Genomic DNA, 57,365 nt, shown 5'->3' with positions numbered 1-57,365 from the left:
ACGGCGTGACGGGGGCGCACCGCAAGGCCGGTCCCGCCCCTCGGCGTACGGCTCCGCGGCCACCGGTGGTCACCCCGGCCCGTTCGGGCACGGCCCCGCCGCCCCGGGCGGCCGGGGCCGGGGGCCGGGACCGCTGTTTCGACACCCTGCGCGCGGTGGCCCTGGTCCGCGTCGTGGCGTACCACACCTTCGGCTGGGCCTGGGCCGGGCTGGTCTTCCCCTCGATGGGAATCATGTTCGGGCTCGCGGGCACCCTGATGGCCAAGTCCCTGGAACGGCCCGCCCTGTCGGTGGTGCGCGGCCGCGTCCGCCGGCTGCTGCCTCCGTTCTGGTTCTGGGGCGCCTTCGTGGTCGCGGCGATGCTGGTCCACGGCTGGATGCCGGACTGGCGCATCGTCTACTGGGTGGTGCCGCTGGGCGACCCGCCGGGCAGCGCCTGGGGCGAGCAGGCGTGGGAGATCCTCTGGTACCTGCGGACCTATCTGTGGTTCGTGCTGCTCTCCCCGCCGCTGCTGCGCGTGTTCCGGCGTGCGCCGACCGTCGTCCTGCCGGCCTGCCTCGTCCCGGTCGTGGTCCTCCAGTACGTCTGGCAGGTGCCGGACGACCGCTTCGGCACCTGCCTGCTCGACCTGGCGACCTACCTCTTCTGCTGGGTCCTCGGCTTCGCCCATCGCGACGGGGTGCTGGCCCGGCTGCGGCCCGCCGCGGTGGTCCCGCTGTCGCTCGCCGCGCTCGCGTACGGAAGCCGGTACGCCCTCGCGCACCAGGGGGAGTACGGCACCTACGACCTGGACGACATCCCGCTCGCCCAGGCGTTCTGGTCGGCCGGTTACGTGACGCTGCTGATGTACTCCAAGGCGCGGCTCGGGGTCGGCCTGGCCGGGCTCGCCCGCCACCGCTGGCTGGACCGGCTGGTGACCGTGTTCAACGCGCGGGCGGTGACGATCTACCTCTGGCACGAGCTGGCCCTGATCCTGGCCGTGCCGCTGATCGACCGGTTCTGGCAGGTGCCCGCCTTCGAGGCGTACCTGCCGCTGGACAGCCAGTGGTTCCTGTTCGGCGTCGGCTGGGTGCTGATCGCGGTGTCCGTGCTGGCCTGCGGCTGGGTGGAGGACGTGGCCGGACGGAAGAGGCCGCGGCTGCTGCCGTGATCGCGCCCTGCAAGAATGGCCGGGTGACCCGCGCCTCCCTGAACAAGCAGCCGCACGAAGTCGCCTCGATGTTCGACCACGTGGCGGAACGGTACGACCTCACCAACGACGTGCTCTCGCTCGGCCAGGACCGGGTGTGGCGCAAGGCGGTCGCCCGCGCCGTCGACGCCCGCCCGGCGCAGAAGGTCCTCGACCTCGCGGCGGGCACGGCCACCTCCTCGCTGCCCTTCGCCCGCACCGGCGCCTACGTCGTCCCCTGCGACTTCTCGCTGGGGATGCTGCGGGTCGGCAAGCAGCGGCACGCCTGGCTGCCGTTCACCGCGGGCGACGCGACCAGGCTGCCGTTCCGGGACGACGTCTTCGACGCCGTGACCATCTCCTTCGGGCTGCGCAACGTGCAGGACACCGACGCGGCGCTGCGCGAGCTGTACCGGGTGACGCGGCCCGGCGGGCGGGTCGTCATCTGCGAGTTCTCGCATCCGACCTGGGCGCCCTTCCGGACCGTCTACACCGAGTACCTGATGCGGGCGCTGCCGCCGGTCGCCCGCGCGGTCTCCTCCAACCCCGACGCCTACGTCTACCTCGCCGAGTCCATCCGCGACTGGCCGGACCAGCCCGCCCTCGCCGGGAAGTTGAGCGCGGCGGGCTGGTCGAAGGTGGCCTGGCGGAACCTGACCGGCGGCGTGGTGGCCCTGCACCGGGGCTTCAAGGAGAGCTGAGCACCGCGGCCTTCGAAGAGAGCTGAGCACCGCGGCCTTCGAAGAGAGCTGAGCACCGCGGCCGTCAAAGAGGGCTGAGCACCGCGTACCTTCCGCCCGGCTCCTCCAGCTCCCGTTGCAGGCCGCCCCCGGAGGGCGGGCGCGGGCGCGGCTCGCGTACGCCCGCGCCGCCGCCCCCCTCACCCTCCCCGAAGTCGAACCACACCGTGACCACGGCCCCGCGCGGCACCTCGACTCCGGGCGGCGGGTACTGCCGTACGACATGGTCGACGACGGTACGGAGGAAGTCGGGACGGTCCGGGGCGGCCAGCAGCACCCCGTGCGCGTACGCCGACGCCCGCGCGTCCACGGCCATCAGACCGACGAGCTTCGGCACCCGGACTTCCGGCGTTCTGGGCGTAGTCGGCACGGATCTCACCCCCAGCGGTACCGGAAGCGTAGCCGCGCCGAAGCCCCCTCTGGAAGCGCTCCGTCATTTTTTCCGGCCGAAAACTACCCAGCGTCACAATGTGAGCCGGTAGCAGTGCCCCTCCTCCTGCCGCGTCGGGGTCCGGAACGTCTCGGCGAGCCGCATCCCCAGCCTGTGGGTGACGGCGATGGACCGGCTGTTGCGCGCGTTGACCATCGCCACCACCCCGGGTACGCCCGCCGCGCGCACCCGGTTCAGCGTCTCCCGCGCCGCCGCCGTGACGTACCCCTTGCCCCAGTGCGCCCGCCCCAGCCGCCAGCCGATCTCGATCTCGCCCTTCGGTCCCCACTCCCACGGCCAGGGCTGGGCGCCGGTGAAGCCGATGACCTCGCCGGAGTGGTCGAGCACGGTCCACAGGCAGAAGCCGTGCTCGGCGTCGTGGCGGCGCTGGCGGGCGGTCAGCTCCTCGTAGACGGACAGCTCGGCCGCCCGCCCGCCGTGGAACTCCATGACCTCCGGGTCGGCGAAGACCCGGTGCCAGGCGACGGCGTCCTCGTCGGTGGGAACGCGCAGTTGTACAGCGGGGAGAGCCTGCTTCACGGGGCAGCCCTTCATCCGGGTGATCGGTGACGCTGAATAGACTGCCCATGTCCGGTGCCGGTCGGCACGCAGATTCTTGAACCCGTGGGAGATCCCGCCGTGACCGAGCCCCTCTCCGACAACACCGCCGATGTGATCGTCGTGGGCGCGGGGCCAGCCGGCTCCACGACCGCGTACCACCTGGCCAAGGCCGGGCTCGACGTCCTCCTGCTGGAGAAGACCGCCTTCCCCCGCGAGAAGGTCTGCGGCGACGGACTCACCCCCCGCGCGGTCAAACAGCTCGTGGCCATGGGCATCGACATCTCCGAAGAGGCGGGCTGGCTGCGGAACAAGGGCCTGCGGATCATCGGCGGCGGCACCCGGCTCCAGCTCGACTGGCCCGACCTCGCCTCCTTCCCCGACTACGGTCTGGTCCGCAAGCGCGACGACTTCGACGAGCAGCTCGCCCGGCAGGCCCAGAAGGCCGGCGCCAAGCTGTACGAGCGCTGCAACGTCGGCGCCCCGGTCGTCGACGACCGCACCGGCCGCATCACCGGCGTCCGCGCCAAGCTCGGCGAGGAGAAGCGGGAGGTCACCTTCCACGCCCCGCTGGTGGTGGCCGCCGACGGCAACTCCACGCGGCTCTCCCTGGCGATGGGCCTGCACCGCCGCGAGGACCGCCCGATGGGCGTCGCGGTCCGCACGTACTTCACCTCCCCCCGGCACGACGACGACTACCTGGAGTCCTGGCTGGAACTCTGGGACCGGCGCGGCCCCCAGGACCGCCTGCTGCCCGGCTACGGCTGGATCTTCGGCATGGGCGACGGCACCTCCAACGTCGGTCTCGGCGTCCTGAACACCTCCGCCTCCTTCAAGGACCTGGACTGGCGCGAGGTGCTGAAGGCGTGGTGCGCCTCCATGCCGGAGGACTGGGGCTACACCCCGGAGAACATGACCGGCCCGATCCGCGGTGCCGCCCTGCCCATGGCCTTCAACCGCCAGCCCCACTACACCAAGGGCCTGCTCCTGGTCGGCGACGCCGGCGGCCTGGTGAACCCGTTCAACGGCGAGGGCATCGCCTACGCCATGGAGTCCGGCCAGATCGCCGCCGACGTCATCGTCCAGGCGCACGCGCGGGCCACGCCCGCCCAGCGCGAGGTAGCGCTCCAGCGCTACCCGCGGGTGCTGAAGGACACCTACGGCGGCTACTACACCCTCGGCCGTGCCTTCGTGAAGCTCATCGGCAACCCGAAGGTCATGCAGATCGCCGCGCAGCGCGGTCTGACCCACCCGGTGCTGATGAAGTTCACCTTGAAGATGCTCGCCAACCTGACGGACCCGACCGGCGGCGACGCGATGGACCGCATCATCAACGGCCTGACGAAGGTGGCCCCGAAGGCCTGACCACGACGGCCCCGGCCGGCCCCGGCGGCCGGGGCCGCTCCGGCGGCCGGGGCCGCTCCGGCGGAGGAACGGCCCACGACGGGCACGCCAGGAATGCCCGAAGGGCCGTTCGTCCCTGTGGACGACGGCCCTTCGTGCAGATGTGCGACCTGAGACCCGGGGTCGCCGGGGCGCAGGAGCGGGATACGCCGGTCACGGCGTGCGCGACGCCGGTTACAGCACGCGCACCGCGCCGCTCGGCGGGTCGTAGGACAGCGACTTCAGCACGACGCCCGTGGACGGGTTCTGCGCGCCGACGAACATGCCGTCGCCGACGTAGACGCCCACGTGGTAGGCGCTGCCGGCGCCGCCCCAGTACAGGATGTCGCCCGGCTGGAGGTTGCTGAGCGAGACCTGGGTGCCGGCGACCGACTGGTCCTGGGAGACGCGGGGCAGGCTGACGTTCACCTGCTTGAAGGCGGCCTGGACGAGGCCGGAGCAGTCGTAGGCGGACGGGCCGGTGGCGCCGGACACGTACGCCTTGCCGACCTGGGCCTTCACGAAGGAGACGACCGCGGCGGCCGAGCCGGTGGCCGCGGACGAGCCGGTGCTCACCGAGGTGTCGGCGGCGGTCGCGCCGGTGTCCGTGGAGGTGTCGGCGGTCAGGGTGGCGCGCTCGGCGTCACGGTTGGCGCGCTCGGCGGCTGCCTTGCGGGCGGCCTCCCGCTCGGCCTTCTCCTTGGCCTGCGCCGCCTTGTGCTTGGCTTCCTTCAGGTCCGCCCTGGCTTCCTTGGCGGCCTTGGCGGCGGCCGCGTCACGCTCGGCCCGCAGCTCGTAGCTCGCGGCCGCCTGCTGCGTGGCGTCCGCGGACTCGGCGACCTGGGCGGCCAGGTCGGCCGTCAGGGTCGGCAGCTCCAGGGTCTGCGTCACGGGCTCGGCCTCGGCGGCGTTCGCCGAACCCGACGCACCGGCCACTGCCAGGGTGCTGAGGACGCCACCGGCCACTCCGGCCCGCATCGCGATGGTCGACGCGCTGCGGCGGGGCTTCCGGTGGCTGCGTATGTGAGCGGTGTGGGACATGAGTACAACCGGTATCAGGAGGTCCTCCATACCTTCAAGAAACGTGTCCTGCGCCACAGTTGCTCGACCTACACCGCGAATCCCGGGCGTGTCGGCCTTTATTGACGCCGTAACGGACATTGCGGGCGGCCGTAATACGGCTGTGATCACGGGCTTTGATCGTTACGCCCGAATTGCTCCCCGCTTACCACTGGTTGGGGTGGTTGGCCAACCCCGGTTCTCAGCCGCCTCTCATGAATGTGTCCGAGGTCACGGAACGGTCAACCGCGCGACCGCGTCCCGCGCCCGCGGGCCGGCCGGCCGCGCTCGTGAACGCGTGCACGCGTTCACATCTCCGCCGATCGCCCCCGTCCGGATGTGAACGGTCCTCTATCAAGAGTTCGCGGCCTTCGCCAATTTGCATGCAGCAGAACTCTCTTGATATGGAGACGCCGCCTCTGGCCAGCGCTGACGAGCGAAAATGTCACCTCTCGTGATCAGTCGGATGCTTGATGTGTGAAGATCACCGCTCATCCGACTTCATGATCCTTCGTCAGGTGGTGGAGATCACAAAGCTTGTGCAATACCCCGTGTCGCAGATCACAGAGTGGCGGGCATAAGATGCGGAGCAGTTGGGCTTGTGACCTGCTTCACATGTTCGCGATCTTCGCCGGGGACGCGCGGGGCTCGTGGGGCTGCTGAGGCGGGTCGTGACCCAAGCCGAACCGCCAGCAGTCAGTGCCGACTGAGAGGAGCGAGGAGCGGTGAACGCGTATGCGCCCATCCTCGTACTGGGAGCCCTCGGGGCAGGCTTTGCGATCTTCTCCGTGGTCATGGCCACGCTGATCGGTCCGAAGCGGTACAACCGCGCCAAACTCGAAGCCTACGAGTGCGGCATCGAGCCGACCCCCACGCCGGCCGGCGGCGGGCGCTTCCCCATCAAGTACTACCTGACGGCGATGCTCTTCATCGTCTTCGACATCGAGATCGTCTTCCTCTACCCCTGGGCCGTCAGCTTCGACGCCCTGGGGATCTTCGGGCTCGTGGAGATGCTGCTCTTCGTGCTCACCGTCTTCGTCGCGTACGCGTACGTATGGCGGCGCGGCGGCCTGGAATGGGACTGAGGGGCCTTTAGTCATGGGACTCGAAGAAAAGCTGCCGAGCGGCTTCCTGCTGACCACCGTCGAGCAGGCCGCGGGCTGGGTGCGCAAGGCGTCCGTCTTCCCCGCCACGTTCGGACTCGCCTGCTGCGCCATCGAGATGATGACCACCGGCGCCGGCCGCTACGACCTGGCGCGCTTCGGCATGGAGGTCTTCCGCGGCTCGCCGCGCCAGGCGGACCTGATGATCGTCGCCGGCCGGGTCAGCCAGAAGATGGCGCCGGTGCTGCGGCAGGTCTACGACCAGATGCCGAACCCCAAGTGGGTCATCTCCATGGGGGTCTGCGCCTCCTCGGGCGGCATGTTCAACAACTACGCGATCGTCCAGGGCGTCGACCACATCGTCCCGGTCGACATCTATCTGCCGGGCTGCCCGCCCCGGCCCGAGATGCTGCTGGACGCCATCCTCAAACTCCACCACAAGATCCAGAACTCCAAGCTCGGCGTGAACGCCGAGGAGGCGGCCCGCGAGGCGGAGGAGGCGGCGCTCAAGGCACTGCCCACCATCGAGATGAAGGGGCTGCTGCGATGAGCGACGCGCACCGGGACCCCGACGGTCCCAACCCGGAGAAGCAGCTCTCCGCCGAGAACCTCCCCGGCCAGCGCGGACAGGGCGGCGAGGAGGTCCGCGTCCAGCGCGGCATGTTCGGCGCGAACAACGGCGGCGACACCTCCGGCTACGGCGGCCTGGTCCGCTCGGTCCGGCTTCCGGGGCCGGCGAGCAGGCCGTACGGCGGCTGGTTCGACGAGGTCGCGGACGAACTGGAGGGCGCGCTGGAGGAGCAGGGACTGCTCCCCGGCAACGCCATCGAGAAGACGGTCGTCGACCGCGGCGAGCTGACCTTCCACATCGAACGCGAGCACCTGGTCCGCGTCGCCCGCACCCTGCGCGACGACCCGGCCCTGCGCTTCGAGCTGTGCACCGGCGTGAGCGGCGTGCACTATCCGAACGACAAGGGACGCGAGCTGCACGCCGTCTACCACCTGCGCTCGATCACCCACAACCGGCTGATCCGGCTGGAGGTCAGCGCTCCCGACGGCGACCCGCACATCCCGTCGCTGTTCGAGGTCTACCCGACCAACGACTGGCACGAGCGCGAGACGTACGACTTCTTCGGCATCGTCTTCGACGGCCACCCGGCCCTGACCCGGATCATGATGCCGGACGACTGGCAGGGCTTTCCGCAGCGCAAGGACTATCCCCTCGGCGGCATCCCCGTCGAGTACAAGGGCGCCCAGATCCCGGCTCCGGACCAGCGGAGGTCGTACTCGTGAGCACATCGCACGCATCCCCCAGGGAGACCACCGAGGGCACCGTCTACACGGTCACCGGCGGCGACTGGGACGAGGTCGTCGAGTCCGCGGCCCGCGCCGACGACGAGCGCATCGTCGTCAACATGGGCCCCCAGCACCCGTCCACCCACGGCGTGCTCCGCCTGATCCTGGAGATCGAGGGCGAGACCGTCACCGAGGCCCGCTGCGGCATCGGCTACCTGCACACCGGCATCGAGAAGAACCTCGAATACCGCACGTGGACGCAGGGCACCACGTTCGTGACGCGCATGGACTACCTCACGCCGTTCTTCAACGAGACGGCGTACTGCCTCGGCGTCGAGAAGCTCCTCGGCATCGAGGACCAGGTACCCGACCGTGCCTCGATCATCCGGGTGCTCCTGATGGAGCTGAACCGGATGTCCTCCCACCTGGTGTGCATCGCCACCGGGGGCATGGAGCTGGGCGCCACCACGATCATGATCTACGGCTTCCGCGACCGTGAACTGATCCTGGACATCTACGAGCTGATCACCGGCCTGCGGATGAACCACGCGTACGTCCGCCCCGGCGGCCTCGCCCAGGACCTGCCGCCCGGCTCGGTCGACCAGATCCGCGAGTTCGTCAAGAAGATGAAGAAGAACCTCCCGGAGTACGACAAGCTCGCCACCGGGAACCCCATCTTCAAGGCCCGCATGCAGGACGTCGGCTATCTGGACCTGGCCGGCTGCATGGCCCTCGGCGCCACCGGCCCGATCCTGCGCTCCACCGGCCTCCCGCACGACCTGCGCAAGGCCCAGCCGTACTGCGGCTACGAGACGTACGACTTCGACGTCCCGACCGCCGACACCTGCGACGCCTACGGCCGCTTCCTGATCCGGCTGGAGGAGATGCGCCAGTCGCTGCGGATCATCGAGCAGTGCCTGGACCGGCTCCAGCCCGGCCCGGTCATGGTCCCCGACAAGAAGATCGCCTGGCCCGCCCAGTTGGCCCTGGGCCCGGACGGACTGGGCAACTCCCTCGACCACATCAAGAAGATCATGGGCACCTCCATGGAGGCCCTGATCCACCACTTCAAGCTGGTCACCGAGGGCTTCCGGGTGCCGCCGGGGCAGGCGTACACGGCGGTCGAGTCGCCCAAGGGCGAACTCGGGGTGCACGTCGTCTCCGACGGAGGCACCCGCCCCTACCGGGTCCACTTCCGCGACCCGTCCTTCACCAACCTGCAGGCCATGGCCGCGATGTGCGAGGGCGGCCAGGTCGCCGACGTCATCGTCGCGGTGGCGTCCATCGACCCCGTGATGGGAGGCGTCGACCGGTGACCACCAGTTCCTCGGAACGGGGCGTCGGACTCGGCATGCCCGAGCTGCCCGCGCCCGACTACCCGGACGACGTCCGGACCCGGCTGGAGGCCGACGCGAGCGAGATCATCGCCCGCTACCCGGACTCCCGGTCCGCCCTGCTGCCGCTGCTGCACCTGGTGCAGTCGGAGGAGGGCCACGTCACGCGCACCGGGATGCGGTTCTGCGCGGACGTGCTCGGCCTGACCACCGCCGAGGTCACCGCCGTGGCGACCTTCTACACCATGTACCGGCGCGGGCCGAGCGGCGACTACCAGGTGGGCGTCTGCACCAACACCCTGTGCGCGGTCATGGGCGGCGACGCCATCTTCGAAGAACTCCAGGAGCACCTGGGCGTCGGCAACGGCGAGACCACCGACGACGGCAAGGTCACCCTGGAGCACATCGAGTGCAACGCGGCCTGCGACTACGCCCCGGTGGTGATGGTCAACTGGGAGTTCTTCGACAACCAGACCCCGGCGAGCGCCCGGCGCCTGGTCGACGACCTCCGGGCCGGCCGGCCGGTCAGCCCGACGCGCGGGGCGCCCCTGTGCACCTTCAAGGAGACCGCCCGGCTCCTGGCGGGCTTCCCCGACGAGCGGGAGGGCGCCGTCGAGGCCGGGGGAAGCGCGGGACCCGCCTCCCTGGTCGGCCTGAAGCTGGCGAAGGGCGAGACGGCCGCCGCGCGTGTGGTGCACCCGCGCGGTGCCGTGCGCCGGGACGAGCCGCCGCACGACCCGTCCCCCGGCGAGCACCTCAGCTCGCACGACGCCCCGCAGGACACATCGGCCTCCGACCCGTCCCACCCGGCCGGGCCGACCGCCGAGGAGGGGGAGTGATGACCTTGGCAGCCGAGATCAAGGACTCCAGTCCGGAGAAGCTGCTCGCACCCGTGCTGTCGGCCTTCTGGGACCAGGACCGGTCCTGGACGCTGGACGTCTACCGAAGGCACGAGGGCTACGAGGGGCTCCGCAAGGCGCTGGCGATGTCGCCGGACGAACTGATCGCGTACGTCAAGGACTCCGGTCTGCGCGGCCGCGGCGGTGCCGGCTTCCCGACCGGGATGAAGTGGCAGTTCATCCCGCAGGGAGACGGAAAGCCGCACTATCTGGTCGTCAACGCCGACGAGTCGGAGCCGGGGACCTGCAAGGACATCCCGCTCCTCTTCGCCAACCCGCACAGCCTCATCGAGGGCATCGTCATCGCGTGCTACGCCATCAGGTCGTCGCACGCCTTCATCTATCTGCGGGGAGAGGTCGTCCCCGTGCTGCGGCGGCTGCACTCGGCCGTCGCCGAGGCGTACGCGGCGGGCTTCCTCGGCGAGAACATCCTGGGCAGCGGACTCGACCTGGACCTCACCGTGCACGCGGGCGCGGGCGCGTACATCTGCGGTGAGGAGACCGCGCTGCTCGACTCGCTCGAAGGCCGCCGGGGCCAGCCCCGGCTGCGTCCCCCCTTCCCCGCTGTGGCCGGCCTCTACGCCTGCCCGACTGTGGTGAACAACGTCGAATCGATCGCGTCGGTTCCCGCGATCCTCAACCGGGGCAAGGACTGGTTCCGGTCGATGGGCAGCGAGAAGTCCCCGGGCTTCACGCTCTACTCCCTCTCCGGCCACGTCGCCAGCCCCGGCCAGTACGAGGCGCCGCTCGGCATCACCCTGCGCCAGCTCCTCGACATGAGCGGGGGCATGCGCCCCGGCCACCGCCTGAAGTTCTGGACGCCGGGCGGGTCCTCGACGCCGATGTTCACCGACGAGCACCTCGACGTCCCCCTCGACTACGAAGGAGTGGGCGCCGCGGGTTCCATGCTCGGCACGAAGGCCCTCCAGTGCTTCGACGAGACGACCTGCGTGGTCCGCGCCGTCACCCGCTGGACCGAGTTCTACGCCCACGAGTCCTGCGGCAAGTGCACGCCCTGCCGCGAGGGCACGTACTGGCTGGTGCAGTTGCTCCGCGACATCGAGGCCGGCAAGGGCGCGATGGCCGACCTCGACAAGCTCAACGACATCGCCGACAACATCAACGGCAAGTCCTTCTGCGCCCTCGGCGACGGCGCCGCCTCGCCGATCTTCTCCTCGCTGAAGTACTTCCGCGAGGAGTACGAGCAGCACATCACGGGCCGCGGCTGCCCCTTCGACCCGGCCAAGTCCACGGCCTGGGCCGATCACCGTACGGAGGTGAACGCATGACAGTGACCACCAGCGCTCCCTCCGGCGGGGGCGAGGCGGCCGTGCCGCCGGAGGACCTCGTGTCGCTGACCATCGACGGCGTCGAGATCAGCGTGCCCAAGGGCACCCTGGTCATCCGGGCCGCCGAGCAGCTCGGCATCGAGATCCCCCGGTTCTGCGACCACCCGCTGCTCGACCCGGCCGGCGCCTGCCGCCAGTGCATCGTCGAGGTCGAGGGCCAGCGCAAGCCCATGGCGTCCTGCACCATCACCTGCACCGACGGGATGGTGGTCAAGACCCACCTCACCTCGCCGGTCGCGGAGAAGGCCCAGAAGGGGGTGATGGAGCTGCTGCTCATCAACCACCCCCTGGACTGCCCGGTCTGCGACAAGGGCGGCGAGTGCCCGCTGCAGAACCAGGCCATGTCGCACGGCAGCGCCGAGTCCCGCTTCGCCGGCAAGAAGCGCACCTACGAGAAGCCCGTGCCGATCTCCACCCAGGTGCTGCTCGACCGCGAGCGGTGCGTGCTGTGCGCCCGCTGCACCCGGTTCTCCAACCAGGTCGCGGGCGACCCGATGATCGAGCTGATCGAGCGGGGCGCGCTCCAGCAGGTCGGCACCGGCGAGGGCGACCCCTTCGAGTCGTACTTCTCCGGGAACACCATCCAGATCTGCCCGGTCGGCGCGCTGACCTCGGCGGCCTACCGGTTCCGGTCCCGGCCGTTCGACCTGATCTCCTCGCCGTCGGTGTGCGAGCACTGCTCCGGCGGCTGCGCGACCCGCACCGACCACCGGCGCGGCAAGGTCATGCGGCGGCTCGCCGCGAACGACCCCGAGGTCAACGAGGAGTGGATCTGCGACAAGGGGCGGTTCGCGTTCCGGTACGCGCAGACGCGCGACCGGCTCGACACGCCCCTGGTGCGCGACGCGGAGGGCGAGCTGCGGCCCGCCTCCTGGCCGGACGCCCTCCAGATCGCCGCCCAGGGGCTGCTCGCCTCGCGCGGCCGGACCGGGGTGCTGACCGGCGGCCGCCTCACCGTGGAGGACGCCTACGCGTACAGCAAGTTCGCGCGTGTGGCGCTCGACACCAACGACATCGACTTCCGGGCGCGCGTGCACAGCGCCGAGGAGGCCGACTTCCTGGCCGCCCGGGTCGCGGGCCGTGGCCGGGACCTCGACGGGACGGGCGTCACCTACGCGGCCCTGGAGAAGGCGCCCGCGGTGCTGCTGGTCGGGTTCGAGGCCGAGGAGGAGGCGCCCGGCGTCTTCCTGAAGCTGCGCAAGGCGTGGCGCAAGCACGGCCAGCGGGTGTTCGCCCTGGCCACCCACGCCACCCGGGGCCTGGAGAAGGCCGGCGGCACGCTGCTGCCCGCCGCTCCCGGCACCGAGACCGAGTGGCTCGACGCGCTCGCGTCCGGCGTCGGCCTGGCGGACGGCGGGGCGCTGGCCGCCGAGGCACTGCGCGCCGAGGGCGCCGTGATCGTCGTCGGCGAGCGGCTGGCGGCGGTGCCCGGCGGCCCGACCGCCGCGGTACGGGCCTCGGCGGCGACCGGAGCCGCACTGGTGTGGGTCCCGCGCCGGGCCGGGGAGCGCGGCGCCGTCGAGGCGGGCGCGCTGCCGACGCTGCTGCCGGGCGGGCGCCCGGCCACCGACCCGCGTGCGCGGGACGAGGTCGCCGCCCTCTGGGGTGTGGCCGCACTGCCGCACCGCCACGGCCGGGACACCGGCCGGATCGTCGAGGCCGCCGCCGACGGCGGACTCCAGGCGCTGCTGGTGGCGGGCGTGGAGGTCGCCGACCTGCCCGACCCGGCACGCGCTCGTGCGGCACTCGCCGAGGTCGGCTTCCTGGTCTCGCTGGAGCTGCGGCCCAGCGAGGTCACCGAGCTGGCCGACGTGGTGCTGCCGGTCGCCGCGGTCGCCGAGAAGGCCGGCACCTTCCTCAACTGGGAGGGCAGGGTCCGCTTCTTCGAGGCCGCGCTCAAGCCCGACCAGATGATCCGCCGCCCGGCGCCCACGGACGCCCGCGTCCTGCAGATGCTGGCCGACGCCATGGACGTACACCTGGGGCTGCCGGATCTGCGGACGGTGCGGGCGGAGATCGACCGGCTCGGGGCCTGGGACGGGCCCGCGGCCGACGCGCCCGCTCAGAGCGCCGCCGGGCTGCCGCGGCCGGCCGCCGGGGAGGCCGTGCTCGCCGGGCACCGGCTGCTGCTCGACCAGGGCGTCCTGCAACAGGGCGACGAGGCTCTGGCCGGCACCCGGCACGCCGCCCACGCTCGCGTGTCGGCCGCCACCGCCGCCGAGGCGGGCGTCGAGGACGGCGGCGTCCTCGCGGTGACCGGACCGGCCGGGGTCGTGGAACTCCCGCTGCGGGTCACCGAGATGCCCGACCGGGTGGTGTGGCTGCCGCTGAACTCCACCGGGGCCGGCGTCGCCTCCGACGCCGGGGCGCTGCCCGGCGACCTCGTCCGCATCGGCCCGGCGACGACCGCCGTCGCGGCCCCCCAGGAGGTGGAGGGATGAGCATGTACCTCGCCGCTGAAGACCTCTCGATGTTCGGCCGCGACCCGTGGTGGCTGGTCGTCGTCAAGGCGGTGTTCTGCTTCGCCTTCCTCATGGTGACCGTGCTCGTCGCCATCGTCATGGAGCGCAAGGTCGTCGCGTGGATGCAGTTGCGCGTCGGCCCCAACCGGCACGGCCCCTGGGGCATGCTCCAGTCGCTCGCCGACGGCATCAAACTGATGCTCAAGGAAGACGTCGTCGTCAAACGCGCGGACAAGGCGGTCTACGTCCTCGCACCCGTCGTGGCGGCCATCCCCGCGTTCATGGCGATCGCCGTGATCCCGTTCGGGCCGGCCGGCGGCGAGGTCTCGGTCTTCGGCCACCGCACCGCCATGCAGCTCACCGACCTGCCGATCGCCATGCTGTACATCCTGGCGGTCGCCTCGGTGGGCATCTACGGCATCGTGCTGGCGGGCTGGAGCTCCGGCTCGACGTACCCGCTCCTGGGCGGTCTGCGGTCCTGCGCGCAGATGATCTCCTACGAGATCGCGATGGGCGCCGCGTTCGCCTCCGTGTTCCTCTACTCGGGGTCCATGTCGACGTCCACGATCGTCGAGCAGCAGGCCGACCGCTGGTACATCGTGCTGCTGCCGGTCTCCTTCCTGCTCTACATCGTCACCATGGTCGGCGAGACCAACCGGGCCCCCTTCGACATGCCGGAGTCCGAGGGCGACCTGGTCGGCGGCTTCAACACCGAGTACTCCTCGATCAAGTTCGCGATGTTCATGCTCGCCGAGTACGTGAACATGGTGACCGTCTCGGCGGTCACCACCACGCTCTTCCTCGGCGGCTGGCGGGCCCCCTGGCCGGTCAGCACCTTCTGGGAGGGCGCGAACCACGGCTGGTGGCCGCTGCTCTGGTTCGTGGTCAAGGTCCAGTTGCTGCTGTTCCTCTTCGTCTGGCTGCGCGGCACCCTCCCCCGGGTCCGCTACGACCAGTTGATGAAGCTCGGCTGGAAGGTCCTCATCCCGGTCTCGCTGGTCTGGCTGATGCTCGTCGCCACCATCCGGGCCCTGAGGAACGAGAACTACGACTTCACCGACATCGCGCTCTACGTCGCCGGCGGCGTCCTCGCCGTCCTGCTGCTGTCCTTCCTCGCCGACATGTACCGCGGCAAGGGCGAACAGGCCGAGGAGCCCGCCGGGGAACCGGCCGCCTTCGACCCGATGGCCGGCGGGTTCCCCGTACCGCCGCTGCCCGGCCAGGAGTTGCCGCCGGTGCCGCGACGCCGGCCGCGCCGGGAGCGGGAGCTGATTGTCAGTGGCGGGCCCGATACTCAGAGTGACGGATCTCTGGGCGGAACTACGGATGGAAAGGAGGCGTCCGATGGCTAAGGAACCCAAGGACACCAAGCCCGGTTTCCAGAACCCGGTGGCCGGCTTCGGCGTGACCTTCAAGGCCATGTTCAAGAAGCGGCTGACCGAGCAGTACCCGGAGCAGCAGAAGACCACGGCTCCGCGCTTCCACGGACGGCACCAGCTCAACCGCCATCCCGACGGTCTGGAGAAGTGCGTCGGCTGCGAGCTGTGCGCGTGGGCGTGCCCCGCCGACGCCATCTACGTGGAGGGCGCGGACAACACCGACGAGGAGCGCTACTCGCCCGGCGAGCGGTACGGCCGCGTCTACCAGATCAACTACGCCCGCTGCATCCTGTGCGGCCTGTGCATCGAGGCGTGCCCCACCCGCGCGCTGACGATGACCAACGAGTTCGAGCTGGCCGACTCCAGCCGCGCCGACCTCATCTACACCAAGGAACAACTGCTCGCCGGCCTGGACGACGGCATGGTCGACACCCCGCACGCCATCTACCCGGGGACCGACGAGCAGGACTACTACCGGGGCCTGGTCACCGAGGCGGCCCCCGGCACCGAGCGGCAGGCCGCCGTCTCCAGGGGCGAGGCGCCGCAGGAGGCCGACTCGACCTTCGGCGAGGGCGAGCCGGCGACGGAGAAGGTGATCCGCCGATGACCGCGCGACTCGCCGCCGCGGCGACGCTCTCCGCCGGCACCTCCACCGGAGAGGCCGTCCAGTTCTGGGTCCTCGGCACGGTCGCGGTGATCGGCGCCCTGTGCACCGTCTTCATGAAGCGCGCCGTGCACAGCGCCCTCTGCCTGGCCGGCACCATGATCATTCTGGCGGTGTTCTACCTCGCCAACGGCGCCTACTTCCTGGGCGTCGTCCAGATCGTCGTCTACACCGGCGCGATCATGATGCTGTTCCTGTTCGTGGTGATGCTGGTCGGCGTCACCGCGGCGGACTCCCTGAAGGAGACCATCCGGGGCCAGCGCTGGCTTGCCCTGCTCTGTGGGCTCGGCTTCGGAGTGCTGCTGATCGCGGGCATCGGCAACGCCTCCCTGAGCGAGTTCAGCGGCGTCGGCCAGGCCAACGCGGGCGGCAACGTGGAGGGCCTGGCGGCCCTGATCTTCACCAAGTACGTCTTCGCCTTCGAGATCACCGGCGCCCTGCTGATCACGGCCGCCGTCGGCGCCATGGTGCTCACCCACCGCGAGCGCACCGAGCGGGCCAAGACCCAGCGGGAGCTGGCCGAGGAGCGGGTCCGCAAGGGCACGTACCTGCCGCCGCTGCCCGCGCCGGGCGTGTACGCCCGGCACAACGCGGTGGACATCGCCGGTCTGCTGCCCGACGGCACGCCCTCCGACCTCACCGTCAGCAAGACGCTGCGCGAGCGGGGCCAGGTCCGGGACGTGTCGCAGGAAGCGCTGAACGACCTCAGGGCCCTGGAGCAGCGGGCCGAGGAGCGACTGGAGCGCCGGGCGGTCGAGCCGGCCACCTTCAAGCGGTCCGAGGAGGCGTCGAAGTGAACCCCGTCAACTATCTGTATCTCGCGGCCCTGCTGTTCACGATCGGTGCCACCGGGGTGCTGATCCGGCGCAACGCCATCGTGGTGTTCATGTGCGTCGAGCTGATGCTCAACGCCTGCAACCTGGCGTTCGTCGCGTTCTCCCGGATGCACGGCAATCTGGACGGCCAGATCATCGCCTTCTTCACGATGGTCGTCGCGGCCGCGGAGGTCGTGGTCGGGCTCGCGATCATCGTGTCCCTGTTCCGTTCCCGCCACTCGGCCTCGGTCGACGATGCCAGCCTGATGAAGCTGTGAGGGGTCGCTGAATCGTGGAGTCTCTCATCGCGCTGCTGGTGGCGGCGCCTCTGCTCGGAGCGGCGGTCCTGCTGTGCGGCGGGCGCCGGCTGGACGCCGTCGGCCACTGGCTCGGCACCCTGCTGGCCGGCGCGTCGTTCGTGATCGGCCTCGTCCTCTTCACCGACATGCTGGGCAAGGGCGGCGAGGAGCGCACGCTGACCCAGCACCTGTTCAGTTGGGTCCCGGTGCAGGGCTTCCAGGCCGACGTCGCCTTCCGCCTGGACCAACTGTCGATGACGTTCGTCCTGCTGATCACCGGGGTCGGCTCGCTGATCCACCTGTACTCGATCGGGTACATGGAGCACGACGAGCGCCGCCGCCGCTTCTTCGGCTATCTGAACCTGTTCCTCGCGGCGATGCTGCTGCTCGTCCTCGCCGACAACTACCTGCTGCTGTACGTCGGCTGGGAGGGTGTCGGCCTCGCCTCCTACCTGCTGATCGGCTTCTGGCAGCACAAGCCCAGCGCCGCCACGGCCGCGAAGAAGGCGTTCCTGGTCAACCGGGTCGGCGACATGGGCCTGTCGATCGCGATCATGCTGATGTTCCTCTGGTTCGGCACCTTCGCCTTCGGACCGGTGCTCGGCACCCTGCACGAGCCCGGCATCGCGGGCGGCGCGGACGAGGGCAAGCTCACCGCGATCGCCCTGATGCTGCTGCTCGCCGCCTGCGGCAAGTCCGCCCAGGTGCCGCTCCAGTCCTGGCTGGGGGACGCGATGGAGGGCCCGACCCCGGTCTCGGCCCTCATCCACGCCGCGACCATGGTGACGGCGGGCGTGTACCTGATCGTCCGCTCCGGGGCGATCTTCAACGGGGCGCCCGACGCCCAGGTGGTCGTCACCGTCGTCGGCGCGGTCACGCTGCTGTTCGGTGCGATCGTCGGTTGCGCCAAGGACGACATCAAGAAGGCGCTGGCCGGTTCGACCATGTCGCAGATCGGCTACATGGTGCTCGCCGCGGGCCTCGGCCCCATCGGCTACGTCTTCGCGATCATGCACCTGGTGACGCACGGCTTCTTCAAGGCGGGGCTGTTCCTCGGCGCCGGCTCGGTCATGCACGGCATGAACGACGAGGTCGACATGCGCCGCTACGGCGGCCTGCGCAAGTACATGCCGGTCACCTTCATCACCTTCGGCCTCGGCTACCTCGCCATCATCGGCTTCCCGGGGCTGTCCGGCTTCTTCTCCAAGGACAAGATCATCGAGGCGGCGTTCGCCAAGGGCGGCACCGAGGGCTGGCTCCTCGGCGGCGCGGCCCTGCTGGGCGCGGCCATCACGGCGTACTACATGACGCGCGTGATGCTGATGACGTTCTTCGGCGAGGAGCGCTGGCGCGACGCCCCGACGCCGTCCCCGGACCGGCCGGACGTGGAGCCCGCCGCGGAAACCCGCGGCCAGTACACCCCGCCGCACCCGCACGAGTCGCCGAAGGTCATGACGGTCCCGATGATCGTGCTGGCCGTCGGATCGGTCGCGGGCGGCGCGTTCTTCAGCATCGGCGACCGGTTCATGCACTGGCTGGAGCCGATCACCGACCACGCGCACGGGCACCCGCCGGTCGGCGCCCTGACGGTGACGCTGTCCACGCTCGCCGTGATGGTCCTCGGCGTCGCCCTGGCCTGGGCGCAGTACGGACGCCGGCCGGTCCCGGCCATCGCCCCGCGCGGGTCGCTGCTCACCCGGGCCGCCCGCCGCGACCTGCTCCAGGACGACTTCAACCATGTGGTCCTGGTCCGCGGCGGTGAGCACCTCACCCGCTCCCTGGTGTATGTCGACCACACCCTGGTCGACGGTGTCGTCAACGGCACGGCGGCCTCGGTCGGCGGCCTGTCCGGACGGATGCGCAAGGTGCAGAACGGGTTCGCGCGCTCCTACGCGGTCTCGATGTTCGGCGGTGCGGCGGTCCTCGTCGCCGCGACCCTGCTGATGAGGGCGGTCTGATACCGATGTCCTTTCCCCTGCTGACAGCGACGGCGGTGGTCCCGGCCGTCGGGGCCATCGCCACGGCCGCCGTGCCGGCCGCGCGCCGCACCCTGGCCAAGTGGCTGGCGCTGCTGTTCTCGCTGGCCACGCTGGTCCTGGCGATCGTCGTCCTGGTCCGCTTCGACCCCGGCGGCGACCGCTACCAGCTCACCGAGTCGCACTCCTGGATCGCCGACTTCGGCGTCCGCTACGAGCTGGGCGTGGACGGCATCGGGGTGGCGCTGGTCGCGCTGACCGCCGTGTTGATGCCGTTCATCATCCTGGCGGGCTGGCACGACGCCGACCCGCTGGAGACCGGCAGCAGCCGGTGGCGGCCGACGCAGGGCTTCTTCGCCCTGATCCTGGCCGTCGAGGCGATGGTGATCATCTCGTTCGAGGCCACCGACGTCTTCCTCTTCTACATCTTCTTCGAAGCCATGCTGATCCCGATGTACTTCCTCATCGGCGGCTTCGGGGACCGGGCCCACGAGCACGGCGAGCAGGCGGCGTCGACGCAGCGTTCGTACGCGGCGGTGAAGTTCCTGCTCTACAACCTGGTCGGCGGCCTGATCATGCTGGCCGCGGTGATCGGCCTCTACGTGGTCGCCGGGAACTTCTCGCTCACCGAGATCGCCCAGGCCCGCGCGAGCGGCGAGCTGACCATGGCGACGAACACCGAGCGCTGGCTGTTCCTCGGCTTCTTCTTCGCCTTCGCGGTGAAGGCGCCGCTGTGGCCGCTGCACACCTGGCTGCCCAACGCCATGCAGGAGTCCACCGCGCCGGTCGCCGTGCTGATCACGGCGGTCGTCGACAAGGTGGGCACCTTCGCGATGCTCCGCTTCTGCCTGCAGTTGTTCCCCGAGGCCAGCAAGTGGGCGACGCCCGCCGTCCTGGTCCTCGCGCTGATCAGCATCATCTACGGGGCGCTGCTCGCGGTCGGCCAGCGTGACATCAAGCGGCTGGTGGCGTACGCGTCGATCTCGCACTTCGGCTTCATCATCATGGGCATCTTCGCGATGACCAGCCAGGGCCAGTCCGGCGCGACGCTCTACATGGTCAATCACGGCATCTCCACCGCCGCGCTGATGCTGGTCGCCGGGTTCCTGATCTCGCGGCGCGGCTCGCGGCTCATCGCCGACTACGGCGGGGTGCAGAAGGTCGCGCCGGTGCTCGCGGGCACCTTCCTCATCGGCGGTCTGGCCACCCTGTCCCTGCCGGGACTGGCGCCCTTCGTCAGCGAGTTCCTGGTGCTGGTGGGCACGTTCACGCGCTATCCGGTGGTCGGCATCATCGCCACCTTCGGCATCGTGCTCGCCGCGCTCTACACCCTCGTCCTCTACCAGCGGACGATGACCGGCCCGGTGAAGCCGGAGACGGCCGCCCTGCCGGACCTGGGCGCGCGTGAGCTGGTGGTGGTGGCGCCCCTGGTGGTGCTGCTGATCTTCCTGGGCGTCTACCCGAAGCCCGTCACGGACATCATCGACCCCGCGGTGAAGCAGACCATGTCCGACGTTCATCAGAAGGACCCCCAGCCCGAGGTGGAGGCGGCCAAGTGAGCGCAACAGCCGTCCACAGCCTGTGGACAACGGCGGCCACGGCGGCCGACCCGATCTCCAAGATCGACGCACCCAAGATCGAGTACGGACAACTGGCGCCCACCCTGATCATCGTCGGCGCGGCGATCGTCGGCGTGCTCGTCGAGGCGTTCGTCCCGCGCAAGTCGCGCTACTACGCGCAGATGTTCGTGTCCGTCGTCGCCCTCGTCGCGGCCTTCGCCACGGTCGTCGCGCTCGCGGCGGACGGGTACGGCACGACCAAGGCGGGCATCGCCGCGATGGGCGCGATCGCCGTCGACGGACCGGCCCTGTTCCTCCAGGGCACGATCCTGCTGGCGTCCCTGGTCGCCCTGTTCACCTTCGCCGAGCGGCGGCTCGACCCCGAGGCGCACGGCAACCCCGTGGACTCCTTCGCCGCGCAGGCCGCCTCCGTACCGGGCAGCGAGAGCGAGCAGAAGGCGGTCCGGGCCGGGTTCACCACCACCGAGGTGTTCCCGCTGCTGCTGTTCGCCGTCGCCGGCATGCTGATCTTCCCGGCGGCCAACGACCTGCTGACCCTGTTCGTCGCCCTGGAGGTCTTCTCCCTCCCGCTGTACCTGCTGTGCGCGCTGGCCCGCCGCAAGCGGCTGATGTCGCAGGAGGCCGCGGTCAAGTACTTCCTGCTCGGCGCGTTCGCCTCCGCGTTCACCCTGTTCGGCATCGCCCTGCTCTACGGCTACGCGGGCTCCATGTCGTACGGCACCATCGCGCAGGTCGTCGACGGGTCGGTGGTGGAGATCACCCCGGCGCTCGCCGACACCATGGGCAACGACGCGCTGCTGCTCGTCGGCGGCGCGCTGATCGTGATGGGCCTGCTGTTCAAGGTGGGCGCGGTGCCGTTCCACATGTGGACGCCCGACGTGTACCAGGGCGCCCCGACACCGGTGACCGGGTTCATGGCCGCGGCGACCAAGGTGGCGGCCTTCGGCGCGCTGCTGCGCCTGCTGTACGTCGTCCTGCCCGGCCTGCGCTGGGACTGGCGGCCGGTGATGTGGGGCGTGGCGATCGTCACCATGCTGGGCGGCGCGATCGTCGCGATCACCCAGACCGACATCAAGCGGCTGCTGGCGTACTCGTCGATCGCCCACGCGGGCTTCATCCTCGCGGGTGTCATCGCGACCACGCCGGACGGCATCTCCTCGGTCCTGTTCTACCTGGCCGCGTACTCCTTCGTCACGATCGGCGCGTTCGCCGTGGTGACGCTGGTCCGGGACGCGGGCGGCGAGGCGACGCACCTGTCGAAGTGGGCCGGGCTGGGCCGCCGGTCGCCGCTGGTCGCGGCGGTGTTCGCGGTGTTCCTGCTGGCCTTCGCCGGTATCCCGCTGACCTCCGGTTTCGCGGGGAAGTTCGCCGTGTTCAAGGCGGCCGCGGAGGGCGGCGCGGCCCCGCTGGTCGTGATCGGTGTGATCTCGTCGGCGGTCGCGGCGTTCTTCTACATCCGGGTGATCGTGCTGATGTTCTTCAGCGAGCCGAGGCCCGAGGGCCCGACCGTGGCGGTGCCGTCGCCGCTGACGACGACGGCGATCGCGGTGGGCGTGGCGGTCACGGTGGTGCTCGGTGTGGCGCCGCAGTACTTCCTGGACCTGGCCGGTCAGGCGGGCACCTTCGTGCGCTGACACCAGGCCCGCGCGGACGGGGCGGCCCGGCACCCTCGGGGGGTGCCGGGCCGCTCGCGTGCCCGCGGTGACGCGAGAGGACGGGGCGAGCCTGTGGATAACTCCGGGGCTGTCGGTGCGGACCCCTATCGTGGAGGCAGTGGTCGGGACAGGACGGACCAGGACGGGCGAGGCAGGACGTACGGGGGCGGGACGATGGGCGGCATGGGTGTGATGAGCGAGACGGCAGAGGCGACGGCCACGGTCAGCGAGGCGGTGGCCGCGCTGCGGCGGGTCTTCGGATACGAGGAGTTCCGCGGCGAGCAGGAAGCGGTCATCGACCACGTGGTGGCCGGCGGCGACGCCGTCGTGCTCATGCCGACCGGCGGCGGCAAGTCACTGTGCTACCAGGTCCCGTCCCTGGTCAGGCCCGGTACGGGCATCGTGGTCTCGCCGCTCATCGCGCTGATGCAGGACCAGGTGGACGCGCTGCGGGCCCTCGGCGTGCGCGCCGGGTTCATGAACTCGACGCAGGACTTCGACGAGCGGCGCGTGGTCGAGGCCGAGTTCCTCGCCGGCGAACTGGACCTGCTCTACCTGGCGCCCGAGCGGCTGCGGCTGGAGAGCACCCTGGGCCTGCTCTCCCGGGGCAGGATCGCGCTGTTCGCGATCGACGAGGCGCACTGCGTCTCCCAGTGGGGGCACGACTTCCGGCCGGACTACCTCGCGCTGTCCCTGCTCGGCGAGCGCTGGCCCGACGTGCCGCGGCTGGCGCTGACGGCGACGGCCACCCACGCCACCCACCGCGAGATCACCGAGCGGCTGAACATGCCGGCGGCCCGGCACTTCGTCGCCAGCTTCGACCGGCCCAACATCCAGTACCGGATCGTGCCGAAGACCGACCCCAAGAAGCAGTTGCTCGCCTTCCTGCGCGAGGAGCACCCGGGGGACGCCGGCATCGTCTACTGCCTCTCGCGCAACTCCGTGGAGAGGACCGCCGAGTTCCTGTCCGCCAACGGCGTCGAGGCGGTGCCGTACCACGCGGGCCTGGACGCGGGCACCCGCGCGGCGCACCAGTCCCGGTTCCTGCGGGAGGACGGCCTGGTGGTCGTCGCGACCATCGCCTTCGGCATGGGCATCGACAAGCCGGACGTGCGGTTCGTCGCCCACCTCGACCTGCCCAAGTCGGTCGAGGGCTACTACCAGGAGACGGGCCGCGCCGGACGCGACGGACTGCCGTCGACGGCCTGGATGGCGTACGGCCTCAACGACGTCATCCAGCAGCGCAAGCTGATCCAGTCCGGCGAGGGCGACGAGACGTTCCGGCGGCGGGCCCAGTCCCACCTGGACGCCATGCTCGCCCTGTGCGAGACGGCACAGTGCCGGCGCGGTCAGCTCCTCGCCTACTTCGGGCAGGAACCGGACCCCCAGGGCTGCGGCAACTGCGACACCTGCCTCACCCCGCCGGAGACCTGGGACGGCACGGTCGCCGCGCAGAAGGTGCTGTCGACGGTGGTGCGGCTGAAGCGGGAGCGCGGGCAGAAGTTCGGCGCGGGGCAGATCATCGACATCCTGCTGGGGAAGCGGACCGCCAAGGTCATCCAGTTCGACCACGACCGGTTGTCGGTGTTCGGCATCGGCGAGGAGCTGACCGAGGGCGAGTGGCGCGGCGTCGTCCGGCAGATGCTCGCCCAGGGGCTGCTCGCCGTGGAAGGGGAGTACGGCACGCTGGTGCTGACCGACGACAGCGCGGCCGTGCTGCGGCGGGAGCGGGAGGTGCCGCTGCGCAAGGAGCCGAAGAAGCCGGCGACGGCACGCGCGTCCGGCGGTTCCGGCTCCGGCGGCTCCCGCGGCGAGCGCAAGGCCAAGGCCGCCGCGGCCGAACTGCCCGCGGAACTGCTCCCCGCCTTCGAGGCCCTGCGCGCCTGGCGCGCCGAACAGGCCAGGGAGCAGGGCGTCCCGGCGTACGTCATCTTCCACGACGCCACGCTCCGGGAGATCGCCACGGTGTGGCCGACGTCCATCGGGCAGCTCGGCGGCATCAGCGGGGTCGGCGAGAAGAAGCTGAACACGTACGGGGAGGGCGTGCTGGGCGTGCTCGCCTCGCTCACCGACCCGTCCGGCGGGGCGACGGCCCCGGAGGGCGGTAGCCAGGCCCCGGAGGACGGCACCCGGGACCCGGCGGACGCGGACGGCCCTGCCGGGACCGCCCCCGAGCCGGACGACTGGGCCGAGCGGGAGCCCGAGGACGACGGCTGGATATAGCGGCGGGTCCGGGCCGGGCCGGGTCCGGTCCGGGCTGGCCCGGCGGGGGCGTGTCCTGTGGTGACGGTCCGGCCGGGGCGGTGGCCTGCCGTTGTGGCTGGGCGGGGCGGTGTTCCGTGGTGACGGTCCGGCGGGAGGGGGCGTGCCGCGGGGACGGCCGGGCGTGCTGCGGGGGCGGTCGGGTCAGTGGGCCCGTGTCGCGTAGGCCCTGACGTCCGCGTCGGGGTCGGCCGTGGCGGTGGCGAGGGCGGCGCGTGCCTCCGTGGTGGAGGTGTGCCGGGTCAGGGCCAGCACCGCGGCCTTGCGGACGTCGGCGTTGGGGTCGGCGAGGGCCTTGGCGAGGGCGGGGACCGCCGCGCCGGAGGCGGCGGCCGACAGCGCGGTGGCGGCCCCGGCGCGGACCTGCCAGGCGGGGTCCGCCAGCGCGCGGACGGCCCGCGCCGCCGACGGCGGGGGGCACCCGGCCCCGGCCAGCGCCTCGAACGCCGCCGCTCGGACCAGCGCGTCGGGGTCCTCGGCGAGGCGGTCCAGAGCGTCGCCCGCGGCGCGGGGAAGCCGTGCCGCCGCGCCCAGTGACCCCAGTGCCTTGGCGGCGGTGACGCGGACCTCCCGGGAGGTGTCGTCCGCCGCTCGGGCGACCGGGCCGGCCTCGTCCAGGGAGACCAGAGCACGGACGGCCTCGATGCGGACGGCGGTGTCGGGGTCCGTGAGCGCCTCGGCGTACGCGGCGGCGTCGCCCAGCCGGAGGGCGCGCAGCAGGTCCAGGGCGGTGGCGCGGACCACGGCGTCGGGCTGGACGAGCGCCTTCAGGAGCGGTTCGCCGAGCGCCGGTTCCGGCGTCAGGGTCTCGGCCAGTTCGCGCAGGGAGGCAGCGGCGGCGGCCCGTACCCCGGCGTCGGGGTCGGACAGGGAGGCGGCGAGCGCGGGCCCGGTGCCCGCGGGGGCGGTCTCGGTCAGCACCGTCACGGCGGTGCGGCGCACGGCGGGTTCGGCATCGGAGAGATAGGGGGCGACGGCGGCGAGGTCGGGCTCCGCCTCGGCCAGGGCGAGCAGCCGCAGCAGCCGGGGGGAGGCGTCGACGGGCGGTTCACCGGCACCCCGGCGCGGTTCACCGGCACCCCGGCGCGGGTCGGCGGGCCGGTCGGCGGGAGCGGCCGTGGGCCGGGCGGCGACCGGGGCCACCTCGCGGGCGCCCGCCGTCGCCACCTGTTCGGGGTGGACCTCGCCCAGGTGCCGGGACGGGCCGCCGGACGGGGCGAAGCCGTCGACCGGAACCAGATAGGGAGCCACGGGACGGGCCGTGAACTCCATCGCACCGGAGGGGGACTTGTGCAGATCGAGATGGTGGAACCAGGACGCGTCGTCCCGGGCCGGATGGTCCAGACGGTCGTGGTAGAGACCCCAGCGGGACTCCGTGCGGGCCAGCGAGGCGCGGGCCGCCATCTCCGCGCAGTCGCGGATGAAGGTGACCTCGGCGCAGCGCATCAGCTCGTGCGGGGTGCGGGCGCCCATGGCGGAGATGTCGGCCCGCATCCGTTCGAACGCCGCCAGGGCGAGCGACAGCCGGGCGCCGGACTTCGGCGGGGCCACGTAGTCGTTCACGAAGCGGCGCAGTTTGTACTCGACCTGGGGCTGCGGCGGGCCGTCGGGGTTGCGCAGCGGGCGGTAGACCAGCTCGTGGGCCTCGCGCAACTGGTCGGCCGGGAGTGTCCCCTGGTACGCCGTGTACCGGGAGGCGTCCGCGCCCGCGAGGTCGCCGAAGACGAAGGCGCCGATCATGTAGTTGTGCGGCACACAGGCCAGGTCGCCGGCGGCGTACAGGCGGGGCACGGTGGTGCGGGCGTGGTCGTCCACCCGTACTCCCGAGGCGGAGTGGCCGCCGCACAGGCCGATCTCGGAGATGTGCATCTCGACGTCGTGGGTGCGGTAGTCGTGGCCGCGGCCCGCGTGGAAGGTGCCCCGGGTGGGGCGTTCGGTGGAGTGCAGGATCGTCTCCAGCGCCGAGATCGACTCCTCCGGCAGATGGCTGAGCTTCAGGTAGACGGGGCCGCGGTCGCCGGCGACCTCGGCGGCGAACTCGGCCATCATCTGGCCCGACCAGTAGTCGGAGTCGACGAAGCGTTCGCCGTGCCGGTTGACCTGGTAGCCGCCGAAGGGGTTGGCGACGTAGGCGCAGGCCGGGCCGTTGTAGTCCTTGATCAGCGGGTTGATCTGGAAGCACTCGATGCCGGTCAGTTCGGCGCCGGCGTGGTAGGCCATGGCGTAGCCGTCGCCCGCGTTGGTGGGGTTCTCGTAGGTGCCGTACAGGTAGCCGGAGGCGGGCAGGCCGAGGCGGCCGCAGGCGCCGGTGGCCAGGATCACCGCGCCCGCGCGAACGGTGACGAACCGGCCGGTGCGGGTGTGGAAGCCCGCCGCGCCGACCGCCCGGCCCCCGGCCGTCAGGACCCGCACCGGCATGACCCGGTTCTCGATGCGGATACGCTCCCGCATCTCCCGCCGCCGCAACTGGCGGTACAGGACCTTCTTGACGTCCTTGCCCTCCGGCATCGGCAGCACGTACGAACCGGAGCGGTGCACCTGGCGGACCGCGTACTCGTTGTGCTCGTCCTTCTCGAACTTCACGCCGTACGACTCCAGCCGCCGCACCATGGCGAAGCCCCGGGTGGCGGTCTGGCGGACGGTGGACTGGTCGACGATGCCGTCGTTGGCGCGGGTGATCTCGGCGACGTAGTCGTCGGGTTCGGCGCGGCCGGGGACGACGGCGTTGTTGACGCCGTCCATGCCCATGGCGAGGGCCCCGGAGTGCCGGACGTGGGCCTTCTCCAGGAGCAGCACGTCGGAGCCGCGTTCGGCCGCGGTCAGCGCCGCCATGGTGCCGGCGGTGCCGCCGCCGATGACGAGGACGTCGCAGGTGAGTTCTTCGGCGTCGGTGAGGGCGGGGATCTCCACCAGGGGGCCTTTCAGGTACCGAGGGAGGTGAGGACGGCGCGGCGCAGTGCCACGCGCGCCGGGTCGTCGTGGGCCGCGCGGTCGCGCGGGCGGGGCACGTCGCGGACGGCGGTGAGCCGGCCGGCGCCGAGCAGGGCGACGCGGTCGCCGAGGAACAGCGCCTCGTCCACGTCGTGGGTGACGAAGACGACGGTCGCGCCCGTGCCGTGCAGCACCTCGACCAGCAGGTCCTGCATGCCGGCCCGGGTCTGGGCGTCGAGGGCGCCGAACGGCTCGTCCATCAGGACGGCGCGCGGGCGTCCCGCCAGGGCGCGGGCCAACTGCGCGCGCTGGCGCTGCCCGCCGGAGACCCGGTGCGGCAACTGCCCCGCCTGCGCGGCGAGTCCGACGCGGTCCAGCCAGGCCGCGGCCTGCTCCCGGCGTGCCGCGCGGGGCACGCCCCGGATGGCGAGGGGGAGTTCGACGTTGGCGCGCAGGGTGCGCCAGGGCAGCAGCGCGTCGTCCTGGAAGACCAGCGCGCGGTCCGCCGCCGGCCCGTCCACCGGGCGGCCGTCCTGCTCCACGGCCCCGGCCAGCGGGGGCAGCAGCCCCGCCAGGGTGCGCAGCAGCGTGGACTTGCCGCAGCCCGAGGGGCCGACGACGGTGAGGATCTCACCGGGGGCCACGTCGAGGTCCACGCCGGTCACGGCGGGGACGTCCGGGCGGCCGAGGGCGGCGGCGCGCAGGGTGAGCCGGGTGCCCCGTGCGGGCGGGCGCGGGCCGGCCGCCGCGCGGGCCTCAGTCTCGGACGAGGTGCTCATCGCGTGCCTCCTCGGGCTCGGGACCTGCGGGACCTGCGGGACCTGCGGGTACGGCGGTGGCGGCGGGGGTGACGGGAGCGGCCGGCCGGCCGGTCCTCGGGCGGGCGCCGGGGACGTAGGAGGTGCGGGGGAGCCAGCGGGTCAGGCGGCGGCCCAGGAGTTCGACGGCCGTGGAGGTGAGCCAGCCCAGGACGCCGATCGTGATCATCCCGACGAAGACGCCGGGGTAGTCGACGACCGTGTAGTCCTGCCAGGTGCGGTAGCCGACGCCGTACTGGCCGGAGATCATCTCGGCGGAGATCACACAGATCCAGGACACGCCGATGCCGACCGACAGGCCGCCGAAGACGCCGGGCAGCGCGCCCGGCAGGACGACCGAGGCCAGCACCCGCCACCGGCCGCCGCCCATGGTGCGTACCGCCTCCTCCCAGACCGGGGTCAGCGCGCGCACCGCGTGCCGGGTGGAGACCAGGACGGGGAAGAAGGCGGCGGCGCAGGTGATGAAGACGATGCCCTGCTGGTCGGAGGGGAACAGCAGGATCGCCACGGGCACGAGGGCGATGGCCGGGATCGGCCGCAGCACCTCCAGCAGCGGGCCGAGCAGGTCCTCGGCGAGCCGGGAGCGGGCCACCAGCACACCGGCGGCCACGCCCAGGACGGCGGCGAGCAGGAAACCGGTGAGGATGCGGGTGAGGCTCTCGGTGAGGTCCGTCCAGTAGTCCGGGCCGGTCACCCGGCCGGCGAAGGCGCGGGCCACGTCGGCGACGGTGGGGAACTGCGAGAAGCGCACCCACAGGTCGACGTCCCGGCCGCTGAGCACCTGCCACAGCCCGAGCGCGGCGGCGAGGGACCCGGCGCGCAGCGCGTACCGCACCACGGGACGCGCGCCGACGCTCCGGCGTACGCGGCGGGTCGTGACGTCCGCTCCGGTGCCTCGGCGTACGAGACGGGTCGTGACGTCCGCTCCGGAGCCCCGGCGTTCGCGGCGGGTCACGACGCCCGCTCCAGTGCCTCGGCGTACGTGACGAGCCGGGCGCCGCCGTGGGTGTCGAGGTACGCGCGGGCGGTCGCGGGGGCGACGAAGGGCAGCAGCCGGTCGCCGTCGGCCACCCAGACGGCCCGGTCGGCGAACCACAGGGTGCCGGTGGTGGTGTCGGGCACGTAGGCGGCGCGGACGTCGTCGCGGTGCGCGGCCACATGACGCAGCAGAGCGGAGGGAGAGGTGAAGGTGAGGGTCTTCGAGGCGCCCTCGGGCCAGACCTCGCCGGCGGGTGCCGGCGGGGCCGAGGCGAGCCGCCGGGCGTACTCCGCGGCGCCCAGCGCCTGCTTGACGTACCGGTCGTCGACGAAGGCGTCCACGTCCACGTCGCCGGTCAGTTCCGCGGACTTCAGGACCGCCACGTCCTCCTTCAGGGCGGCCACCAGCCGGGGCTTGATCGCCGGGTCGAAGGTGGCGATGCCGTGAGCGCCGTTGTAGAGGTAGACGACCTCGGCGGGCAGGCCGGTGGCGTCGGCGACCTTCTCGGCCGCGGTCACCGGATGGTCGCGGAGGTAGTCGGTCGCCTCCGCCTGTGCCCGCAGGAACGCCTTCAGCACGGCCGGGTGCCGCCGCGCGAAGTCCTCGCGTGCGGTGACGCCGTGGAAGGTGGGCAGGTCCAGTTGCGCACCGTCGTACAGGGCCTTCGCCTTGCCCTGGTGGGCGAGCAGTCCCGGCCAGGCGACGAACTGCGACAGGGCGTCCGCGCCGCCCGAGCCGAGCGCCGAGGCGCCCACGGCGGGCTGCTGGTTGAGCTTCTCGATGTCCTTCTCGGGGTCGAGCCCCGCGCGCTGCAGGGCCCGGACGAGGGTGCCGTCGGCGGCGGAGCCGACGCTCGTGGAGACCTTCCTGCCCTTCAGGTCCGCCAGCGAGGTGAGGGAGGAACCGGGGGCGGTGACGATGGTGTTGAGGCCGCCGCGCAGGTTGTACCCGGTGACCGAGACCAGCTTGGTCGGGGTGCCGAGCTGCCTGCCCCGGGCGGCGTTGATGAGCAGCGGGAAGTCGCCCATCGAACCGATGTCGATCTTCTTGGCGGTCATCTGCGCGGTGATGGGCGCGCCGGTGGCGTAGTCCTGCCAGACGACCTTGTAGGTGCGGCCGTCGCCCAGGGAGTTCAGGTGCTTCTCGAAGGAGCCGAGGGAGCGCAGGAGGGTGCCGGCCGTGACCGTGTTGATCGTCTTGGACTGGTAGCCGACCGTGACGGTGACCGTGGAGCCGTCACCGGCCTCGGCGGCACCGCCGCAGGCGCTCAGCGGGAGCAGCAGGGCGAGCGCGGAGGCGGCGAGCGCGGCGCGTCGCGGGGGAGCGGGGATGCGTGGCATGGGGGATCGCGCCTCTCACCGGAGCAGGTACGGCATGTTGACGGTGACCGCCCCGGTGGGGCAGCGGGCGGCGCACGGGCCGCAGTACCAGCACTCGTCGACGTGCATGTACGCCTTGCCGCTGCTGTCGTCGATGGCCAGGGAGTCCAGCGGGCACATGTCCACACAGAGGGTGCAGCCGTCGATGCACTTCGACTCGTCGATGGTCACGGGCACGTCGGCCCGCTGGGGCGCCAAGGGCATGGCTGTCTCCAGGGAGGTGCGCGAGGAAGAGGGTCAGAGGGACCGGTGCAGCAGACCGCTCATCGCGATGCGGTCGCCGCGGAAGCGGATGAACTCCAGGTCGACGGGCCGGCCGTCCGCGAGGTGGGTGAGCCGTTCCAGCATCAGGACGGCCGCGCCGCGCGGGGCCTGGAGTACGGCGGCGGAGTGGGCGTCCGCGGTGACGGCCTCCAGGGTGATCTCGGCGTGGCCGAGCGGCCGGCCGGTGACGGACTCCAGGAGGCGGAAGACGTCGGTGTTCTCCAGGTCGGCGCCGAGCAGTTCGGTGCCGATGTCGAGCGGGACGTAGGTGAGGTCGAGGGAGAGGGGGAGGCCGTTGAGGCGGCGCAGCCGCTCGATGTAGAGGACGTCGCTGCCGGGGGCGAGGCGGAGGCGTTCCGCGACCGGGGCGGGCGCCGGGACGGGGACCGTGGTGCGGACCTCGTTGGTGACCCGGCCGTGCTCGTGCAGGGTCTCCGCCAGGCCCATCAGCCGGTCCAGGCCGTGCGGGTACTTGCGGGCGACGACGACCGTGCCGACGCCGGGCTGCCGGGCCACGAGCCCTTCGGCGCGCAGCAGGTCCAGTGCCTCGCGCACGGTGTTGCGGGAGGCGCGGTAGTCGGCGGCGAGGGTGTCCTCGTGGGGGAGCGTGCCGCCGGGATACGCGTCGGTGAGGAGCTGGTGGCGGAGCAGGTCGGCGAGCTGCCGGGCCCGGTCGGCGCGCAGCCTGCGGTGCGCGCGGTGGGCGGCGACGGTGGTCGCGCCCTGTCCGGCGTGGTCGCGGAGGCGGTCGGCGGGTGGCATGTGCGGAACCCTAGCTTTTCGGTAGGGAAAGTGGTGTTGCCGCAGTGTTGCGCCACCCGGTGCTCCGCTGGTCATGGCCCTGAGCTGGGGTTTCGGGGCGGGCGGGGTCGGTTCCGCCACCGCGGGCCACCGGCGGGGGTGGTGGGGGTGGGGAGGTGGCGGAGGCGGCGGCGTCGGTACGGGACGGACGTCGCCGGAGGGTGCCGGCACCGGGCCGACAGAGCACCACCGTCGGGTCCGAGCCGCCAGGACAGCCGTCAGGGCCGCCAGGACCGAGCGAGAGCCGCACGGTCAGGCCCGTCAGGACGGAGCCGTCAGGACGGAGCCGTCAGGACAGAGCCGTCAGACCGGGTGCGAAGACGATGAGGAGCGGGAGGAGGGGGACGAGGGCGGCCGTCGCGGTGGTGAGGGCACGGTGGCGGGGGCCCAGGCGGGGCTGCGGCTCCAGGAGGCGGTCGACGCGTTCGCCGAGGAGGCGGTGGCTGGACGCGCAGGACAGGACGCCCCGGTGCTGGTTCAGCTCGATCAGGGCGAGGGCCGTGGTCAGGTGGCCGCAGCGCCGGGAGGCGGTGTCGTCGGCGGCGAGTTCCACCAGGCGGTGGGTCTGGTCGCAGAAGTGGGCGAAGAGCGGGATACGGGGGAAGCCGGTGGCCAGTGCGGTGGACAGGTGCAGCAGCCAGTCGTGGCGGGCGCGGGCGTGGCCGCGCTCGTGGGTGAGGACGGCGTCGAGCTGGTGGTCGGTGAGGCGGTGCAGGGCGCCGGTGGTGACGACGAGCTGGGGCGGGCTGCCCGGCATCCACCAGGCGTCCGGGTACTCGTCCTCCAGGACCAGCAGCGGGCCCCGGGCGGCGGGCAGCCCGGCGGGCAGGTCCGGGGCGCGTTCGCGCAGGTGGGTCCGGGCCTGGCTGCGGCGCCGGCGGGCCTCGACCAGCTCCCGGGCGAGCATGGCGGTGGTCCAGGCGGCACCGCAGGCCAGCAGCAGGGTGAGGACCGCCGCCCAGGGCGGACCGGCGGAGAGGTTGTACGCGGCGGTCACCGCGGGCGGCGCCGGGGCGAACAACTGGGCGCGGACGGTGCCGAAGACGGCGGCGGCGCCGAGCGCCAGGGCCGTCAGACAGCACAGCAGCACCGTGGCGACCAGGCACTGCCACACCCACAGCCCCACGACCGGGTCCCGTTCCGGCCAACCGGCCCGGGTCAGCGCGCGGGGCACCGGCACGGCGGCGGTCAGGGCGACGACGCTCAGCAGGAGCAGGCAGACGGTCATGCCACGGGCTCCGGTTCCTGGTCGGAAGGCGGCTCGGCTCTGGGGCGTACGGGCGGGCGGGTGTGCCGCGCACACCGCCCGCCGCCAGTATGACGCCGCCGGGCGGTCCGAGTCAGGTGCCGGAGCCCGTCGGATACGGCACATTCGGCGCCGCCCCGGGACGGCGGCCGCCGGGATGTCAGCCCGCGACCACCCGGCCCGTCACGTCGCCGAGTCCCACCCGGGTGCCGTCCGGGCCGGGTGCCCAGGCGGAGAGGGTCACCTCGTCGCCGTCCTCCAGGAACGTCCGCCGGCCGCCCGGGAGTTCGAGGGGGTCGCGGCCGTTCCAGGTCAGCTCCAGCAGGGACCCGCGCTCCCGCTCGGTGGGACCGCTCACGGTGCCCGAGCCGTACAGGTCGCCGGTGCGCAGGGAGGCGCCGTTGACGGTCAGGTGGGCCAACTGCTGGGCGGCCGTCCAGTACATGGTGGAGAAGGGCGGCTCGGAGACGACATGACCGTTGACGGCGACGGAGATCCGCAGGTCGTAACCGCCGGGCTCCTCCTTGGAGTCGTCCAGGTACGGCAGCAGCCCGTGGGTCCGCTCCGGGGGCGCGACCCGCGCGTCCTCCAGGGCGTCCAGCGGGGTGATCCACGCGGAGACGGACGTGGCGAAGGACTTGCCGAGGAACGGGCCGAGGGGGACGTACTCCCAGGACTGGATGTCCCGCGCCGACCAGTCGTTGAGCAGGCACAGGCCGAACACGTGCTCGCGCCAGTCGGCGAGCGCCACCGGCCGGCCGAGCCCGGAGGGCACACCGACGACGAAGCCGACCTCGGCCTCGATGTCCAGCTTGGCGGAGGGCCCGAAGACGGGCGCGGCGTCGGCGGGCGCCTTGCGCTGCCCCGAGGGGCGCACGACGTCCGTGCCGGAGACCACCACCGTGCCGGAGCGGCCGTGGTAGCCGATCGGGAGGTGCTTCCAGTTCGGCGTCAGGGAGTCGGCGGCGTCGGGGCGGAAGATCCGGCCGACGTTCCGGGCGTGGTTCTCGGACGCGTAGAAGTCGACGTAGTCGGCGACCTCGAAGGGCAGGTGCAGGATGACCGAGGACAGGGGGCGGAACAGCGGTTCGAGGGTCGCCCGGTGGGAGGGGACCGTCACCCAGGCCGTCAGCGCGCGCCGGACGTCGGACCAGGCGGTGCGGCCGGCCGCCAGCAGCGGGTTGAGGCTCTCCCGCGCGAGCAGGGAGGCGTACGGCGATCCGAGCGCGTGGGCCGCCGCGCCGGCGTCGAGGACGTGGTCGCCGAGCCGGACGCCCACCCTCCGTTCCGACGAGCCGGGGTGTGAGAACACGCCGTACGGGAGGTTGTGCGGGCCGAAGGGGTCGCCCTCGGGGACATCGAAGGGGGGCATCGGGTGCTGCCTCGCTTTCGTGCTCGCCGGGGGCGCGGACGCGCCTCCCGGGCCACGCGTTCCATGGCCGGGCCACACGTTACGGCCGCCATGGCGGTCTTGGGCAGAGCACGCGGCGGTGGGACGGGCGGGACGGGACGCGACGGAAGGGGCCGGCGGGCCCGTCCGCCGGGGCGGGGCGGCGGGTGGCTCTCCGCTTCCGCTTGTGCGCGGAAGGTTGTCCACAGGCCGATCGGCAATCTTGACGGAGCGGTGCGAACAGGGAGAGTCTGGGCGGGTGCCGGAAGGCCTCGGGGAGGGGGTTCTCCCATGGCACTCAGGGGGGCGGATGGCCATCGGGGAGGCCGGTCCGGGTTCGGCGGGGTCCGCTTCGCGGCCGGCACGGCCGGAAGAGACCATGCGTGAGCGACTCGGCCGGGAATGCGTGTACGTACCGTCATGCCGGTTCGGCCTGTACGCGGCGCTGCGGCACTGGTGCCCGCCGGGCGGCCGGGTGCTGATGTCGCCGGTCACCGACGACGTCATCCTCTTCGTCGTGCTCGCGGCCGGCCTGCGGCCCGTGCAGGCGCCGCTGAACCCGTGGGACGCGTCCATCGACATCGACGCCGTCCCCGAGGAGACCTGGGGCTCCCTCTCCGCCGTCCTGACGACCAACCTGTACGGGAACCCGGACCCGGCACCCGGACTGCGGGCGCGCTGCGACGCGTTGGGCATCCCGCTGCTGGAGGACGCGGCGCACGCCATCGGCGGCGAGGTCGGCGGCCGGCCGGTCGGGGCCTGGGGCGACGCCTCCGCTTTCAGCCTGTCCAAGCACGTCGGCGCCCGGACCGGGGGCATCCTCGCCGTGGCCGACCCCGCACTGCGCGACACCCTGGCCGCGTCCTGCGAGGCACTCCTCGCCCCGCGCCGGACCACGGCCGAACTCGCCTACGCGGTGAGGCCGTACGCGGAGGCGGTGGTACGGGGCCTGCGACTGCGGCGGGCCGCCTGGGCGACCCTGCGGCTGCTGGGCCTGGCGGACCGCGAGGAGATCCGGATGCCGCTGCGCCCGCGCGAACTGGCCCGTGCGGTAGCCGCCGCCCCGGACCTCACCGCGCACGACCCCTGGGTACGGGTCGACATGCACGACTACCGGCTGCGCTCGGGCCGGTTCCGGCTCGGCCGCGTCAGCCGCCGGCTCGGTCACCTGGACGAGACCCTCGCCGCCTGCCGCGCCGGTACGGAGCTGCTCCAGGCCACGCGCTGGGCGGGGCCCCGGCCGCCGGGGCGCACCCGGCCGCTGTTCCGGGTGCCGCTGCTGGTCGCGGACCGGGAGGCGGCGTCCCGGGCCCTGGCCCGCCGGGGCCTCATCGTCGGATACCTGTACGACCCGCCGCTGGACGACTACGCGGGCGCGGAGTTCACCGACCCCTCGCCCGCGCCCGAGGGGGCACGCTGGTTCGCGCGGCACGCGCTGCCCGTCGACCCGCTGCGCGCCCGTACGGCGATCCGGGCCCTGGAGGAGTCCGGCGCGGAGCCCGCCGGGCCACCGGCGGCCCCGCACCGGCCGGTCCGGGCACGGCGCGAAGGGCCGGGTCCGTCGGGTGGCTGAGACGCGGGTGCGGGAGGGCACCGAGGGGCGCGCCGACGACGGCGGCCGGCGGTCGGCGGACGGACCCGGCTCCGACTCGCTGTTCAAGAACGCCTACTTCCTCATGCTCAGCACCGGCGTCTCCGCCGTCCTCGGCCTCGGCTTCTGGCTGGTGGCCGCCCGTTACTACGCGGAGGACGCCGTCGGGCAGGGCTCCGCGGCGATCGCGGCGATGCGGCTGCTGGCCAGCATCACGGCGACGACGATGATCGGCGCCGTGGTCCGCTTCGTCCCCCGGGCCGGCCGCGCGACCGGGGCCCTGGTGCGGCGGGTGTACGCGGCCAGTTCCGTGGTCGTGGCCGCTGCTGCCGGGATCTTCCTGCTCACCCTGGACCGCTGGGGGTCGTCGTACGCGCCGCTGGGCGCCCCGGCGGCGGGGGCGCTGTTCGTCGCGGCGTGCGTGGCGTGGGCGCTGCTCACCCTCCAGGACGGGGTGCTGACCGGCCTGCGCAAGGCCGAGTGGGTACCGGTCGGCAACGCGGTGTTCTCGGTCGGCAAACTCGTCCTGCTCGCGGTCTTCGCCACCGTGCTGCCCGTCCTCGGCATCTTCGTCTCCTGGGCCGTGGCCATCGCCTTCTCCACCCTGCCGCTCGGCTGGCTGGTCTTCCGCAGACTGATCCCCCGCCAGGCCGCCCGGGACCGCGACGTGGAGCCCCCCGAGGCCCGCGAGATGGGCCGCTTCCTGGCCGGGGACTCGCTGGGCGCGCTGTTCAGCCTGGCGATGATCAACCTGCTGCCGGTGATGGTCGCCGTGAACTTCACCGCCGCCGAGAACGGCTACTTCTACGTGGCGTACACCGTCGGCGGCACGATGGAGTTCATGGCCATCAACATGGCCTCCTCGCTCACCGCGCACGCCTCGCACGACCCCCGCCGCCTCGCCGACGGCGTCCGGGGGGCGCTGCGCCGCATGACGCTGCTGCTGGTCCCGGTGGTCCTCGTCCTGGTGCTCTTCGCCCCGCGGATACTCGCCCCGTTCGACGAGGACTACGCCACGCACGGCTCGACGGTGCTGCGGCTGCTCGCGCTCGGCGCGCTGCCCAGGATCGTCGTCGAGCTGTACATCGGGGTGCTGCGGGTCCAGGGCCGCACCGGGGTGCTCGCCGCCGTCCAGGGCGCCATGTGCGCGCTGGTGCTGAGCGGCGCCGGCCTGCTGTTCGGCCCGGCCGGGATCGCGGGCGCCGGCTGGGCGGTGCTGGGCGGCATGACACTGGTCGCCGCCGGCTGCGTCCCCGGCCTGCGCGCGGCACTGCGGGGCCCGAGCGAGCCCGGCGCCGGGACGTCGGGCGGCGGCGGGCGGACCGGCGCCGACGCCTACGGCACCCGCTGGGCCCGGCTGAACGCCACCGCCGGCTACGGCACCAACTGGGCCCGCCGGGCCGCGTACGAACGGGGACCCTCCGGCGGACGGCCGCACGACCGGGTGTACGGACCGGACGGACGAGCCGGACCGGACGGACCGGACGGACGAGCCGGACCGGACGGACCGGACGGACCGGACGGACCGGACGGACCGGACGAGGACACCGTCGCGCTGTTCATCGGGCGGCCCGGGTACGAACGGGAGGCGCTGGAGGCGGACACCCTCGCGGTGATCGTCCGCCCGCGGCGGTCCGACGGCCCGGCCGCCGCGCCGGCCGCCCCGGCCGCGACGGACCGGGCCGGGCCGGTCCGGGGGGAGCCGCGGGAGCGCCGCCTGAGGATCGGCCTGTGGGCGGTGCTCACGGTCGCCACCGTGGTGTTCTGGACGGCGGTCACCGGGCTGCCCTGGCCGGACGGGACGCCCGACGCCGTACTCACCGGCCGTACGCTGCTGGAGGGGCTGCCGCCCGCCGCGCTCGTCGCCGGGGGAGTCCTGCTGGTGGTGTTCGTCGCGGCGGTGACCCTCTGCGTCCGGCCCGAGCCCTGGCTGCCCGGCGCCGCGCTGGGCTCCGCCCTGACCGCCCTGTACGCGGCACCTGTCGCCGTCGGCCGGGAACCACGGCCGGTGGGCGGGGCGTTGTACTCGCGGACGGGCGGCTTTCTCGCGGAGGCGGTCGGGCTCGGCGGCCCCGACGCGTTGCTGCGGTGGGCGCCGGCCGTCCTGCAGTTGCTGTGCCTCGTGCCGCTGTGGCTGCTGCTCGCGCACGCGGGCGACCGGGTGCCGTGGCCGGGTCGCTGGGCGGTCCTGTATCTCGCGGCGGTGGGCGGCTGGGTGTGGCAGCAGGCGCTCGCGCCGGTCGCCCCGCCCCTCTTCCTGCTGCTCGCCCTGCTCGCCCTGCTGCTGCCACGCCGCCCCGCACCGGCACCCGGGCCCCCGCGCCGCACCCGACCCGGCACCGGACCGCACCCCGGCACAGGCACAGGCACCGGCACCGGACCGCACCCCGGCACCGGTGACGCGTCGGAGCGCAGATCCGGTGACAGACCCGGCGACAGATCCAGGCACTGATCGAGCACAAGCCGAACGGCAGGGGGGAACGGTCGTGCGTCCGCCAGCAACTCCACGGGAGAGAGCCGCGCCAGAGCCCGGCCCCGGGCAGCAGTTCCCGGCGACGGAGGAACCGATCACGGCGGACGGAGAGCTGAGCATGCCGGGGCCCTGGTACGGGCGTGTCGTCCCGCTGCTCCCGCTGCTGGTCGCGCTCGTGCTGTGGGCGTACGCGCTGCGCCACACCGATGTCTCCGACCTGGACGACTTCGGCCTGGTCAGCGCGCTGCACCCGACCTTCTGGGCCGGGCTCGTCACACTGACGGCGGGATTCTGGTTCACCGTCCGCGACCCGCGGCGCCGGCAGGGCTGGTCGCTGGCGTACGTCATCGGGCTGCTGCTGATGGAGCGGGCCACCCAGGCGCTGGTGTACCCGACCCCGCTGTACGCCTGGGCGTGGAAGCACGACGCGGTCGTCGACCACCTGCTGACCCACGGCGGACTCCGGACCGAGGCGCAACTCGGTGACCTGGCCGTCTACGACCAGTGGCCGGGCTTCTTCGCCGCCCAGGCGGCGCTGGTGCGGCTGCTCGGCGTGGACGGCACGGCGGTGTACATGGCCTGGTGGCCGCTGGTCTCCAGCCTGATGCTGCTGCTCCCGCTGCTGCTGGTCTACCGCACGTTCACCACGGACCGGCGGATGATCTGGACGGCGGTCTGGCTGTTCTACGCCGCCAACTGGGTGGGCCAGGACTACTTCTCACCGCAGTCCGTCGCCTTCGTACTGCACGTGGGCGTGCTGGCCGTCGTCCTGCGCCGGTACGGCGGGCGGCGCGGCGGACCCGGGCCGCACCGGCCGTTGGTCTGGACGGTGCTGCTGACCCTGCTGGTCACGACCATCGTCGTCTCGCACCAACTGACGCCCGGCATGCTGGTCGTCTCCCTGCTCGCGCTGTGCCTGACCCGCCGCTACCGGGACTGGGCACCGGTGGCCACGGCGGTCGTGGTCTTCCTGGCGTGGTGTCTCACGGCGGCGCTGCCCTTCCTGTCCGCCGCGATGCCCGACATGATCCGTTCCGTCGGCGATGTCGGCGGCAACGTCGAGGCGGGGTACGGGACCACGCCGACCGGCACCGGGGCGGTCGCGTCCTCCTGGGCGGCCCGGCTGCTGTCGGGGTCCGTACTGCTGCTCGCGGCGCTCGGTGCGCTGCGCCAACCGGTGCTGCGGTACCGGGCGATGCCGTTGCTGCTGGTCGCGGCGGCCCCGCTGCCGATGTTCGTGGCGAGCAGCTACGGCAGCGAGATGATCTTCCGGGTGCTGATGTTCATGCTGCCCGGCGCGGCCTTCTTCGCCGCCGCCGCGCTGCTGCCCAAGGTACGCACCCTGGCCGCCGACCTCGCCGGCCTCGCCGCCCGGGAGGCCGCCACACGCCGTCCGGGCGCCCCGGCCCGGCCGACCACCGCGCCCCGGCCCGCCCGGTCCCTGCCGGCGCGGCTCCGGCTCGGTGTCTGGGTGCCGCTGCTCGCGCTGCTCGCCGGGGTGCTCGTGTTCGTGCCGGCCTACTCCGGCAAGGACCGCATCAGCTACTTCCCGCCGCAGGAAGTCGCCCTGGTCCGGCACCTGTTCGACCAGGCGCCCGACGGCTCCCTCGTCGTCGCCGCCAACCGGAACTATCCGCTTGCCTACGACGCGTACTGGAGGGTCGACCACTACTGGTTCCTCGACGACGGCCGCGCTCACGTCGACCGGATCGTGCGCGACCCGGCCGCCACCCTGGCCCGGGACATGGCCGGCGTCGAACCGCCCGGCCGCGCCTACCTGCTGCTCACCCGGGGCCAGGTGGCCGACTCGGAGATGAACGGCCAGCTCGGCGCGGCCCAGTTGGACCGCATCCGGGGATCGGTGGCCGCCTCACCGAGTTTCCGGCTGGTCGACGAGAACGACGCCGGGGTGCTCTACGTCCTGAGACCGGCGGACTGATGAGGGGGAGCCGACCGATGACACCGCAGGACCTCGTGATCCGGATGCTGCCCCCGTTCGGCGGCTGGCTGGCGCTGGCCGCCCTCGCCCTGCCCGGCGGTGCACCGCTGCGCGGCGCGGCGGTCGTCGCCTTCCTGGCCGCCGGACCCGGCGCCGCGCTGGTCGCGGTCTGCGGCCCGGCACTGCGGTCGCGGCCCGCCGAGGGCCCGGTCGACCGCCGGGACACGGAGTTCGAGCGCCGGTCGGACCTGCTGGAACGGATGACGCTGGCCCTGCTGCTGAGCATCTGCGCCGTCATGCTGGTCTCGACGGTGCTGATCGCCACGCATGCCTTCAGCGGCGAGCGGGTGCTGCTGATCCTCACGCTGCTGACCACGCTCGCCGCGTTCTGCCCGCGCCTGCGCGCGTCCCCGGCGCGGAGGACGAGGCCGAGGACATGGACCCGGACCCGAACCCGGACACAGACACAGACACAGACACAGACACGAAAGGGCCCCGCGCTGTGAAAGCGCCCCACCCGGTCCGCCGCCCCGCACGGCGCGCCCCCGGCCGGTACCGTCTGACGGCCACCTCCGTCGCCGTCACCTGCGCGGTACTGATCGCCGTGCTCGCCCTCCGCGACGCCGGCGGACCGGACGGAGACGGGGGCGGCGCGGCGCGGCCGTCCGGGCAGGCCGGGAAGTGCCGCCCGACCGCGCTGCTGGAACCGCCCTGCGGCGCCTGGTTCGGGGCGTTCGTCCCGCACGACAGTGACGACCTGGCCGAGAAGGTCCACGACTACGAGCGGCGCCTCGGCCGCAGGCTCGACATCGTGTACACGTACCACGACATGTCCGCGGTCACGGATACGCGGCTGGAGGGCCAACTCCTGACCGAGCAGGAACAGCGCGTCGGCGAGGACCGGATGCTGCTGCTGTCCTGGGAGAGCAAATGGTGGGGCGGCACCGAGCGGCAGCAGCCGACCTGGAGACGGATCGCCGACGGGGAGCTGGACGACTCGGTGATCGACGTCCAGGCCGAGCGGATCAAGGAGTACGGACAGCGCACCGGCAAGAAGGTCTTCCTCTCCTTCGACCTGGAGATGGACACCCGCACCCCGGACGCCGGCACCCCCGAGGAGTACGTCCGCGCCTACCGGCACGTCCACGACCGGTTCCGTGAGCTGGGCGTCGGCAACGTGGTGTGGACGTGGATCACCACCGGCTACCTGCGCCACGCCGACCTGATGCGGCGCATGTATCCCGGCGACGGGTACGTCGACTGGATCGGCTACAACCAGTACAACTACTACCTCTGCCACCGGGCGGACTGGCTGAGCTTCGCGCGGACCCAGACCGCCACCCACGACTGGGTCCGCGCGCACATATCCGACGACAAGCCGCTGATGCTCTCGGAGTTCGGCAGCGCCGCCGACCCGGACCGGCCGGACCGGCAGGCCGACTGGTACGCGGGGGTGGTCCCGGTCCTCAAGCGACTGGACGGCGTCAAGGCCGCGCTCCAGTGGAACCACCGGGACCCCGGACCGCACTGCGACCTGTCCGTGGCCAACGACGCGGCGTGGGCGAGTCTGCGCAAGACGGCCGCCGACCCGTACCTCAACCAGCGGCGGGAGTAGCCCGGTTCAGCCCGCGAACTCGGGCCCCCGCAGCAGGGCGCGGCCCCGCCGGTGCCAGCGCCAGGCGACCGTCTTCGGACCGTCCCGGAAGGGGGCGACCCGGGCGCCCTCGCCCGCCAGCCAGGCCCGGACGTCGGCGACGGTGTGCCCGCGCCGGACGATGAGCCGGGCGATGCGGTACCGCTCGTCGCTCCCGGAGCTGAGCGCGTGCCGCACCGCGGTCGCCGTCTCGTAACCGGCGCGGGCCGACATCGCCCGGACCCGGGCGCTGTTGTAGCCGTGCGGATAGGCGAGGTGGCGGACCGGGTGGCCGAGGGCGTCCTCCAGTACGGCCTTGGAGGTACGCAGCTCGGCCGCCAGCGCCTTGGCGGACAGGGTGTCCAACTGGGCGTGGGTGACGGTGTGGCTGCCGACCTCCACGCCGAGGGCCTCCAGGCCGGTCACCTGGCCCAGGGTCATCATCGGGGCGGGCGGCAGCAGGCTGTGTCCGCCCGGTGCGAGGGCGCCGGTGGTGAGGTAGGCGGTGGCGGGCAGCGCGCGGGCGGCGAGCGTCTCCGCCGTGCGGCCCGGCAGGTCGGCGAACCCGTCGTCGAAGGTGAGCAGCACCGGCCGGGGCGGCAGCGGGGCGCGCCCGGCGAGGTGGTCGGCGAGGGCGCTGATCGTGACGGGAGTACGGCCGCTGTCGGCGATCGCGTCCAGATGCGCGGCGAACCGCCGGGGGCTGACGGTGAACTCGGCGATCCAGGACGGCGGTTCGTCCATCACGGCGTGGTAGAGGAGCACGGGGACGCACGCGCACCGCCCGGTTCGCGCGCCGTCGGCTCTCGCACCCTCGCTCACCGCGCCTCCAGCCCGGACCCGCTGGTGCGCAGCGCGTGGCGGGCGCGCAGATACCCGATCGGGCCGTACAGCATCCCCCGGCGTTGCAGCCTGGACAGCCGCCGCGGCCAGGCATGGGTCCGGGCATCGTGCCCACCCGGAACACCGACCGTCACGCCCCCCGGAACACCAGCCACCACGCCCCTCGAACCCTCACCCGACCCCCCACCCGGCGCCCGACCCGACGCCACCTCCGACCCCCGTGCCCCCGCCCCCCGCACCGCCGTCAGCGCGCGGGCGTGGGCCAGGCCGCGGGGCAGGCGCGCGAGGAACGCCGGCAGCAGGGCGGGGCGGTTGACGAGGGTCGCGGTGAGGTAGGCGGTGAGGCCGGCGCCGTAGCCGTACGCCTGGGTCTCCAGGTCCCGCCAGGTCTCCCGGTGGTGGTGCCAGACGAGAGCCAGCGGCGTGTAGTGCAGCCGGTGCCCCTGGGCGAGGACCCGGACGAAGCCGTACAGGTCGTCGCCGCCCCGGGCGCGCGTACCCGCGCCGGTGGCCGGGTCGAAGCCGCCGACCGTCCGCAGTACGGCCGTACGGAAGGCCATGTTGGCGCCCGAGCCGAACCGGCCCGCGGTGAACGGGAACAGCGGCTCGTCGGCGGGCGGGTCACCGGGGTCGTACGTCCGTGGGGTGAAGCCCTTCGCGAAGCCGCCGTGGCTCTCCAGCAGGACCTGGGCCGGGGTGCGCAGCCGCGCGGGCAGGATCAGGCCGGTGACGCAGCCGAGGCCGGGGTCGGCGGCGAAGGGCGTGGTCAGTTCGGTGAGCCAGCGGGGGTCGGCGATCACGTCGTCGTCGGTGAAGGCGACGGTGTCGCCGCGCACGACGGCGAGCCCCCGGTTGTGGGCGGCGGCGAGTCCGGGCACGGGTTCGAGGACGTAACGGACCCGTTCGCCGTACTTCCGTCCGATGAGGTCTCGGGTCCCGGTGGTCACCGGAGCGTTGTCCACGACGACGATCTCGAAGTCCGGATGGTCCTGGACGAGCAACGAGTCCAGGGCGCGCGCCAGTTGCCCGGCCCGCTCCCGGGTCGCGACGACCACGCTGACGGACGGCGGCACGAGCCCTCCACCCCGCTCACCAGGGCTTGAAGCCGCTCCCGGGCCCCCGCCGCCCGGCACACCCCCCGCCGAAGACACCTCCGTCGAAGACACCCCCACCGAGGACACTCCGGCCGATGACGCCCCCACCCCCCGAGCCGCCCCGGCCAGCACCTCCACCGGGTCCGCGCCCTCCGGCACCCGGCCCACGAACGTCCCGACCGGCCGCCCCGCCCGCCTGACCAGCACGAACACCTCACCCGAGGTCACGGGCGGGCTCCCCGGCCCCGGTCGGAGCGTCGCCCCGGGGGCGTCCCCCGCCCCGAGTTCCAGCTCGGCCACCTGCACCGGCCCGATGCGCAGGAAGTCCGCCACCTCCCGCGCCGCCCGCTGCCGCGCCCGTACCACCCCGGACATACGCCTCTCCCTCGCTGAATTCCCGTCGGCCCGAGCCCGCCCCCGCGCAGTCACCCCCACCCGACCTCCCCCGCCCTCACCCCCGCCGCAGCCGCCCCGCCCCCCTGAGTGTCCGTGCCGCCGCCGACGCCAGGTGTGGCCGGGCGCGTACGAAACCGTGCGCCCGGCGCATCGGCTCGCGGCCCAGCCAGTGCAGTGCGGCGCCCGCCCCCGGGCGCGTCACCGCGCCCTCGTACACGGTCAGCTCGCCCGTCTTCAGCGAGTCCTTGTACTCGGCCGTCCCGCGCCCCATGTCCAGCAGCCCGATGCCCTCCGCGGCGGCGGCCTCGGCCATCCGCAGATGCAGCACCAGCCCCGGTGAGTACTTCGCGTACCGCGGGTCGTACGCCGGGAACCAGCAGGCCAGGACGGTCGCCGAGCGCAGCCCGAAGTGGGCGGCGACCGGCCGGCCGCCGGCGTAGAGCACGGAGAGCGTGCCCGCGCACTCCGGCGCCCGGGTCCCGGCGAGCCCGTGCACCAGCCGGACGATCCACTCCTGGGCGAACCGGTCCCGGCGCCCGGTCCTGCGGTACTGCGCCGACTTCCACGCCATGAGGGTGCGCAGCGCGGCCGGGTCGCGCTCGTCGAACACGAACCGCACGTCCCCGACCTGGCGGCCGAGCCGCCGCTCCTTGGCCAGCGTCGTCTTCAGGAACTTCGGCGACCGGACGCGCAGCGCCCGCGCGTACGCCGCGTAGCCCTGGGCGAGGTCGACGACGTGCGCGGCGTGCCGCTCGGCGGCGTACGGCGTGAGGACGGCCTGGTCCTCCTCCAGGTTGTCGAAGGCGAAGCCGGACAGCGCGCAGGCCCGCAGCAGTGCGCGGGCGTCGGGCGCGGGCCCCTGGCGCAGGACCGCGCCCTGGCGGTCCGAGACGCCGAGGCCGATCGCCCGGCCCTGGCCCAGCGGTCCCCGCTCGAACGGCAGGAAACCGGCGGTCTCACCGCCCTCGTGAAGCACCGCCACCCGGGCCGCCGGCCGGACCCGGCCCACGGCGACGGCGAACTCCGGTTCCATGAAGGGACTGCGCGGCGACTGCGACTTGGCGCGCAGTTCCCGCCAGTGCTCCCGGTCCCCCTCGCCCAGCTCCTCCGGCCCCAGCACCCGAACGTGTCCGCCGTTCAACCCGACCCCCCGATCAAGTCCCCCTGGCCACAAGGAAGGTACCGTCCGGGGCGACAGTGCGGTAGGTAGCGGAGCATGTTGCCGCCAACCGGTGCACAGGGTTTCAACCGCCTTTACCCGCAGATGTGTCAGGTTTCGGGCAGACGCCACCGTCCGAACGGGTCCGGTACGAGCATGAGTCGGCGGGCCCGGGGGTCCGTATTCTCTGATCATGCAGCCCACCGCTTACGCACTCGTCGCCACCGACCTGGACGGGACGCTGCTCCGCGGCGACGACACCGTCTCCGACCGGTCGCTCGCCGCGCTCGCGCGGGCGGCGCGGGCCGGTGCGCGGCATCTGGTGGTGACCGGGCGGCCGGCGCCCCGGGTGCGGACCCTGCTGGGCGCCCTCGGCCGCGGGGGGCTCGCGGTGTGCGGGCAGGGCGCGCAGGTGTACGACGCCGGCGCGGACCGTCTGCTGTGGTCGGTCACCCTGGACCGGGAGCTGGCCGAGACCGCACTCGGCAAGATCGAGGCCGAGGTGGGCCAGGTGCACGCGGCCGTCGACCAGGACGGCGTGGACGGGCTGACGCTGATCGAGCCGGGCTATCTGATGCCGCACCCGGCGCTGCCCGCGGTCCGGGTCGGCCGGCGCGACGACCTGTGGGCGGCGCCGATCAGCAAGGTGCTGCTGCGCCACCCGGAGCTGTCCGACGACGAGTTGGCGGCGACGGCCCGCTCGGTGGTCGGTTCGCTGGCGACGGTCACCATGTCGGGGCCGGGGACGGTGGAGCTGCAGCCGTGCGGGGTGACCAAGGCGACCGGCCTGGCGCTGGCCGCGGAGAGGCTGGGGGCGGGCCCGGAGCGGACGATCGCCTTCGGGGACATGCCCAACGACATCCCCATGTTCCACTGGGCGGCCCACGGCGTCGCCATGGCCGACGCCCATCCGGAGCTGCGCGCGGTGGCCGACGAGGTCACCACGTCGAACGAGGACGACGGCGTGGCCGTCGTCCTCGAACGACTGTTTCCCTGAGGCGCGCGGCCGGGGCCGGTGAGCCTGGAAGGCGCCGGGGTCGGCAGGCCCCGAGGGCGCCGGGATCAGTAGGCGCCGAAGACGTTGTCCATGGAGCCGTACCGCTGGGCGGCGTAGTTGCAGGCCGCGGTGATGTTGGCGACCGGGTCGTACGGGTCCCAGGAGGTGCCCTCGACGTGGTACGCCCGGAAGGTCGGGTCGATCACCTGGAGCAGGCCCTTGGAGGGGGTGCCGTTGATGGCGTTGATGTCCCAGTTGTTGATCGCGAACTGGTTGCCGGACGACTCCCGCATGATGTTGCGGTAGATGCCGTCGTAGGAGCCCGGGATGCCCTTCTCGGCCATGATGTCGAGCGACTGGCGAATCCAGCCGTCGAGGCTGTTGCTGTAGCCGTTCGCCGCGGTCAGGGCGGCGGTGGTGACCGCGGTGGTGGACGTCTCGGCGGCCGGCGCGGCGGACGCGGAGGCGGCGCCGAGGACCGGCAGCGCGAGCACGGCGGCGCCGGTGCCGGCGAGGGCGAGCTTGCGGGCGAGACGGGTGGTCCCGGCGCGGTGCCGGAGGCCGAAAGCAGACATGGTGAGGTCCTCTCCTACGCCTGCGAGGTGAGCTGTCGGGTTCGGGCGGGAGGTGCCCGGCCGCGCCCTCACGGGCACGGCTTCACCCCGAGCCGCTCCGGTCCGGTGACCGGCGCGGCGGCTTACCTGGGTCCCCCGCTCCTGCCGTGCGTGAGTTGGTGGTCAATTGGGTGGGTCCGGGCGGTGGCAGGATTCGGCGTCCGCCCGACAGGCCGGGAACGTATGCGAGAGCACATGTCCGGAACAAGTGCTGGATTCACCCAACGTGCTAGTTGACCTTGGTCTGAGGCATTTGGGATGCTTGATCCTTTGCGACTGCCAAGCCTCAACTGGCTTGTGCGGCAACGGCAGGACGGGTGTCGCCGGGCGGCGGCGCGCGGGGGTGCCGGCGTGAGCCAACTCACTGGCCTCAACAAGCGCGGCAAATCGGGCAATAGGTCCAACTGTGGGTCAACTGCCCCCGACGTGCTTCCGGGTCCGGGAACCGGCGCGGGGCGGGCGGCCGGAGCGGGAACGGGGGTTTGCGTGTCGAATGGGTGACATTCCCGGGTCGCCGGACGTTGGGGAGGGTGGTGGGATCGTCCAGGGCTCCCCGGCGCCGCTGCGGCGCCGGCCGCTCGACGGTGTCGATTCATGTCCGCACATATCAACCGATCAAAAACATGCCGTTCATGATCCGATACCGACCAGCATGTAACGGTGGGCGCTATCGGCGATCGAAACGTGACCGGATACGCTGACTTGAGTGATGGCAGCGACCTATCGACAAACCGCGTCACCGCGTGACCGCCAGTAGACACCAGCAGACAGGAGACCCCACGTGACCGTCGTCGGGCCGTTCGGGCTGAGCGTGCGGGACCAGGCTCTGGAGGCCGATGTCCAGGCCGGATTGGCGGCAGTCGAGGAAGGGTTGCTTGAGGCAACCAAGAGCGAGGTGCCGTTCATCACGGAGGCCGCCCAGCACCTGGTCAAGGCGGGCGGCAAGCGCTTCCGGCCGCTGCTGGTGATGCTCGCGGCCCAGTTCGGCGACCCCTACGCCCCCGGCGTGGTGCCCTCGGCCGTCGTGGTGGAGCTGACCCACCTCGCCACGCTGTACCACGACGACGTGATGGACGAGGCCGCGGTCCGCCGCGGCGTGCCCAGCGCCAACACCCGCTGGGGCAACTCGGTGGCCGTCCTCACCGGCGACTTCCTGTTCGCCCGCGCCTCCCAGATCCTCGCCGACCTCGGCCCGGAGGCGGTCCGGGTGCAGGCCCTGGCGTTCGAGCGGCTGGTCACCGGCCAGATCCTGGAGACCGCGGGCCCGCAGGACGGCCGCGACCCGGTCGATCACTACCTGGACGTCCTCGGCGGCAAGACCGGCTCGCTGGTCGCCGTCTCCTGCCGCTTCGGCGCGATGATGTCCGGCGCCGACGAGACGGTCGTGGACGTCCTCACCCAGTACGGCGAGCGGCTCGGCGTCGCCTTCCAGCTCGCCGACGACGTCCTGGACATCGCCTCCGACTCCCACGAGTCGGGCAAGACCCCCGGCACCGACCTGCGCGAGGGCATCCCGACCCTGCCCGTGCTGCGGCTGCGGGAGCGGGCGGCCCGGCTGGGACTGGCCGAGGACCTCGCCCTGTGCGAGCTGCTCGACTCCGACCTGAGCGACGACGACCGGCACGCCGAGGCGCTGCGCCTGCTGCGCGCCCACCCCGCGCTGGAGCAGGCCCGGCACGACACGGTCCGGTACGCCAAGGACGCCCGCTCGGCGCTGGCCCCGCTGCGCGAGTGCGACGCGAAGACCGCGCTGGTGGAACTCTGCGACGCGGTGGTCCACCGGGCGGGCTGATCCCGCCGCCGACCGGCCGCCGACCGGTCGGACCCCGCCGCCCGGCGCCCCCGTCTCCTCCGCACCCCCTACGGGTCGGGGGAGGCGTCGTACCTTCGTGTCATACCGCAGCAGTACATCGAGTTGAGCCCGCGGTCTGACGCTTCTCCGTAGCCGATTTGGTCAGATAGTCACCACGGAAAACACCAATCCTCACCGATTCGGGTGAGAATGGCGGCTCAGGGTGGACCGGTGCGAGGTCGCAGGAAAGCCGCCGCCGACGACGGAGGTAGGGCACACATGGCACCGTACGAATCCGACGGCAGCACGACCGCCGCCGAGGCCGAGGAGCGGCGCGCGGCGCGCCGGCGCAAGGCCACGCGGTACGTCGTCCCGGTCGCGGTGATGGGCGTCGCCGCGGCGACGATCGGGCTCGTCCCCGCGCTCGCCGACGCCGGCGACCCGGACCTTCCCGACCTCACCGCGCAGCAACTCCTGGAGAAGATGGCCGCGTCGGACACGGAGCGGTTCTCCGGCACGGTCCGCATCAGCACCGACCTCGGGCTGCCGGACCTCGGCGGCCTGGAGAGCGGCCTGCTGTCCGGCGGCCCCGGCTCCCCGTCGGCCTCCGGCCCGGACGGCGGCGGGGACGGCGGTTCCGCCGCGGACCCCTCGGCGAAGCTCACCGAGCTGGCCACCGGCAGCCACACCCTGCGCGTCGCCGCCGACGGCCCCGACCGGCAGAAGGTCTCGCTGCTCCAGGACGCCGCCGAGTACAGCCTGATCCACGACGGCAAGGACGTCTGGGGCTACGACAGCGCGTCCAACGAGGTCTACCACTCCACCGTCGCCGCCGACGCCGGCCGGCGGCACGAGAAGGTCCCGGCCACGCCGAAGGACCTCACCGAGGAGGCCCTGAAGGCGGTGGACGGCACCACGTCCGTGACCGTCGAGGGCACCGCGCAGGTCGCCGGCCGCGACGCCTACCGGCTGGTCGTCAAGCCCCGGCAGGAAGGCTCCACCGTCGGTCGGATCACCGTGTCGGTGGACGCGGAGACCGGCACACCGCTGAAGTTCACGCTCACCCCGGCGAGCGGCGGCGCGGCCGTCGTGGACGCGGGCTTCACGAACGTCAGCTTCGCGAAGCCGGACGCGTCGACGTTCGACTTCACCCCGCCTAAGGGCGCGAAGGTCACCGAGGCCGACGAGGCAGCGGCCGAGGCCCCCGCGGGCGGGCAGCGGGCCGAGGAGGAACTGGCCGGGGGTCTCGGCGGGGACCTCGCCGGCGCGAAAATCATCGGCGAGGGCTGGAACGCGATCGCCGCCTTCGACACCGGCGCCGAGGGCGGCCTGCCCACGGGCGACGCCGACGGCGACCTCGGCGGCTTCCTGGGCTCGCTCGGCGACCAGGTCAAGGGCGACTTCGGCACGGGTACGGTGTTCAGCACCCGGCTGGTCAACGCCCTGATCACCGACGACGGCAAGGTCTACGCCGGTGCGGTCACCAAGGACGCCCTGGTGAAGGCGGCGAACGCGGCGAAGTGACGCCCGCGTGACCGACACGACCGACCGGACCGGCACGAACGGCCGGGCTGGCAGGAACGACTGAGCGAGGGAGCCGATGGCCGAGGCGTCCGCCACGGAGCCGCACCGGGGGTCCGCGCCGGGCACGGGGCCCGGGTCGGGCGGGGAGCCCGCCTCGGCCCCGGCGCCCGCTCCGGCCCCGGTGACCGCCCCGGCCGTGATCGAGACCCGTGGGCTCACCAAGCGCTACCGCGGCGGACAGCTCGCCGTCGACGGGCTGGACCTGTCCGTCCCGGCGAGCAGCGTCTTCGGCTTCCTCGGCCCCAACGGCTCCGGCAAGACCACCACCATCCGCATGCTGATGGGCCTGATCGAACCCACCTCGGGCACCGCCCGGGTGCTCGGCCGGCCCATGCCGCGCGCCGCCCGGACCGTACTGCCCCGGGTCGGCGCCCTCATCGAGGGCCCGGCCCTGTACGGCTTCCTGTCCGGCCGCGACAACCTGCTGCGCTACGACGCCGCAGACCCGACCGCCGACCCGCGCACCCGGCGCGAGCGCGTCGCGGCGGCCCTGGACCGGGTCGGGCTCACGGCCGCCGCCGGCAAGAAGGCGAAGGCGTACTCGCTGGGCATGAAGCAGCGGCTCGGGCTCGCGGCGGCCCTGCTCCAGCCTCGCCGCCTCCTCGTCCTCGACGAGCCCACCAACGGCCTCGACCCCCAGGGCATGCGCGAGATCCGCACCCTGGTCCGGGAACTGGCCTCGGACGGCACCACCGTCTTCCTCTCCTCCCACCTGCTGGACGAGATCGAGCAGGTCTGCACGCACGCCGCCGTCATGGCGCGCGGCCGGCTGATCACCCAGGGCCCGGTCGCCGACCTGGCCGCCGGGGCGCGCGGCCGGCTGGTGGTGACCACGCCGGACCCGGGGGACGCGGCCCGGGTGCTGAAGGAACAGGGCGCCGGGGACATCGTGATCGCCGAGGACCGGGTGACCGCCGAGCCCCCCGACCGCGACCTCGCCGAGCTGACCGCGGCCCTGGTGACGGCCGGCGTCCGGGTCCGCGGCTTCGGAGTGGAACGCGCCTCGCTGGAGGACGCGTTCGTGGCGCTGACCGGGGAGGGCTTCGATGTCGCGGGCTGAGATCGGTACGGCGGCGGTACCGTCCGGGACCGGCACGGCCGTACCGGCCGGGACCGGCGCGGACGTACGGCCGCCGCGGGCCGTGTGGACCCTCGGGCTGTTCCGCAGCGAACTGTCGATCACCTTCCGGCGCTGGCGCACCCTGGCCCTGCTGGGCGTGCTGGCCGCCGTGCCGGTGCTGGTCGGGATCGCCGTGAAGATCGAGACCGGCGACGGGTCGGGGACCGGCGGCGGCGCGGGCGGACCGGCGTTCATCTCGCAGATCACCAACAACGGACTGTTCCTGGTCTTCACCGCGCTCGCCGCCACCCTCCCGTTCTTCCTGCCGATGGCGGTCGGCGTGGTCGCCGGGGACGCGGTGGCGGGCGAGTCCGGCGCGGGCACCCTGCGCTACCTCCTGGTCGCCCCGGCCGGCCGCACCCGCCTGCTGCTCACCAAGTACGCGGCGGTGCTCGCCTTCTGCCTCGCCGGCACGCTGGTGGTCGCCGTCTCCGCGCTCGCGGTCGGGGCGCTGCTGTTCCCGCTCGGCGAGCTGACGACGATCTCCGGTACGCGGATCTCCTTCGCCGAGGGCCTGCTCAGGGCCCTGCTGATCGCCCTGGTCGTCGCCGCCTCACTGATCGGCGTGGCGGCGCTCGGCCTGTTCGTGTCGACGCTGACGGGCAGTGGCATCGCGGCGATGGCGACGACCGTCGGGCTGCTGATCACCGTGCAGATCCTGGACCAGATCCCGCAGTTGCACGCCCTCCAGCCGTACTTCTTCTCCCACTACTGGCTCTCCTTCGCCGACCTGATGCGCGAACCGGTCTACTGGGACGACCTGATGAAGAACCTCGGCCTCCAGGCGCTGTACGCGGCGGTGTTCGGCTCGGCGGCCTGGGCGCGGTTCACGGCGAAGGACATCACCGCGTGACGGTGGCCGCCACCGCCAGCAGCAGCGCCTCCGCGCCGTGCGGCGCCACCGACTGGAGCCCGACCGGGCAGCCGTCGGCGCCGAACCCGGCCGGGATACTGAGCGCCGGGTGCCCGCTCAGGTTGAACGCCCAGGTCAGGGCGGTCGAGTAGCGGTCGCCGGGGCCCTCGTGGCCGTGCGGCGCGGTCGGGGTCGTCGGCGTCAGCAGCAGCGCCGCGCCGGAGAACAGCCCGGCCAGTCGCTCGTCGTTCACCGCCCGGGTGCGGTGCGCGTCCCGGAGGTCGGCGCCGGGGGTGCGCAGGGCCAGCCAGGCCGGACCCGGGTCGTCCAGCCGCAGCGGACGCCGGGGCCGCACCAGCCGTACGGCACCGGCGTCGACCAGGCGGTCCACCGCCGCCCGCGCCAGCGCGACGGGCTCCTCGTCCGGCTCCGCGAACCCGAGGTCGGCCGACCAGACGGCGGGCACGGGCAGCTCCGGCACGGCCCGCCGCGCGGCGCCGGGCACCATCACCCGCCAGTACGCCGCGAGGTCGGCGACCGAACGGGCGAGCACGCCGGGCGCGGTGAGCCCCGTGGGACCGGTGGAAGCGCCGGGGGCGGTGGGTTCCGTGGGGCCGGTGGAAGCGCCGGGGGCAGTGAGAGCCGACGGACCGGCGGAGGCGCCGGGGGCGGTGGGCCCCATGGGGCCGGTGGAGGCGCCGGGCGCGGTGAGACCCGACGGACCGGTACAGGCGCCGGGGGCGGCGTGGTCCGCCCGGCCTGCGGTGACGGCGCCGGTCGTCAGCTTCAGCCCCGGCACCCCGCACCAGGCCGCCGGGATGCGCACCGACCCGGCCCCGTCGCTCCCCGTCGCCAGCGGCACCAGCCCCGCCGCGACGGCCGCCGCCGATCCGGCCGACGAACCGCCCGGCGTACGGTCGGCACGCCACGGGTTGACGGTGCGGCCCCCCGCCCCGAGGCCCCAGGTCTGCCACGCGGTGCCCGGCCCCGGCACGGAGGTCGCGCCCACCGGCACGCACCCCGCCGCGAGCAGCGGGCCCGCCGCACGCAGCCCGCGCCGCCCCTTCACGCCGATCGGCACGCCCGCCAACGGCGGACGCTCGCTCGCCGCGACCCGCGCGTCGACCTCGCGGGCCCGCCGGGACGCGTCCTCGGCCCACACCTCCAGGAACGCGCACAGGCGGGCGTCGCCGTCCGCGATCCGGGCCAGCGCCGCCGCGACGGCGTCGACGGCGCGCAGCGCGCCCGACCGGACCGCCTCGGCGATCTCCACGGCGCCGGCCGGCGCGGCGTCGGTGACCGCCATGTCCGTCATCGCCGTATTCCCCTCCGTCGCATCTTTGTTCCCCCGGTGCCCCTCCGGCAGCCCCCCGCGGCCCCGCCCCGCAGCCCTTCCCGTCCACCCGGAACGGCCCTCGGCGCGGCCGTGACCTCCTGGAACGAGTTCGTGACAGCGTGGTGACGTGAGAATCGGGAGCCAGCGGAGAGACTCGACCATAGGTGTTCGATCGGCTCCTGACGGCACGGGACGGAAACCACCGGCACGACCGCTCACGGAACCCGCCCACGAGTGAGGGGACGATGGCTCGACTCAGCCGCGACAAGAAGCAGGACCGCCGGCGCGGGGTGCAACCGCTCGACGTCCGGGTCCCGGCCGCCGGCGGCGGCACGGTCGACGGCGTCCCGGTCACCGCGGCCCCCGGCGAGGAGATCGGACAGGCCGTCCTGAACCGCCTCCAGAACCTCGCCCGCGCGGTCGGCGGCCCGGTGCTCGCCACGGTCCACGACGAACGGCACGGCTACGTCCTCCCGCTCCGCGTCGCCCCGGACGGCACCAGCGACCTCACCGGACCCCCCACCCCGATCCCGGCGCCCGCACCCGCCCCCGCGACCCCCGCCGAGCCAGCACCCCGTACCCCCACCCCGACCATCACCCTGCGCCGCCTGCCCACACCCGCCGCACCCGCCGCACCCGCCGCACCCCCCGCATCCACCGGCGTACCCGCCCCCCTCCCCGACCTCGCCCCCGAACCGAAGCCCACGCCCACCCCGGCGCGCGGGTTCGACGCCGTGGCCGAGGCCGTGCTCGGGGACGGGCCGATCACCGCGCCCGGCGACGGCACCGCGCCCGCGCTGCTGGCGGAGCCGACCGCGCGGATCAACGAGGCGGTGCGGGACGGCCGTACCCAGGACGCGGCGCGGCTCGCGGAGGAGACCGTGGCTCGGGCGTCGCGGACGCTGGGCCCGGACCACCCCGAGGTGCTGAGGCTGCGGGAGCTGACCGCGTACATCGCGTACCTCTCGGGCGATCCGGACCGTGCCCTGTGCCTCTCCCTGGAGCTGGCCCGCGCCCATCACCGCGCGGGCGACGCCGAGGCCGCGTACGGCAACGTCCAGAGCGCGGCGACCGCCTGGCGTGCCGTACGCGACCCCGAGCGGGGCCTGGAACTGGGGCAGGACCTGATCGGCCTGTGGTCCCGGCTGGTGGACGAGGACGGCCCGGCCGCCGAGGACACCGGCAAGCTGGACGCGGCCCGCGCCCGCATGGAGCGCCTCACCGAACGGGCCCGCGCCCTGCGGGAGTGACCGCGGACGGGTCAGTGGACGCAGAACTCGTTCCCCTCGGGGTCCGCCATCACCGCCCACTCCCCGCCCTGCTCCGCCACCCGCCGCAGCGTCCGCGCGCCCAGCTTCTCCAGCTTGGCCACCTCCTCCTCGCGGCGTCCTTCGCCGGGGTGCAGGTCGAGGTGGAGGCGGTTCTTGCCGGTCTTGGCCTCGGGGACCCGCTGGAACAGCAGCCGCCGCCCCAGCCCGGTGCCGCTGTGCTGGTCGAAGGGATCGTCGGGGTGGCGTACGGCGGCCAGGTCGCGCCAGGCCCGCCGGCCGTGCGCCTCGACGGTCGCCCCGGCCGGTACCGCGCCGAGCGCCAGCAGCTTCTCGACCAGCGCGCTGTGGTCCTCCACCAGGTAGTTGAGGGCGGCGGCCCAGAAGCCGGCCTGGGCGTGCGGATCGGCGGCGTCGACGACGAGCTTCCAGTGCACGGGCACGGGCGCGGGTCCGGACGAGGGCGATGCTGCGGATGATGTCTGCGTCATGCGCTCACTTATACGGGTCGCCGGACCCCGCCCGCAGGCCGATTCCGGTGCCTACGGCTTCCCGGCGGCTGCCCCGCTGCCGGCCGGCTCGGCGGTCCCGGCCGCGGCCGCGGCCGCCGCCGCGGCACCGGCCCGCAGCGCGACCGCGTTGCGCCGGGCCGTGCGCAGGGCGTTCCAGGTCAGCAGGGCCAGCGCCAGCCAGACCAGCGCGAACCCGGCCCAGCGCTCGGGCGGCATCTCCTCACCGAAGTAGAAGATGCCGAGCAGGAACTGGAACACCGGGGCCAGGTACTGGAGCAGTCCCAGCGTGGAGAGCGGCACGCGGATGGCGGCCGCGCCGAAGCAGACCAGCGGCAGCGCGGTGACCAGCCCGGTCGCGGCGAGCAGCGCCGCGTGACCGGCGCCCTCGGTGGTGAACGTCGAGTCGCCCCGCGCGCTCAGCCAGATCAGATAGCCCACCGCGGGCAGGAACTGGATCGCGGTCTCGGCGGCCAGCGACTCCACGCCGCCGAGGTTGACCTTCTTCTTCACCAGTCCGTAGGTGGCGAAGGAGAAGGCGAGGCAGAGGGAGATCCACGGCGGGCGGCCGTAGCCGACGGTGAGCACGACCACGGCGGCGAAGCCGGTCGCGACCGCCGCCCACTGCACCGGCCGCAGCCGCTCCTTGAGCAGCAGCACGCCCATGGCGATGGTGACCAGCGGGTTGATGAAGTACCCGAGGGACGCCTCGACGACATGGCCGCTGTTGACGGCCCAGATGTAGACGCCCCAGTTGACGGTGATGACCGCGGCGGCGACGGTGACGAGGGCGAGCCTGCGCGGCTGCCGCAGCAGTTCGCCCGCCCACGCCCAGCGCCGCACGACCAGCAGCGCGACGGCGACGAAGACCAGCGACCAGGCCATGCGGTGGGCGAGGATCTCGCCCGCCCCGGCGGGCTTGAGCAGCGGCCAGAACAGGGGGACCAGGCCCCACATCCCGTACGCGGCGAAGCCGTTGAACAGACCTATTCGCTGCTCGCCCTTCGACGACCCGGCCACGGCTGCCTCCTTCTTCGGTCCTGCGCGCCGGCACGACGGTAGCGCCGCGGACCGCCGCCTGTCATGCCCGTATCGTCATACGGTCATGACCGGCGGCCCGGGAGGGGCGTCAGCCCTGGAGGGCGGCCCGGACGGCGTCGGCGAGCGGGGTGGCCGGGCGGCCGATGAGCCGGGAGAGGTCGCCGGTGGTGACGGCCAGTTCGCCCTTCGCGATGGACGCCTCCACGCCGCCCAGGACCTCGGCCATGGGCTCGGGCACCCCGGCGCCGGCGAGGGCGCGCACGTACTCCTCGACGCCCACGGGGCGGTAGGCGATCTCGCGGCCGGACTGCCGGCTCACCTCGGCCGCGTACTCGGCGAAGCTCCACGCCTCGTCGGCGCCCAGGTCGTACCGCTTGTTCTCGTGCCCCTCGCCGGTCAGTACGGCGACGGCGGCGGCCGCGTAGTCGGCGCGCGCCGCGGAGGAGACGCGGCCCTCGCCGGCGGCCTGCACGACGGCGCCCTGGGCCAGCACCTGGGCGAGGTGCTCGGTGTAGTTCTCGTGGTACCAGCCGTTGCCCAGGATCACGTACGGCAGGCCGGAGGCGAGCAGCGTCCGCTCGGTGGCGCGGTGATCGTCGGCGAGCGCGGCGGTCAGGCCGCTCGGGGCGCTGGTGTACGCCAGCAGCGCGACGCCCGCCGCGGCGGCGGCGTCGATGACGGTCCGGTGCTGGGCGGGCCGGTCCTTGGTGATCTCGTTGCCGGAGATCAGCAGCACCTTGTCGCCCGCCGAGAACAGGCCGTCGAAGGTCTCCGGGGCGTTGTAGTCGGCGACGGCGAGGCGCACCCCGCGCTCGGCGAGGCCGGCCGCCCTGTCCTTGTCGCGTACGACGGCGACGACCTGGTCGGCGGGGACCTTCGCCAGCAACTGCTCCACCACGTGGC

At 73.1% G+C, this 57,365-nt stretch carries 49 protein-coding genes and 1 riboswitch (2 of these 50 cut by a window edge); of the genes, 30 read left to right on the top strand and 19 right to left on the bottom strand.

The genetic code is table 11. The annotated features are described in order from the left end of the window. The 3 genes in view from ACFY32_RS06355 to ACFY32_RS06345 are tightly spaced (at most 56 nt apart) and all read left to right on the top strand, a layout consistent with a single transcriptional unit that may run on beyond the window. Positions 1-9 carry the 3' portion of a glycosyltransferase gene (locus ACFY32_RS06355; RefSeq protein ID WP_359189498.1) on the top strand. It extends 2,226 nt beyond the left edge of the window, so the window shows 9 of its 2,235 coding nt (coding positions 2,227-2,235); its start codon lies off the left edge, out of view; its stop codon occupies positions 7-9. A 56-nt stretch (positions 10-65) separates the two neighbouring features. Beyond that, positions 66-1,151 (top strand): acyltransferase, encoded by a 1,086-nt coding sequence (locus ACFY32_RS06350; RefSeq protein WP_390673550.1) that lies wholly within the window; start codon positions 66-68, stop codon positions 1,149-1,151. A gap of 23 nt (positions 1,152-1,174) precedes the next feature. Beyond that, positions 1,175-1,870 (top strand): demethylmenaquinone methyltransferase, encoded by a 696-nt coding sequence (locus ACFY32_RS06345; RefSeq protein WP_359189495.1) that lies wholly within the window; start codon positions 1,175-1,177, stop codon positions 1,868-1,870. Between the two features lie 64 nt (positions 1,871-1,934). Here ACFY32_RS06345 and ACFY32_RS06340 read toward each other — a convergent pair whose 3' ends face one another. Then, on the bottom strand, positions 1,935-2,279 hold the full coding sequence (locus ACFY32_RS06340) for a PASTA domain-containing protein (protein WP_359189492.1): 345 nt from the start codon (positions 2,277-2,279) through the stop codon (positions 1,935-1,937). 93 nt (positions 2,280-2,372) lie between these two features. Then, positions 2,373-2,879, bottom strand: coding sequence for a GNAT family N-acetyltransferase (locus tag ACFY32_RS06335; protein WP_359189489.1), 507 nt, complete (start codon positions 2,877-2,879; stop codon positions 2,373-2,375). Between the two features lie 99 nt (positions 2,880-2,978). Between ACFY32_RS06335 and ACFY32_RS06330 the strand changes: the two genes are divergently transcribed. Beyond that, complete coding sequence (locus tag ACFY32_RS06330) at positions 2,979-4,262, top strand: geranylgeranyl reductase family protein (RefSeq protein ID WP_359189486.1); 1,284 nt, start codon at positions 2,979-2,981, stop codon at positions 4,260-4,262. A 213-nt stretch (positions 4,263-4,475) separates the two neighbouring features. On the opposite strand, the gene ACFY32_RS06325 is transcribed toward ACFY32_RS06330, so the two are convergent. After that, a complete protein-coding gene (locus ACFY32_RS06325; protein WP_359189483.1) occupies positions 4,476-5,321 on the bottom strand; it encodes a C40 family peptidase in 846 nt (281 codons plus the stop codon). 743 nt (positions 5,322-6,064) lie between these two features. Here ACFY32_RS06325 and ACFY32_RS06320 point away from each other — a divergent pair. From ACFY32_RS06320 to recQ, 15 genes are all read left to right on the top strand, one after another. After that, positions 6,065-6,424 (top strand): NADH-quinone oxidoreductase subunit A, encoded by a 360-nt coding sequence (locus tag ACFY32_RS06320; RefSeq protein WP_003967084.1) that lies wholly within the window; start codon positions 6,065-6,067, stop codon positions 6,422-6,424. 13 nt (positions 6,425-6,437) lie between these two features. Beyond that, positions 6,438-6,992 (top strand): NADH-quinone oxidoreductase subunit B family protein, encoded by a 555-nt coding sequence (locus ACFY32_RS06315; RefSeq protein ID WP_359189480.1) that lies wholly within the window; start codon positions 6,438-6,440, stop codon positions 6,990-6,992. Continuing rightward, positions 6,989-7,735, top strand: a complete 747-nt coding sequence (locus ACFY32_RS06310) for an NADH-quinone oxidoreductase subunit C (RefSeq protein ID WP_359189477.1) — start codon at positions 6,989-6,991, stop codon at positions 7,733-7,735. Before ACFY32_RS06315 ends, ACFY32_RS06310 begins: the two co-directional genes overlap by 4 nt. Next, a complete protein-coding gene (locus ACFY32_RS06305) occupies positions 7,732-9,054 on the top strand; it encodes an NADH-quinone oxidoreductase subunit D (RefSeq protein ID WP_390673549.1) in 1,323 nt (440 codons plus the stop codon). The genes ACFY32_RS06310 and ACFY32_RS06305 overlap by 4 nt, the downstream gene beginning before the upstream one ends. After that, complete coding sequence (gene nuoE, locus ACFY32_RS06300) at positions 9,051-9,911, top strand: NADH-quinone oxidoreductase subunit NuoE (RefSeq protein WP_359189471.1); 861 nt, start codon at positions 9,051-9,053, stop codon at positions 9,909-9,911. Before ACFY32_RS06305 ends, nuoE begins: the two co-directional genes overlap by 4 nt. Then, a complete protein-coding gene (gene nuoF / locus ACFY32_RS06295) occupies positions 9,908-11,260 on the top strand; it encodes an NADH-quinone oxidoreductase subunit NuoF (RefSeq protein WP_359189469.1) in 1,353 nt (450 codons plus the stop codon). Before nuoE ends, nuoF begins: the two co-directional genes overlap by 4 nt. Continuing rightward, positions 11,257-13,761 (top strand): NADH-quinone oxidoreductase subunit G, encoded by a 2,505-nt coding sequence (locus ACFY32_RS06290; protein WP_390673548.1) that lies wholly within the window; start codon positions 11,257-11,259, stop codon positions 13,759-13,761. The genes nuoF and ACFY32_RS06290 overlap by 4 nt, the downstream gene beginning before the upstream one ends. Further along, positions 13,758-15,134 (top strand): NADH-quinone oxidoreductase subunit NuoH, encoded by a 1,377-nt coding sequence (nuoH, locus tag ACFY32_RS06285; RefSeq protein ID WP_359189463.1) that lies wholly within the window; start codon positions 13,758-13,760, stop codon positions 15,132-15,134. Before ACFY32_RS06290 ends, nuoH begins: the two co-directional genes overlap by 4 nt. Beyond that, a complete protein-coding gene (nuoI, locus tag ACFY32_RS06280; RefSeq protein ID WP_390673547.1) occupies positions 15,127-15,768 on the top strand; it encodes an NADH-quinone oxidoreductase subunit NuoI in 642 nt (213 codons plus the stop codon). Before nuoH ends, nuoI begins: the two co-directional genes overlap by 8 nt. Continuing rightward, positions 15,765-16,622: an NADH-quinone oxidoreductase subunit J gene (locus ACFY32_RS06275; protein WP_359189457.1), complete on the top strand. Its 858-nt coding sequence runs from the start codon at positions 15,765-15,767 to the stop codon at positions 16,620-16,622. Before nuoI ends, ACFY32_RS06275 begins: the two co-directional genes overlap by 4 nt. Beyond that, a complete protein-coding gene (gene nuoK / locus ACFY32_RS06270) occupies positions 16,619-16,918 on the top strand; it encodes an NADH-quinone oxidoreductase subunit NuoK (protein WP_004927567.1) in 300 nt (99 codons plus the stop codon). The genes ACFY32_RS06275 and nuoK overlap by 4 nt, the downstream gene beginning before the upstream one ends. A gap of 14 nt (positions 16,919-16,932) precedes the next feature. After that, positions 16,933-18,897: an NADH-quinone oxidoreductase subunit L gene (nuoL, locus tag ACFY32_RS06265; protein ID WP_390673546.1), complete on the top strand. Its 1,965-nt coding sequence runs from the start codon at positions 16,933-16,935 to the stop codon at positions 18,895-18,897. A gap of 5 nt (positions 18,898-18,902) precedes the next feature. Next, a complete protein-coding gene (locus ACFY32_RS06260) occupies positions 18,903-20,474 on the top strand; it encodes an NADH-quinone oxidoreductase subunit M (RefSeq protein WP_390673545.1) in 1,572 nt (523 codons plus the stop codon). Beyond that, entirely contained in the window at positions 20,471-22,129 is a 1,659-nt protein-coding gene (gene nuoN, locus ACFY32_RS06255; protein ID WP_359189448.1) for an NADH-quinone oxidoreductase subunit NuoN, read from the top strand. Before ACFY32_RS06260 ends, nuoN begins: the two co-directional genes overlap by 4 nt. A gap of 195 nt (positions 22,130-22,324) precedes the next feature. Next, positions 22,325-24,373 carry a DNA helicase RecQ gene (gene recQ / locus ACFY32_RS06250; RefSeq protein ID WP_390673544.1) on the top strand — a complete coding sequence of 683 codons (2,049 nt, stop codon included), beginning with the start codon at positions 22,325-22,327 and terminating at the stop codon, positions 24,371-24,373. Positions 24,374-24,556: 183 nt separating this feature from the next. On the opposite strand, the gene ACFY32_RS06245 is transcribed toward recQ, so the two are convergent. The 8 genes from ACFY32_RS06245 to fahA all read right to left on the bottom strand — a co-directional run bounded on the left by ACFY32_RS06245 (position 24,557) and on the right by fahA (position 34,202). After that, entirely contained in the window at positions 24,557-27,322 is a 2,766-nt protein-coding gene (locus ACFY32_RS06245) for a fumarate reductase/succinate dehydrogenase flavoprotein subunit (protein WP_390673543.1), read from the bottom strand. An 11-nt stretch (positions 27,323-27,333) separates the two neighbouring features. Next, positions 27,334-28,122 (bottom strand): ABC transporter ATP-binding protein, encoded by a 789-nt coding sequence (locus tag ACFY32_RS06240; protein WP_390673542.1) that lies wholly within the window; start codon positions 28,120-28,122, stop codon positions 27,334-27,336. After that, positions 28,100-28,999 carry an ABC transporter permease gene (locus ACFY32_RS06235; RefSeq protein ID WP_359189846.1) on the bottom strand — a complete coding sequence of 300 codons (900 nt, stop codon included), beginning with the start codon at positions 28,997-28,999 and terminating at the stop codon, positions 28,100-28,102. The genes ACFY32_RS06240 and ACFY32_RS06235 overlap by 23 nt, the downstream gene beginning before the upstream one ends. A 113-nt stretch (positions 29,000-29,112) precedes the next feature. Continuing rightward, positions 29,113-30,480, bottom strand: coding sequence for an ABC transporter substrate-binding protein (locus ACFY32_RS06230; RefSeq protein ID WP_359189440.1), 1,368 nt, complete (start codon positions 30,478-30,480; stop codon positions 29,113-29,115). A gap of 15 nt (positions 30,481-30,495) precedes the next feature. Continuing rightward, complete coding sequence (locus ACFY32_RS06225; RefSeq protein WP_016437651.1) at positions 30,496-30,723, bottom strand: ferredoxin family protein; 228 nt, start codon at positions 30,721-30,723, stop codon at positions 30,496-30,498. A gap of 33 nt (positions 30,724-30,756) precedes the next feature. After that, positions 30,757-31,545: a GntR family transcriptional regulator gene (locus ACFY32_RS06220; protein WP_390673541.1), complete on the bottom strand. Its 789-nt coding sequence runs from the start codon at positions 31,543-31,545 to the stop codon at positions 30,757-30,759. 328 nt (positions 31,546-31,873) lie between these two features. Beyond that, the gene (locus ACFY32_RS06215; protein WP_359189434.1) at positions 31,874-32,812 is read right to left on the bottom strand and encodes a M56 family metallopeptidase; all 939 of its coding nucleotides are present in this window, start codon (positions 32,810-32,812) and stop codon (positions 31,874-31,876) included. Positions 32,813-32,990: 178 nt separating this feature from the next. Beyond that, positions 32,991-34,202 carry a fumarylacetoacetase gene (fahA, locus tag ACFY32_RS06210; RefSeq protein ID WP_359189431.1) on the bottom strand — a complete coding sequence of 404 codons (1,212 nt, stop codon included), beginning with the start codon at positions 34,200-34,202 and terminating at the stop codon, positions 32,991-32,993. Positions 34,203-34,599: 397 nt separating this feature from the next. Between fahA and ACFY32_RS06205 the strand changes: the two genes are divergently transcribed. From ACFY32_RS06205 to ACFY32_RS06185, 5 genes are all read left to right on the top strand, one after another. Then, positions 34,600-35,793, top strand: coding sequence for a DegT/DnrJ/EryC1/StrS family aminotransferase (locus ACFY32_RS06205; RefSeq protein WP_359189427.1), 1,194 nt, complete (start codon positions 34,600-34,602; stop codon positions 35,791-35,793). After that, on the top strand, positions 35,786-38,263 hold the full coding sequence (locus ACFY32_RS06200) for a lipopolysaccharide biosynthesis protein (RefSeq protein WP_390673540.1): 2,478 nt from the start codon (positions 35,786-35,788) through the stop codon (positions 38,261-38,263). The genes ACFY32_RS06205 and ACFY32_RS06200 overlap by 8 nt, the downstream gene beginning before the upstream one ends. 139 nt (positions 38,264-38,402) lie before the next feature. Continuing rightward, positions 38,403-40,223, top strand: coding sequence for a glycosyltransferase (locus tag ACFY32_RS06195; protein ID WP_390673539.1), 1,821 nt, complete (start codon positions 38,403-38,405; stop codon positions 40,221-40,223). Positions 40,224-40,240: 17 nt separating this feature from the next. Continuing rightward, positions 40,241-40,729, top strand: coding sequence for a DUF1616 domain-containing protein (locus ACFY32_RS06190; RefSeq protein WP_390673538.1), 489 nt, complete (start codon positions 40,241-40,243; stop codon positions 40,727-40,729). Beyond that, on the top strand, positions 40,726-41,838 hold the full coding sequence (locus ACFY32_RS06185) for a glycosyl hydrolase (RefSeq protein WP_390673537.1): 1,113 nt from the start codon (positions 40,726-40,728) through the stop codon (positions 41,836-41,838). Before ACFY32_RS06190 ends, ACFY32_RS06185 begins: the two co-directional genes overlap by 4 nt. A gap of 6 nt (positions 41,839-41,844) precedes the next feature. Here ACFY32_RS06185 and ACFY32_RS06180 read toward each other — a convergent pair whose 3' ends face one another. The 3 genes from ACFY32_RS06180 to ACFY32_RS06170 form a co-directional block, all read right to left on the bottom strand. Next, positions 41,845-42,600: a polysaccharide deacetylase family protein gene (locus tag ACFY32_RS06180; protein ID WP_359189413.1), complete on the bottom strand. Its 756-nt coding sequence runs from the start codon at positions 42,598-42,600 to the stop codon at positions 41,845-41,847. A 74-nt stretch (positions 42,601-42,674) separates the two neighbouring features. Further along, positions 42,675-44,168, bottom strand: a complete 1,494-nt coding sequence (locus tag ACFY32_RS06175) for a glycosyltransferase (protein ID WP_390673536.1) — start codon at positions 44,166-44,168, stop codon at positions 42,675-42,677. A gap of 76 nt (positions 44,169-44,244) precedes the next feature. Beyond that, positions 44,245-45,309, bottom strand: coding sequence for a GNAT family N-acetyltransferase (locus ACFY32_RS06170; RefSeq protein ID WP_359189407.1), 1,065 nt, complete (start codon positions 45,307-45,309; stop codon positions 44,245-44,247). Positions 45,310-45,541: 232 nt separating this feature from the next. Here ACFY32_RS06170 and ACFY32_RS06165 point away from each other — a divergent pair, with 232 nt between their 5' ends. After that, the gene (locus ACFY32_RS06165) at positions 45,542-46,345 is read left to right on the top strand and encodes a Cof-type HAD-IIB family hydrolase (RefSeq protein WP_359189404.1); all 804 of its coding nucleotides are present in this window, start codon (positions 45,542-45,544) and stop codon (positions 46,343-46,345) included. 65 nt (positions 46,346-46,410) lie between these two features. On the opposite strand, the gene ACFY32_RS06160 is transcribed toward ACFY32_RS06165, so the two are convergent. Continuing rightward, entirely contained in the window at positions 46,411-46,920 is a 510-nt protein-coding gene (locus ACFY32_RS06160; protein ID WP_390673535.1) for a transglycosylase SLT domain-containing protein, read from the bottom strand. 4 nt (positions 46,921-46,924) lie between these two features. Beyond that, positions 46,925-47,091: riboswitch (cyclic di-AMP (ydaO/yuaA leader) on the bottom strand. Positions 47,092-47,740: 649 nt separating this feature from the next. Between ACFY32_RS06160 and ACFY32_RS06155 the strand changes: the two genes are divergently transcribed. From ACFY32_RS06155 to ACFY32_RS06140, 4 genes are all read left to right on the top strand, one after another. After that, the gene (locus tag ACFY32_RS06155; RefSeq protein WP_390673534.1) at positions 47,741-48,751 is read left to right on the top strand and encodes a polyprenyl synthetase family protein; all 1,011 of its coding nucleotides are present in this window, start codon (positions 47,741-47,743) and stop codon (positions 48,749-48,751) included. Between the two features lie 279 nt (positions 48,752-49,030). Continuing rightward, the gene (locus tag ACFY32_RS06150; RefSeq protein WP_390673533.1) at positions 49,031-50,275 is read left to right on the top strand and encodes an outer membrane lipoprotein carrier protein LolA; all 1,245 of its coding nucleotides are present in this window, start codon (positions 49,031-49,033) and stop codon (positions 50,273-50,275) included. A 76-nt stretch (positions 50,276-50,351) separates the two neighbouring features. After that, positions 50,352-51,395 carry an ABC transporter ATP-binding protein gene (locus tag ACFY32_RS06145; protein ID WP_390673532.1) on the top strand — a complete coding sequence of 348 codons (1,044 nt, stop codon included), beginning with the start codon at positions 50,352-50,354 and terminating at the stop codon, positions 51,393-51,395. Beyond that, positions 51,382-52,308, top strand: a complete 927-nt coding sequence (locus ACFY32_RS06140) for an ABC transporter permease (RefSeq protein WP_390673531.1) — start codon at positions 51,382-51,384, stop codon at positions 52,306-52,308. The genes ACFY32_RS06145 and ACFY32_RS06140 overlap by 14 nt, the downstream gene beginning before the upstream one ends. Here ACFY32_RS06140 and ACFY32_RS06135 read toward each other — a convergent pair. Then, entirely contained in the window at positions 52,298-53,623 is a 1,326-nt protein-coding gene (locus ACFY32_RS06135; protein ID WP_390673530.1) for an amidase family protein, read from the bottom strand. The genes ACFY32_RS06140 and ACFY32_RS06135 overlap by 11 nt on opposite strands. A 266-nt stretch (positions 53,624-53,889) precedes the next feature. Between ACFY32_RS06135 and ACFY32_RS06130 the strand changes: the two genes are divergently transcribed. Next, a complete protein-coding gene (locus ACFY32_RS06130) occupies positions 53,890-54,894 on the top strand; it encodes a tetratricopeptide repeat protein (RefSeq protein ID WP_359189385.1) in 1,005 nt (334 codons plus the stop codon). An 11-nt stretch (positions 54,895-54,905) separates the two neighbouring features. Here ACFY32_RS06130 and ACFY32_RS06125 read toward each other — a convergent pair whose 3' ends face one another. The 3 genes from ACFY32_RS06125 to ACFY32_RS06115 form a co-directional block, all read right to left on the bottom strand. Next, positions 54,906-55,403: a VOC family protein gene (locus tag ACFY32_RS06125; RefSeq protein ID WP_359189382.1), complete on the bottom strand. Its 498-nt coding sequence runs from the start codon at positions 55,401-55,403 to the stop codon at positions 54,906-54,908. Between the two features lie 51 nt (positions 55,404-55,454). Beyond that, the gene (rarD, locus tag ACFY32_RS06120) at positions 55,455-56,441 is read right to left on the bottom strand and encodes an EamA family transporter RarD (protein WP_359189379.1); all 987 of its coding nucleotides are present in this window, start codon (positions 56,439-56,441) and stop codon (positions 55,455-55,457) included. A gap of 109 nt (positions 56,442-56,550) precedes the next feature. After that, positions 56,551-57,365, bottom strand: partial view of an SDR family oxidoreductase gene (locus ACFY32_RS06115; protein ID WP_359189376.1) — the 3' portion only. The gene runs 40 nt beyond the window's last position; the window shows 815 of its 855 coding nt (coding positions 41-855); its start codon lies off the right edge, out of view — the gene reads right to left on this strand; the stop codon is at positions 56,551-56,553.

It is taken from the genome of Streptomyces sp. NPDC000134, from assembly GCF_042899225.1.
GTDB lineage: Bacteria > Actinomycetota > Actinomycetes > Streptomycetales > Streptomycetaceae > Streptomyces.
Note: the sequence above shows the minus strand (reverse complement) of the source record. Positions and strands in the feature narration are given on the sequence as shown.

Coding starts and splice junctions, on each gene's coding strand:
- ACFY32_RS06325 (WP_359189483.1), bottom strand. CDS start 5,321: ATGTCCCACACCGCTCACATACGCAGCCACCGGAAGCCCCGCCGCAGC.
- ACFY32_RS06315 (WP_359189480.1), top strand. CDS start 6,438: ATGGGACTCGAAGAAAAGCTGCCGAGCGGCTTCCTGCTGACCACCGTC.
- ACFY32_RS06310 (WP_359189477.1), top strand. CDS start 6,989: ATGAGCGACGCGCACCGGGACCCCGACGGTCCCAACCCGGAGAAGCAG.
- ACFY32_RS06290 (WP_390673548.1), top strand. CDS start 11,257: ATGACAGTGACCACCAGCGCTCCCTCCGGCGGGGGCGAGGCGGCCGTG.
- nuoH (WP_359189463.1), top strand. CDS start 13,758: ATGAGCATGTACCTCGCCGCTGAAGACCTCTCGATGTTCGGCCGCGAC.
- nuoI (WP_390673547.1), top strand. CDS start 15,127: ATGGCTAAGGAACCCAAGGACACCAAGCCCGGTTTCCAGAACCCGGTG.
- ACFY32_RS06275 (WP_359189457.1), top strand. CDS start 15,765: ATGACCGCGCGACTCGCCGCCGCGGCGACGCTCTCCGCCGGCACCTCC.
- ACFY32_RS06260 (WP_390673545.1), top strand. CDS start 18,903: ATGTCCTTTCCCCTGCTGACAGCGACGGCGGTGGTCCCGGCCGTCGGG.
- recQ (WP_390673544.1), top strand. CDS start 22,325: ATGGGCGGCATGGGTGTGATGAGCGAGACGGCAGAGGCGACGGCCACG.
- ACFY32_RS06240 (WP_390673542.1), bottom strand. CDS start 28,122: ATGAGCACCTCGTCCGAGACTGAGGCCCGCGCGGCGGCCGGCCCGCGC.
- ACFY32_RS06230 (WP_359189440.1), bottom strand. CDS start 30,480: ATGCCACGCATCCCCGCTCCCCCGCGACGCGCCGCGCTCGCCGCCTCC.
- ACFY32_RS06225 (WP_016437651.1), bottom strand. CDS start 30,723: ATGCCCTTGGCGCCCCAGCGGGCCGACGTGCCCGTGACCATCGACGAG.
- ACFY32_RS06220 (WP_390673541.1), bottom strand. CDS start 31,545: ATGCCACCCGCCGACCGCCTCCGCGACCACGCCGGACAGGGCGCGACC.
- ACFY32_RS06215 (WP_359189434.1), bottom strand. CDS start 32,812: ATGACCGTCTGCCTGCTCCTGCTGAGCGTCGTCGCCCTGACCGCCGCC.
- fahA (WP_359189431.1), bottom strand. CDS start 34,202: ATGCCCCCCTTCGATGTCCCCGAGGGCGACCCCTTCGGCCCGCACAAC.
- ACFY32_RS06205 (WP_359189427.1), top strand. CDS start 34,600: ATGCGTGAGCGACTCGGCCGGGAATGCGTGTACGTACCGTCATGCCGG.
- ACFY32_RS06195 (WP_390673539.1), top strand. CDS start 38,403: ATGCCGGGGCCCTGGTACGGGCGTGTCGTCCCGCTGCTCCCGCTGCTG.
- ACFY32_RS06190 (WP_390673538.1), top strand. CDS start 40,241: ATGACACCGCAGGACCTCGTGATCCGGATGCTGCCCCCGTTCGGCGGC.
- ACFY32_RS06180 (WP_359189413.1), bottom strand. CDS start 42,600: ATGGACGAACCGCCGTCCTGGATCGCCGAGTTCACCGTCAGCCCCCGG.
- ACFY32_RS06175 (WP_390673536.1), bottom strand. CDS start 44,168: ATGTCCGGGGTGGTACGGGCGCGGCAGCGGGCGGCGCGGGAGGTGGCG.
- ACFY32_RS06165 (WP_359189404.1), top strand. CDS start 45,542: ATGCAGCCCACCGCTTACGCACTCGTCGCCACCGACCTGGACGGGACG.
- ACFY32_RS06160 (WP_390673535.1), bottom strand. CDS start 46,920: ATGTCTGCTTTCGGCCTCCGGCACCGCGCCGGGACCACCCGTCTCGCC.
- ACFY32_RS06150 (WP_390673533.1), top strand. CDS start 49,031: ATGGCACCGTACGAATCCGACGGCAGCACGACCGCCGCCGAGGCCGAG.
- ACFY32_RS06145 (WP_390673532.1), top strand. CDS start 50,352: ATGGCCGAGGCGTCCGCCACGGAGCCGCACCGGGGGTCCGCGCCGGGC.
- ACFY32_RS06140 (WP_390673531.1), top strand. CDS start 51,382: ATGTCGCGGGCTGAGATCGGTACGGCGGCGGTACCGTCCGGGACCGGC.
- ACFY32_RS06135 (WP_390673530.1), bottom strand. CDS start 53,623: ATGACGGACATGGCGGTCACCGACGCCGCGCCGGCCGGCGCCGTGGAG.
- ACFY32_RS06130 (WP_359189385.1), top strand. CDS start 53,890: ATGGCTCGACTCAGCCGCGACAAGAAGCAGGACCGCCGGCGCGGGGTG.
- ACFY32_RS06125 (WP_359189382.1), bottom strand. CDS start 55,403: ATGACGCAGACATCATCCGCAGCATCGCCCTCGTCCGGACCCGCGCCC.